This window comes from Escherichia sp. E10V10 (assembly GCF_004211985.1).
Lineage (GTDB): Bacteria > Pseudomonadota > Gammaproteobacteria > Enterobacterales > Enterobacteriaceae > Escherichia.
In genome coordinates this window covers 115,344-173,014 of record NZ_RHJO01000005.1, presented here as the reverse complement: position 1 = coordinate 173,014, position 57,671 = coordinate 115,344, and the positions used below count along the sequence as shown (strand labels likewise).

General features: G+C 49.5%; 52 protein-coding genes, 1 tRNA gene and 1 pseudogene (1 of these 54 only partly in view). 27 read left to right on the top strand and 27 right to left on the bottom strand.

Going from position 1 to position 57,671, the window contains the following annotated elements; all coding sequences use genetic code 11:
- Positions 1 to 75: 75 nt before the first annotated feature.
- From D9736_RS11760 to xanP, 3 genes are all read right to left on the bottom strand, one after another.
- Positions 76 to 170: transfer RNA gene (locus D9736_RS11760), tRNA-Sec, on the bottom strand.
- A gap of 331 nt (positions 171 to 501) precedes the next feature.
- The gene (locus tag D9736_RS11755; protein WP_130215142.1) at positions 502 to 2,211 is read right to left on the bottom strand and encodes an AsmA family protein; all 1,710 of its coding nucleotides are present in this window, start codon (positions 2,209 to 2,211) and stop codon (positions 502 to 504) included.
- A 121-nt stretch (positions 2,212 to 2,332) separates the two neighbouring features.
- Positions 2,333 to 3,724 carry a xanthine/proton symporter XanP gene (gene xanP / locus D9736_RS11750; protein ID WP_130222452.1) on the bottom strand — a complete coding sequence of 464 codons (1,392 nt, stop codon included), beginning with the start codon at positions 3,722 to 3,724 and terminating at the stop codon, positions 2,333 to 2,335.
- 280 nt (positions 3,725 to 4,004) lie between these two features.
- On the opposite strand from xanP, the gene gltS reads away from it, so the two are divergent.
- The gene (gltS, locus tag D9736_RS11745; RefSeq protein WP_064526038.1) at positions 4,005 to 5,210 is read left to right on the top strand and encodes a sodium/glutamate symporter; all 1,206 of its coding nucleotides are present in this window, start codon (positions 4,005 to 4,007) and stop codon (positions 5,208 to 5,210) included.
- A gap of 188 nt (positions 5,211 to 5,398) precedes the next feature.
- Here gltS and recG read toward each other — a convergent pair whose 3' ends face one another.
- Genes recG through gmk form a run of 5 tightly spaced genes read right to left on the bottom strand, consistent with a single transcriptional unit; the run spans position 5,399 to position 11,262 of the window.
- Positions 5,399 to 7,480 (bottom strand): ATP-dependent DNA helicase RecG, encoded by a 2,082-nt coding sequence (gene recG / locus D9736_RS11740; protein WP_130258380.1) that lies wholly within the window; start codon positions 7,478 to 7,480, stop codon positions 5,399 to 5,401.
- Between the two features lie 5 nt (positions 7,481 to 7,485).
- Positions 7,486 to 8,175 (bottom strand): tRNA (guanosine(18)-2'-O)-methyltransferase TrmH, encoded by a 690-nt coding sequence (gene trmH / locus D9736_RS11735; protein WP_130215148.1) that lies wholly within the window; start codon positions 8,173 to 8,175, stop codon positions 7,486 to 7,488.
- Positions 8,176 to 8,181: 6 nt separating this feature from the next.
- Complete coding sequence (gene spoT, locus D9736_RS11730) at positions 8,182 to 10,290, bottom strand: bifunctional GTP diphosphokinase/guanosine-3',5'-bis pyrophosphate 3'-pyrophosphohydrolase (protein WP_130215150.1); 2,109 nt, start codon at positions 10,288 to 10,290, stop codon at positions 8,182 to 8,184.
- Between the two features lie 18 nt (positions 10,291 to 10,308).
- A complete protein-coding gene (gene rpoZ / locus D9736_RS11725) occupies positions 10,309 to 10,584 on the bottom strand; it encodes a DNA-directed RNA polymerase subunit omega (RefSeq protein WP_000135058.1) in 276 nt (91 codons plus the stop codon).
- A 54-nt stretch (positions 10,585 to 10,638) separates the two neighbouring features.
- Positions 10,639 to 11,262 carry a guanylate kinase gene (gene gmk, locus D9736_RS11720; RefSeq protein WP_010344504.1) on the bottom strand — a complete coding sequence of 208 codons (624 nt, stop codon included), beginning with the start codon at positions 11,260 to 11,262 and terminating at the stop codon, positions 10,639 to 10,641.
- A 258-nt stretch (positions 11,263 to 11,520) separates the two neighbouring features.
- Between gmk and ligB the strand changes: the two genes are divergently transcribed.
- Complete coding sequence (gene ligB / locus D9736_RS11715; RefSeq protein ID WP_130258379.1) at positions 11,521 to 13,206, top strand: NAD-dependent DNA ligase LigB; 1,686 nt, start codon at positions 11,521 to 11,523, stop codon at positions 13,204 to 13,206.
- Here ligB and D9736_RS11710 read toward each other — a convergent pair.
- Together D9736_RS11710 and D9736_RS11705 are read right to left on the bottom strand one after the other, a co-directional pair.
- Positions 13,203 to 13,820, bottom strand: coding sequence for a trimeric intracellular cation channel family protein (locus tag D9736_RS11710; RefSeq protein WP_064526048.1), 618 nt, complete (start codon positions 13,818 to 13,820; stop codon positions 13,203 to 13,205). The two genes, ligB and D9736_RS11710, sit on opposite strands and share 4 nt — an antisense overlap.
- A 251-nt stretch (positions 13,821 to 14,071) precedes the next feature.
- Positions 14,072 to 14,935 carry a YicC/YloC family endoribonuclease gene (locus D9736_RS11705; RefSeq protein ID WP_000621326.1) on the bottom strand — a complete coding sequence of 288 codons (864 nt, stop codon included), beginning with the start codon at positions 14,933 to 14,935 and terminating at the stop codon, positions 14,072 to 14,074.
- A 126-nt stretch (positions 14,936 to 15,061) separates the two neighbouring features.
- Here D9736_RS11705 and rph point away from each other — a divergent pair, with 126 nt between their 5' ends.
- From rph to D9736_RS11690, 3 genes are all read left to right on the top strand, one after another.
- Positions 15,062 to 15,778, top strand: a complete 717-nt coding sequence (rph, locus tag D9736_RS11700) for a ribonuclease PH (RefSeq protein ID WP_001247086.1) — start codon at positions 15,062 to 15,064, stop codon at positions 15,776 to 15,778.
- A gap of 65 nt (positions 15,779 to 15,843) precedes the next feature.
- Positions 15,844 to 16,485 (top strand): orotate phosphoribosyltransferase, encoded by a 642-nt coding sequence (gene pyrE, locus D9736_RS11695; RefSeq protein WP_000806177.1) that lies wholly within the window; start codon positions 15,844 to 15,846, stop codon positions 16,483 to 16,485.
- 297 nt (positions 16,486 to 16,782) lie between these two features.
- Entirely contained in the window at positions 16,783 to 17,742 is a 960-nt protein-coding gene (locus D9736_RS11690) for a reverse transcriptase family protein (RefSeq protein ID WP_130258378.1), read from the top strand.
- Between the two features lie 45 nt (positions 17,743 to 17,787).
- On the opposite strand, the gene slmA is transcribed toward D9736_RS11690, so the two are convergent.
- From slmA to coaBC, 3 genes are all read right to left on the bottom strand, one after another.
- Positions 17,788 to 18,384 (bottom strand): nucleoid occlusion factor SlmA, encoded by a 597-nt coding sequence (gene slmA, locus D9736_RS11685; RefSeq protein ID WP_130206731.1) that lies wholly within the window; start codon positions 18,382 to 18,384, stop codon positions 17,788 to 17,790.
- 106 nt (positions 18,385 to 18,490) lie between these two features.
- Positions 18,491 to 18,949 (bottom strand): dUTP diphosphatase, encoded by a 459-nt coding sequence (gene dut, locus D9736_RS11680; protein ID WP_000976070.1) that lies wholly within the window; start codon positions 18,947 to 18,949, stop codon positions 18,491 to 18,493.
- On the bottom strand, positions 18,927 to 20,147 hold the full coding sequence (coaBC, locus tag D9736_RS11675; RefSeq protein WP_130215156.1) for a bifunctional phosphopantothenoylcysteine decarboxylase/phosphopantothenate--cysteine ligase CoaBC: 1,221 nt from the start codon (positions 20,145 to 20,147) through the stop codon (positions 18,927 to 18,929). Before coaBC ends, dut begins: the two co-directional genes overlap by 23 nt.
- 171 nt (positions 20,148 to 20,318) lie before the next feature.
- Here coaBC and radC point away from each other — a divergent pair, with 171 nt between their 5' ends.
- The 4 genes from radC to mutM all read left to right on the top strand — a co-directional run bounded on the left by radC (position 20,319) and on the right by mutM (position 22,535).
- Positions 20,319 to 20,987, top strand: coding sequence for a DNA repair protein RadC (radC, locus tag D9736_RS11670; protein ID WP_130215158.1), 669 nt, complete (start codon positions 20,319 to 20,321; stop codon positions 20,985 to 20,987).
- A gap of 216 nt (positions 20,988 to 21,203) precedes the next feature.
- On the top strand, positions 21,204 to 21,440 hold the full coding sequence (gene rpmB, locus D9736_RS11665; protein WP_000091955.1) for a 50S ribosomal protein L28: 237 nt from the start codon (positions 21,204 to 21,206) through the stop codon (positions 21,438 to 21,440).
- A gap of 20 nt (positions 21,441 to 21,460) precedes the next feature.
- Positions 21,461 to 21,628 carry a 50S ribosomal protein L33 gene (rpmG, locus tag D9736_RS11660; protein WP_001051798.1) on the top strand — a complete coding sequence of 56 codons (168 nt, stop codon included), beginning with the start codon at positions 21,461 to 21,463 and terminating at the stop codon, positions 21,626 to 21,628.
- Between the two features lie 97 nt (positions 21,629 to 21,725).
- Entirely contained in the window at positions 21,726 to 22,535 is an 810-nt protein-coding gene (gene mutM / locus D9736_RS11655; RefSeq protein WP_130258377.1) for a bifunctional DNA-formamidopyrimidine glycosylase/DNA-(apurinic or apyrimidinic site) lyase, read from the top strand.
- Between the two features lie 38 nt (positions 22,536 to 22,573).
- On the opposite strand, the gene coaD is transcribed toward mutM, so the two are convergent.
- Both coaD and waaA read right to left on the bottom strand, forming a co-directional pair.
- Positions 22,574 to 23,053 (bottom strand): pantetheine-phosphate adenylyltransferase, encoded by a 480-nt coding sequence (gene coaD / locus D9736_RS11650; RefSeq protein WP_001171866.1) that lies wholly within the window; start codon positions 23,051 to 23,053, stop codon positions 22,574 to 22,576.
- Between the two features lie 7 nt (positions 23,054 to 23,060).
- The gene (gene waaA / locus D9736_RS11645; protein ID WP_130215160.1) at positions 23,061 to 24,338 is read right to left on the bottom strand and encodes a lipid IV(A) 3-deoxy-D-manno-octulosonic acid transferase; all 1,278 of its coding nucleotides are present in this window, start codon (positions 24,336 to 24,338) and stop codon (positions 23,061 to 23,063) included.
- Between the two features lie 405 nt (positions 24,339 to 24,743).
- On the opposite strand from waaA, the gene rfaQ reads away from it, so the two are divergent.
- The 10 genes from rfaQ to D9736_RS11595 all read left to right on the top strand — a co-directional run bounded on the left by rfaQ (position 24,744) and on the right by D9736_RS11595 (position 34,642).
- Positions 24,744 to 25,814: a lipopolysaccharide core heptosyltransferase RfaQ gene (gene rfaQ, locus D9736_RS11640; protein WP_130258376.1), complete on the top strand. Its 1,071-nt coding sequence runs from the start codon at positions 24,744 to 24,746 to the stop codon at positions 25,812 to 25,814.
- Positions 25,811 to 26,935 (top strand): lipopolysaccharide glucosyltransferase I, encoded by a 1,125-nt coding sequence (gene rfaG / locus D9736_RS11635; protein WP_130258375.1) that lies wholly within the window; start codon positions 25,811 to 25,813, stop codon positions 26,933 to 26,935. Before rfaQ ends, rfaG begins: the two co-directional genes overlap by 4 nt.
- Entirely contained in the window at positions 26,928 to 27,725 is a 798-nt protein-coding gene (rfaP, locus tag D9736_RS11630) for a lipopolysaccharide core heptose(I) kinase RfaP (protein WP_130258374.1), read from the top strand. The genes rfaG and rfaP overlap by 8 nt, the downstream gene beginning before the upstream one ends.
- Positions 27,726 to 27,761: 36 nt before the next feature.
- Positions 27,762 to 28,697: an LPS core biosynthesis protein RfaS gene (gene rfaS, locus D9736_RS11625; protein WP_130258373.1), complete on the top strand. Its 936-nt coding sequence runs from the start codon at positions 27,762 to 27,764 to the stop codon at positions 28,695 to 28,697.
- Positions 28,698 to 28,740: 43 nt separating this feature from the next.
- Complete coding sequence (gene waaB, locus D9736_RS11620; RefSeq protein ID WP_130258372.1) at positions 28,741 to 29,820, top strand: lipopolysaccharide 1,6-galactosyltransferase; 1,080 nt, start codon at positions 28,741 to 28,743, stop codon at positions 29,818 to 29,820.
- Positions 29,820 to 30,839: a lipopolysaccharide 3-alpha-galactosyltransferase gene (gene waaO, locus D9736_RS11615; protein WP_130258371.1), complete on the top strand. Its 1,020-nt coding sequence runs from the start codon at positions 29,820 to 29,822 to the stop codon at positions 30,837 to 30,839. The genes waaB and waaO overlap by 1 nt, the downstream gene beginning before the upstream one ends.
- A gap of 39 nt (positions 30,840 to 30,878) precedes the next feature.
- Positions 30,879 to 31,895: a lipopolysaccharide 1,2-glucosyltransferase RfaJ gene (rfaJ, locus tag D9736_RS11610; RefSeq protein WP_130258370.1), complete on the top strand. Its 1,017-nt coding sequence runs from the start codon at positions 30,879 to 30,881 to the stop codon at positions 31,893 to 31,895.
- A gap of 17 nt (positions 31,896 to 31,912) precedes the next feature.
- On the top strand, positions 31,913 to 32,611 hold the full coding sequence (gene rfaY / locus D9736_RS11605; protein ID WP_130258369.1) for a lipopolysaccharide core heptose(II) kinase RfaY: 699 nt from the start codon (positions 31,913 to 31,915) through the stop codon (positions 32,609 to 32,611).
- A gap of 73 nt (positions 32,612 to 32,684) precedes the next feature.
- A complete protein-coding gene (gene waaZ / locus D9736_RS11600) occupies positions 32,685 to 33,536 on the top strand; it encodes a 3-deoxy-D-manno-oct-2-ulosonate III transferase WaaZ (protein ID WP_130258368.1) in 852 nt (283 codons plus the stop codon).
- Between the two features lie 32 nt (positions 33,537 to 33,568).
- Positions 33,569 to 34,642 carry a glycosyltransferase family 9 protein gene (locus D9736_RS11595; protein WP_130258367.1) on the top strand — a complete coding sequence of 358 codons (1,074 nt, stop codon included), beginning with the start codon at positions 33,569 to 33,571 and terminating at the stop codon, positions 34,640 to 34,642.
- A 25-nt stretch (positions 34,643 to 34,667) separates the two neighbouring features.
- Here the strand turns inward: D9736_RS11595 and D9736_RS11590 are convergent, their stop codons facing one another.
- Genes D9736_RS11590 through rfaD form a run of 4 tightly spaced genes read right to left on the bottom strand, consistent with a single transcriptional unit; the run spans position 34,668 to position 38,894 of the window.
- Positions 34,668 to 35,933: an O-antigen ligase gene (locus tag D9736_RS11590; protein WP_130258366.1), complete on the bottom strand. Its 1,266-nt coding sequence runs from the start codon at positions 35,931 to 35,933 to the stop codon at positions 34,668 to 34,670.
- 9 nt (positions 35,934 to 35,942) lie between these two features.
- Positions 35,943 to 36,902 carry a lipopolysaccharide heptosyltransferase RfaC gene (rfaC, locus tag D9736_RS11585; RefSeq protein ID WP_130258365.1) on the bottom strand — a complete coding sequence of 320 codons (960 nt, stop codon included), beginning with the start codon at positions 36,900 to 36,902 and terminating at the stop codon, positions 35,943 to 35,945.
- 3 nt (positions 36,903 to 36,905) lie between these two features.
- Positions 36,906 to 37,952 carry an ADP-heptose--LPS heptosyltransferase RfaF gene (gene rfaF, locus D9736_RS11580; RefSeq protein ID WP_130215184.1) on the bottom strand — a complete coding sequence of 349 codons (1,047 nt, stop codon included), beginning with the start codon at positions 37,950 to 37,952 and terminating at the stop codon, positions 36,906 to 36,908.
- A gap of 9 nt (positions 37,953 to 37,961) precedes the next feature.
- Positions 37,962 to 38,894, bottom strand: a complete 933-nt coding sequence (gene rfaD / locus D9736_RS11575) for an ADP-glyceromanno-heptose 6-epimerase (RefSeq protein WP_000587764.1) — start codon at positions 38,892 to 38,894, stop codon at positions 37,962 to 37,964.
- 213 nt (positions 38,895 to 39,107) lie between these two features.
- On the opposite strand from rfaD, the gene kbl reads away from it, so the two are divergent.
- The 3 genes from kbl (at position 39,108) to waaH (ending at position 42,616) form a co-directional block, all read left to right on the top strand.
- A complete protein-coding gene (gene kbl / locus D9736_RS11570; RefSeq protein WP_130258364.1) occupies positions 39,108 to 40,304 on the top strand; it encodes a glycine C-acetyltransferase in 1,197 nt (398 codons plus the stop codon).
- A 13-nt stretch (positions 40,305 to 40,317) separates the two neighbouring features.
- On the top strand, positions 40,318 to 41,343 hold the full coding sequence (gene tdh, locus D9736_RS11565) for an L-threonine 3-dehydrogenase (RefSeq protein ID WP_130206693.1): 1,026 nt from the start codon (positions 40,318 to 40,320) through the stop codon (positions 41,341 to 41,343).
- 238 nt (positions 41,344 to 41,581) lie between these two features.
- Positions 41,582 to 42,616 (top strand): UDP-glucuronate:LPS(HepIII) glycosyltransferase, encoded by a 1,035-nt coding sequence (gene waaH, locus D9736_RS11560; protein ID WP_130258363.1) that lies wholly within the window; start codon positions 41,582 to 41,584, stop codon positions 42,614 to 42,616.
- Here the strand turns inward: waaH and D9736_RS11555 are convergent.
- The 3 genes from D9736_RS11555 to gpmM are packed head-to-tail and all read right to left on the bottom strand — an operon-like array spanning position 42,603 to position 46,403.
- On the bottom strand, positions 42,603 to 43,562 hold the full coding sequence (locus D9736_RS11555) for a divergent polysaccharide deacetylase family protein (RefSeq protein ID WP_130215190.1): 960 nt from the start codon (positions 43,560 to 43,562) through the stop codon (positions 42,603 to 42,605). The two genes, waaH and D9736_RS11555, sit on opposite strands and share 14 nt — an antisense overlap.
- Positions 43,563 to 43,565: 3 nt before the next feature.
- Positions 43,566 to 44,825, bottom strand: a complete 1,260-nt coding sequence (envC, locus tag D9736_RS11550) for a murein hydrolase activator EnvC (protein WP_001626259.1) — start codon at positions 44,823 to 44,825, stop codon at positions 43,566 to 43,568.
- Between the two features lie 33 nt (positions 44,826 to 44,858).
- Positions 44,859 to 46,403, bottom strand: coding sequence for a 2,3-bisphosphoglycerate-independent phosphoglycerate mutase (gpmM, locus tag D9736_RS11545; RefSeq protein WP_130215192.1), 1,545 nt, complete (start codon positions 46,401 to 46,403; stop codon positions 44,859 to 44,861).
- Positions 46,404 to 46,647: 244 nt separating this feature from the next.
- Here gpmM and D9736_RS11535 point away from each other — a divergent pair, with 244 nt between their 5' ends.
- From D9736_RS11535 to cysE, 5 genes are all read left to right on the top strand, one after another.
- Positions 46,648 to 47,079, top strand: coding sequence for a rhodanese-like domain-containing protein (locus tag D9736_RS11535; protein ID WP_130258362.1), 432 nt, complete (start codon positions 46,648 to 46,650; stop codon positions 47,077 to 47,079).
- A 140-nt stretch (positions 47,080 to 47,219) separates the two neighbouring features.
- A complete protein-coding gene (gene grxC / locus D9736_RS11530) occupies positions 47,220 to 47,471 on the top strand; it encodes a glutaredoxin 3 (RefSeq protein WP_000024392.1) in 252 nt (83 codons plus the stop codon).
- A gap of 62 nt (positions 47,472 to 47,533) precedes the next feature.
- Entirely contained in the window at positions 47,534 to 48,001 is a 468-nt protein-coding gene (gene secB, locus D9736_RS11525; RefSeq protein ID WP_130206686.1) for a protein-export chaperone SecB, read from the top strand.
- Positions 48,001 to 49,020: an NAD(P)H-dependent glycerol-3-phosphate dehydrogenase gene (gpsA, locus tag D9736_RS11520; protein WP_112914747.1), complete on the top strand. Its 1,020-nt coding sequence runs from the start codon at positions 48,001 to 48,003 to the stop codon at positions 49,018 to 49,020. Before secB ends, gpsA begins: the two co-directional genes overlap by 1 nt.
- Positions 49,021 to 49,099: 79 nt before the next feature.
- Positions 49,100 to 49,921 (top strand): serine O-acetyltransferase, encoded by an 822-nt coding sequence (cysE, locus tag D9736_RS11515; RefSeq protein WP_001277565.1) that lies wholly within the window; start codon positions 49,100 to 49,102, stop codon positions 49,919 to 49,921.
- A gap of 55 nt (positions 49,922 to 49,976) precedes the next feature.
- Here the strand turns inward: cysE and trmL are convergent, their stop codons facing one another.
- The 5 genes and pseudogenes from trmL to D9736_RS11490 all read right to left on the bottom strand — a co-directional run.
- Complete coding sequence (gene trmL / locus D9736_RS11510) at positions 49,977 to 50,450, bottom strand: tRNA (uridine(34)/cytosine(34)/5-carboxymethylaminomethyluridine(34)-2'-O)-methyltransferase TrmL (RefSeq protein ID WP_000932351.1); 474 nt, start codon at positions 50,448 to 50,450, stop codon at positions 49,977 to 49,979.
- Between the two features lie 105 nt (positions 50,451 to 50,555).
- The gene (gene lldD, locus D9736_RS11505) at positions 50,556 to 51,746 is read right to left on the bottom strand and encodes a quinone-dependent L-lactate dehydrogenase (protein ID WP_130206682.1); all 1,191 of its coding nucleotides are present in this window, start codon (positions 51,744 to 51,746) and stop codon (positions 50,556 to 50,558) included.
- Positions 51,743 to 52,518 (bottom strand): annotated as a pseudogene (lldR, locus tag D9736_RS11500) (transcriptional regulator LldR). Before lldR ends, lldD begins: the two are co-directional and overlap by 4 nt.
- On the bottom strand, positions 52,518 to 54,173 hold the full coding sequence (lldP, locus tag D9736_RS11495; protein ID WP_130215198.1) for an L-lactate permease: 1,656 nt from the start codon (positions 54,171 to 54,173) through the stop codon (positions 52,518 to 52,520). Before lldP ends, lldR begins: the two are co-directional and overlap by 1 nt.
- A 488-nt stretch (positions 54,174 to 54,661) precedes the next feature.
- Positions 54,662 to 57,671, bottom strand: the 3' portion of a protein-coding gene (locus D9736_RS11490; protein WP_130258361.1) for a YadA-like family protein. 1,607 nt of this gene lie beyond the right edge of the window; the window shows 3,010 of its 4,617 coding nt (coding positions 1,608-4,617); its start codon lies off the right edge, out of view; it ends in the stop codon at positions 54,662 to 54,664.

Below are 57,671 nucleotides of genomic sequence, written 5' to 3'. Positions count from 1 at the left end.
TTGAATCATGAACAGAAGAAATTATCTGCTTTAAACGGTATTACAAGGGATTGGTGAACGTCAGAAGAGGCATTTTGGCGGAAGATCACAGGAGTCGAACCTGCCCGGGACCGCTGGCGGCCCCAACTGGATTTGAAGTCCAGCCGCCTCACCGGAGACGACGATCTTCCGCGCCTCGATTGCTACATGGAGGCGGGGCGCATTATAGCTACTTCCTCGCCTTATCACATCCCCCATCACACTTTTTTCCGCTTCGTTTCGCCTTGCCATGATCCTCTTCACAGAAACTCTCGGCAAATCCATAAGTTACACTTTGGCACAACCGCGCTCCCAGAAAAAAGAAACGTAAGTTGATAACAAAAAATAGCAATATCCGTATTCTTAAGGATGGTTTACGCCGTGCAATGAGCGGGAACGAACATGGTAATTGGATACTCTACTGTTTGTTATTTATTGAAAAAATGCCGGGTACGGCTGTGTCGTACCCGGTGAGATTGATTTTTACTGCACTGGCTCCGTTGACGTAACTTCGCCACTGGAAACTACGCCAGCATTCATGGTTTGGGTTACCTGCTGCTTTTCAGCGTTCACAGCATGGAGTTGCCCGCTAACCGTGGGTTTTAGCGGTGCATCGGCCTGAATATCGCCGCTGGCGGTAAGCTGAATATTGCCGTCGCCAGTCAACGGTAATTCAGGCCATCCCCACTGTTGCAAAATATTCACCGGCACACCGCGTCCATTCAGGCTGATATGAGTCTGGCGCTGCGGCGTTTGTGAAACACTGGCAGTGGCTTCCAGAATGCCTTTCTCGGTAAACGCGCTAAGTTCGCTGATATTCACCGTGCTGCTGTTGGCGGCCAGTGCCAGCGACGGACGGCGAACATCAACACGATTGAACGTCGCGGCGGCGGCATTCAGATTCGCTGTGCCACTCCAGACGCCCCATTGGTGATTGGCAACCAGTGTCAGATTCGCGCCATAGCCATCGAGCGCGGTGAGTTGCCATGGAAAGTCAGGGTCGATATCAATGATCAGGTTGCGGCTGGCGCTAAATCTCTTCAGTTGCAGACTGTTTAACCAGCCGGGTGTTGTTTCCATCCATAACTGTTGCCAGTTTTTTGGCAGGGTATATTCCAGCCCGACAATTGCCGCATCATCGAGGATCAGCGTTTTCCCGTCGCGTTGCCAGTTTCCTGACGTTCTCACCATGCCACCTTCCCAACGGCTGGTAAACTGGCGCAGCGCCACGCCCTGCGGGGAAAATTCTGCGTTCATAATCGGGTCAAACAAATGTAGCGAACCATAAATAAACTCGCTGGCATTCATCGACAGCTTTCCTTCCTGTGTCTGCCAGTCATCTTTACTGAAGGTCATGTTGCGTAAGCTGAGATCGAGATCGGTCACCGCCCAGTCCGGGCCTTGCAGGCGAGCATCTATCACTTCCAGGCGACCAATCTGTAACGAAGGCACAGAGCGCAATGGCGCAAAGAAATCAGTCAGCGATTTTTCGCTTTGCAGACGGATATCCGCCATGCGCAGGTTTTCCACCTGCCAGCTACCGTCGGCGTTACGCTGCGCGTTTCCGGTTAATGTACCGCGCGCGATATCGGCACCCAGATTGGTCAGCGTAACGCGATCGTTATCAATACTGCCTTCAACCAACACATTGGTGGCAGGAACATCATTGAGCGACAGGGAGCCAGCACTGAACTGAATCTGCGCTTTCGTTCCCAACACTTTACCGGCTTCTGGCGACCACGGAATGACGCCGCCATTTACCCGCTGAGCACTTAATTTCCACTCGCTATTTGGGCTATTAAATGCCATATCGCGCAGTTGCAGGCGATCGGCTTTGAACGGTAGCGGGGCGGTCTGGTCGGTGAGATTCAGCGTCCCGTTTTCCAGCAGAATGGAATCGACATGGCGCGGTTCGGTCAGTTGCCGACTACTCAAGGCGATATCAACACTTTTTGCCACCAGGGTAGCGGGCTGTCCATCACGACCAAACGTGACGTTCTCCAGTATGATATGAGACGGCGCGGAAAAGCGGTGATCCATTGCCCCGAAGACCAAATGGTAGTCGCTATTTTCGGAAATCCATGCGCTGATATGCTCCGCACCCCAACGGGTTTGCAGAAGAAAATAGAGGCCAGTTATCACTACGAGTAGCGCGACGAAAATGTAGAGAAGCAGCTTCCCAATAAATTTCATAGTCTTCCATCCCGCGAAATACACATAAGGGAGTTATGCACGATTTACGCGCATTCCTCAAGGCGGGAATGGTGAAAGAGGGGCGCTGCGGCGGTAAAGAAACTTACCGCCGCTAAGTGAATTACGGTTTTTCCGGCGGGAAAATCAGGTTCAGCACAATGGCAGTAATACCGCCAGCGGCAATACCTGAAGAGAGCAGGTTTTTCAGCCAGTCAGGGGCAAATTGCAAAATCAGCGGCTGCTGAGAAACGCCCAGGCCGACGGCCAGCGACAGTGCAATAATCAGAATTGCCCGACGGTTCAACGGCTCGCGGGAAACGATGCGTACACCGGATGCGGCGATGGTGCCAAACATCACAAGCGTAGCGCCGCCCAGAACTGGCTCTGGGATGTGTTGCACGAAACCACTCACTGCCGGGAACAGGCCCAGCACGATCAACATCAGCGCCACCACAAAACCGACATAACGGCTGGCAACACCCGTTAACTGAATTACACCGTTGTTCTGTCCGAAGCAGGAGTTCGGGAAGGTGTTAAATACTGCCGAGACAAACGAGTTCAGGCCGTTTGCCAGCACGCCGCCTTTCAGACGTTTCATGTACAGCGGGCCGGAAACCGGCTGTTCGGAAACGTCAGAGGTCGCGGTGATATCGCCAATGGTTTCCAGTGAAGTGATCATAAAGACCAGCATCAGCGGCAGCAGTAGGCTCCATTCAATACCAAGACCGTAATAGAGCGGCGTTGGTACCATAATCAGTTCTTGCGTCATCGGTTCGTTGCTTTCTGGCAACATACCCATAAACCACGCCAGCGCATATCCGGCCGCCATCGCAATCACCAGCGAGGCCACGCGTAAGTAAGGGTTACGTTGGCGGTTAAGCAGGATAATTAAGGCTAAGACCACACCCGCCAGCAGCAGGTTTTTCGGTGCGCCAAAGGTGTTGTCGCTCATGGCCGCATAGCCGCCACCAATGGACGTTAACCCAACCTGAATTAGTGACAGGCCGATAATCATCACCACGACGCCAGAAACCAGCGGCGTAATAATGCGGCGCGCCAGATGCAAAACGCGGGAGATCACCATCTCCGTGCAGCTTGCTAACATCAGCGTACCGAACAGTGCCGCCATCATGGTGGGAACATCAGCACCACCGGTCTTCAGCGCCGTGCCGCCCATAATCAGCGGGGCAACGAAGTTGAAACTGGTCCCCTGAATCGACAACAACCCGGAACCTACCGGCCCCCAGGCTTTAATCTGAATAATCGATGCCACACCGGAGGCAAACAGCGACATACTAATAATGTGTTGTGTGTCCTGTGCCGGTAAACCTAGCGCCTGGCAGATGAGAAGCGCAGGGGTGATAACCGCGACAAACATCGCCAGCAGGTGCTGACAGGCGGCAAACAGAGTTTGAGCAAGCGGTGGACGATCTTCAAGACGATAAATCAGTTCGCTGTTTTGAGTCTGCGCAACCGGTTGCGCATTTTCTGACTCGAGGGTGGAAACAGACATCGAAAACAATCCCGTGGTAGCAAAGCGGGCATTTTAGCTGACCGAAGGGCAAAAGCAAACGTTTGCCATGCATTCTTCTAAATATTTAAATGCGATAAATGCACTTTTTTATATAACTTTTGGTTGTTTTCTGCTTAAAATCCATGCCATTTTTTTATTTTCAGCTAAGAATTCGAACCGGGAAAGCATGACTCGAAACTCGTCATAGTGCACCTTACAGTACATGTGCGATGCAGTATGACGAGTATGAAAGAGTGGTGCGGATACAAAGGAGCTATCTATGTTTCATCTCGACACTTTAGCAACGCTTGTTGCAGCAACGCTGACGTTGCTGCTCGGGCGCAAATTAGTTCACTCTGTCTCCTTTTTGAAGAAATACACCATACCGGAACCTGTTGCGGGTGGTTTGCTGGTGGCGCTGGCGCTGCTGGTGCTGAAAAAAACCATGGGCTGGGAAGTCAACTTTGATATGTCGCTGCGCGATCCGTTGATGCTGGCTTTCTTTGCCACCATCGGCCTGAACGCCAACATTGCCAGCTTACGTGCCGGTGGCCGTGTGGTGGGTATTTTCCTGATTGTGGTTGTTGGTCTGTTGGTGATGCAAAACGCCATCGGTATTGGTATGGCCAGTCTGTTAGGTCTTGATCCGCTGATGGGGCTGTTAGCAGGGTCTATTACGCTTTCTGGCGGTCATGGGACTGGCGCGGCGTGGAGTAAATTGTTCATTGAACGTTACGGCTTTACTAATGCGACGGAAGTCGCAATGGCCTGTGCAACGTTCGGTCTGGTGCTGGGCGGGCTGATTGGTGGCCCGGTGGCGCGTTATCTGGTGAAACACTCCACTACACCGAACGGTATTCCGGATGACCAGGAAGTCCCGACGGCGTTCGAAAAGCCAGATGTAGGGCGCATGATCACCTCGCTGGTGCTGATTGAAACTATCGCGCTAATTGCTATCTGCCTGACGGTGGGGAAAATTGTTGCGCAACTTTTGGCTGGCACTGCTTTTGAATTACCAACCTTCGTTTGTGTGCTGTTTGTAGGCGTGATTCTGAGCAACGGTCTGTCAATGATGGGCTTTTATCGCGTCTTTGAACGTGCGGTATCGGTGCTGGGTAACGTAAGTCTGTCGTTGTTCCTGGCGATGGCGCTGATGGGCCTGAAGCTGTGGGAGCTGGCTTCGCTGGCGCTGCCGATGCTGGCGATTCTGGTGGTACAGACCATTTTCATGGCGTTGTATGCCATCTTCGTCACCTGGCGCATGATGGGCAAAAACTACGATGCGGCGGTGCTGGCTGCGGGTCACTGTGGCTTTGGTCTTGGCGCGACACCAACGGCAATCGCCAACATGCAGGCGATTACTGAACGCTTTGGCCCTTCACATATGGCGTTCCTGGTAGTGCCGATGGTCGGTGCGTTCTTTATCGATATCGTTAACGCCCTGGTGATTAAGCTGTATTTGATGTTGCCGATTTTTGCGGGGTAACCGATGAAGCGGCGGTGTAAGCGCCGCTTCAACAAAGACAAATGCCTGATGAGCTTCGCTTATCAGGCCTACATATTGATTCACAATTTATTGAGTTCGTAAGTTTCTGTAGGCCGGATAAGGCGCTCACGCCGCATCCGGCAGGAAGGTAGATCAACCTGAAACGGCGGTCTTCTCACCGCCGCCTTTTACGCATTCGAGTAACGTTCAGTCTCCGGCATCCAGCGCTCTATCAGGGCTTTTGCCTGCTGTGGGTAACGTTCGTGAATATGTCGCGCCAGGCGCTGAACTTCCGGGATCATCGCCTGATCGCGCAGTAAATCCGCCACTTTAAATTCGGCATTACCCGTCTGACGTGTGCCTAACAGTTCACCCGGTCCACGTATCTCCAAATCTTTCTGCGCAATCACAAAACCGTCGTTGCTGTCGCGCAGTACTTGCAAGCGGATTTGCGCCGTTTTGGAGAGCGGTGTTTTGTAGAGCAGGACACAGTGAGAAGCCACCGCGCCACGACCTACACGCCCGCGAAGCTGGTGTAACTGCGCCAGACCGAGACGCTCCGGGTTTTCGATAATCATCAGACTGGCGTTAGGCACATCAACGCCGACTTCAATAACAGTAGTGGCAACCAGCAGGTGTAGCTCACCTTGTTTAAACGATGCCATCACCGCCTGTTTCTCGGCTGGTTTCATCCGCCCGTGCACCAGACCGACATTCAACTCTGGTAGCGCCAGTTTCAACTCTTCCCACGTGGCTTCCGCCGCCTGCGCTTCCAGTAATTCCGATTCTTCAATCAACGTACAAACCCAGTACGCCTGACGGCCTTCCGTTATGCAGGCGTGGCGCACGCGGTCGATAATATCGTTACGGCGCGTATCAGGAATTGCCACTGTCGTCACTGGGGTACGTCCTGGCGGCAGTTCATCAATGACCGAGGTGTCGAGATCGGCATACGCGGTCATTGCCAGTGTGCGGGGGATCGGCGTGGCGGTCATGATCAACTGATGTGGATGGAAGCCCTGTTGCTGGCCTTTCTCCCACAATGCCAGACGCTGATGCACGCCAAAGCGATGCTGTTCGTCGATAATCACCAGCGCCAGGCCGTTAAACTGCACCTGTTCCTGGAAAATGGCATGAGTGCCAACAATCATCTGCACCTGACCGCTGGCGATGGCTTCTTGCTGAGCCAGTCGCGCTTTACCTTTCTGCTTACCGGCGAGCCAGCCCACTTCGATACCGAGCGGTTCAAACCAGTTGCGGAAGTTATTGGCGTGCTGCTCGGCAAGTAATTCGGTTGGTGCCATCAGCGCCACCTGTTTGCCGTGCGCAATCGCACGCAGCGCGGCGAGGGCGGCGACCAGCGTTTTACCGGAACCTACATCGCCCTGTACCAGACGCATCATCGGCACATCCAGCGCCATATCGCGCTCGATCTCCGCCACTACTCGTGCCTGTGCGCCCGTTGGCTTGAACGGTAAGGCGGCGAGGAGTTTATTTTTCAGCGCGTCATTGGCGTTAAGCGGCTGGGCATGGAAACGTTGCGCTCCGGCGCGTAACGCCAGCATGCTAAGGTTGTGCGCCAGCAGTTCTTCCAGAATCAGACGACGTTGCGCCGGATGCTGCCCGGTTTCCAGATCGCTAAGTTGCAGCGTTGGCGGTGGGCGATGCAGAGTGCGCAACGCTTCCGGTAACGTCATCATTCCTTGTGACAGCTCCGGCGGCAGGAGTTCTTCAATGGCGCAGGTGTCGAGCAGATCCAGCGCCTGATCGGTTAATTTACGCAGCGTCGCCTGCTTTACGCCTTCGGTGGTTGGGTAAACCGGCGTGAGCGTTTCCTGCAACTCTGGCGTACTGAGATCGCCCTGCACGCGGTATTCCGGGTGGATCATCTCCGCGCCATATTTGCCGCGCTTTGCTTCGCCATAGGCCAGCACGCGGCGGCCCGTCGCCAGGCTATTTTTCATCGCCGCGCTGAAATTGAAAAAGCGCATGGTGAGAATGCCGGAACCGTCGCTAATCTGGCAGGTCATCATTCGCCGACCGCCGAAGGAGATATTGCAGTTCAGCACTTCGCCTTCCACCGTGGCATAAACGCCCGGCAGTAGCTCACCGATGGGGTAGAGATGGGTGCGATCTTCGTAGCGCAGGGGAAGGTGTAAGAGTAAATCCTGCACGGTATGCAGATTGATTTTCGCCAGTTTGTTACTTTGCGCTGCGCCCACGCCCGTTAGGGAACTGAGCGGGACAGCATCTAACAGGCGACCTTTCATGGCACTTACCCTGCAGCCTGCATAGTGGCCCACCAGTCGGCATCGGCTTCAATTTCGCCTTGCTGATTGACGTGGGGGTAAGGCAGGCCTTTGCGTTTTGCGACTTTCGCCAGCACCGGATAGCCGCCTTCAAATAACAAACGTTGTTGCTCTGCTTCCGGCAACATACTGTTTTCACGCAGGTACATGCCTGCGTTTTGCCGCTGGCGCTGGGCTTCGTAAAGAATGAGGGCTGAGGCAACGGAAACATTCAGCGACTGCACCATGCCGATCATCGGAATGATGATGTCCTGATCCGCCAGGGCTAATGCTTCCTGAGTGATGCCCGTTTTCTCCTGACCCATCAAAATACAGGTCGGGCGGGTGTAATCAATTTCGCGGAAATCGACAGCGCTATCAGAAAGATGGGTTGCCAGAATCTGCATGCCCTGGCCTTTCAGATGGGCGACGGCATCGCCAATGGTACGGTGCGTTTTCACCTGTACCCAACTGTTGCTGCCAGCCGCAGCTGAAGCCATAGTGCGCATCCGGCTGCCAGGCCAGACGGCGTGGACTTCGTGTACGCCAACGGCATCTGCGGTACGAATGATCGCAGAAACGTTATGGGGTTTGTGGACCTGCTCCATGCAGACGGTCAGATCAGGCTGCCGCCTGGCGAGCATTTCGCAGATACGTGCATAACGTGTTGGGTTCATAAAACATTAATTTCGGTTTCGGGTGACTTTAATCACGTCTGGCATCACGCGGATTTTGCGCATGATATTCGCCAGATGCACACGGTCACGGGCGGTCAGACGAATAAAGGCGCTGTAGACGCGACCATCCTTTTCTTCTGTATTCAAACTTTGAATATTGGAGTTGGTCGTATTGATCGCTGCCGTCAGGTTTGCCAGCGCGCCCTGATGATTGAACATCTCCACCTTGATTTCGGTGATGAACTCTTGCGCCGTCTCTTTATCCCATTCCACAGCCATAAATTTCTCTGGCTCTTTCTGGTAGCCACGGATGTTACGACAGGATTCATGGTGGATCACCAGACCTTTACCGGGGCTGACGTGAGCGATAATTGGATCGCCAGGAATAGGACGGCAGCATTTCGCAAAGGTGATCAGAACGCCATCGGCACCTTTAATTGGCAGATGTCCGTGACTTTGGGTCGCCGGAGGAATGGAAGCGTCTCCATGTTGCAGATTTTTCGCGACCACCACGCTCATCGCGTTGCCAAGGCCGATTTCAGCCAGCAGATCGTCAAGCGTTGCCAGCTTCATGCGGTCCAGTTCGCGCTGAATATTTTCCTGCGGGATTTCATTGAGCTTACGGCTACCACCCAACGCATGGTTGAGCAGACGGCGGCCCAGGCTTACAGAATCATCACGCTTGAGGTTTTTCAGCAACTGACGAATTTTGGCGCGCGCTTTCGAGCTGACGACAAAGTTCAGCCACGCGGCATTCGGGCGAGCGCCAGGTGCGGTAATGATTTCAACGGTTTGACCACTGGTAAGCGGCTGCGACAGCGGGTAAGGCTGACGGTCGACGCGCGCGCCCACGCAGGCATGACCGATATCGGTATGCACCGCATAAGCGAAGTCGACGGGCGTTGCACCGGCAGGCAGTTCGACAATGCGCCCTTCCGGTGTGAAAACGTAAATCTCATCCGGGAAGAGATCGGATTTAACGCTCTCGATAAATTCGAACGAGCTACCGGCGCTCTGTTGCAGCTCCAGCAGGCTTTGCATCCAGCGCTGGGCGCGGATCTGCGCGGTAGTGCTGGTTTCGCCGTGCTCTTTATAAGCCCAGTGTGCGGCAACACCCATCTCTGCCATCTGATCCATATCTTCGGTGCGGATCTGGACCTCAACCGGCACGCCGTGCGGGCCAATCATCGAGGTGTGCAAAGATTGATAGCCGTTCGCTTTGGGAATGGCGATGTAGTCTTTCACGCGACCCGGACGCGGCTTATACAGGCTGTGCATCTGGCCGAGCACGCGATAACAGGTGTCGGAATCATTGACGATCACGCGGAAGGCGTAGATGTCCATGATCGAGTGAAAACGCTGCTCTTTGAGCACCATTTTGCAGTAGATCGAATAAAGATGCTTTTCGCGACCACTGACGCGGCACGGTATTCCCGCTTCCTGCAAACGCCCTTCGATTTCCGAGAGGATTTTTTGGATCATCTCTTTACGGTTGCCGCGCGCGGCCTTCACCACTTCTTTGATTACGCGATAACGGTTGGGATACAGCGCTTCAAAACCCAGCTCTTCGAGTTCGGTTTTAATGTGGTGGATACCTAAACGGTGCGCCAGCGGGCTGTAGATTTCGAGAGTTTCACGGGCGATGCGGCGACGTTTGTCCGGGCGAAGTGAGCCCAGCGTGCGCATGTTGTGGGTACGGTCTGCGAGTTTGATGAGAATGACGCGGATATCCTGCACCATCGCCATAATCATCTTGCGAAAGTTTTCGGCCTGCGCCTCTTTCTTATCGCGGAACTTGAGCTTATCAAGCTTTGATACTCCCTCTACTAGTTCGGCGACGCTTTTACCAAAAAGCTGTTCCATGTCCTGGTAGGTGGCGGGAGTATCTTCAATCACGTCATGCAGCAGCGCTGCCATTAGCGTTTCATAGTCGAGTTTCATCTCGGCCAGAATGCAGGCAACCGCGACCGGGTGCGTGATATAGGGTTCACCGCTTGAACGTGTTTGCCCCTCGTGAGCATCACGTGCAACGAGATACGCCTGCCGCAGACGTTTGATTTGGTCTTCCGGCAGGTAGTTTTGAATCAGTTGATTCAGGCTTTCAAACAGATACAAGGGCGACCCGCTTTGTGATTAACGACGACCTTCAGCAATAGCGGTAACGGCTTGTAATTCAGCGGCTTCCTGCTCTTGCTGTTCCTGGCGTTCGCGCACGTCGAGGATCTGGTTGTTGATCAGACCTTCTTCGATTTCGCGCAACGCGATTACTGTGGTTTTATCGTTTTCTTCCGGTACCAGCGGATCCTTTCCGCCTACCTGCATCTGACGAGCGCGACGCGCGGCGACCAGTACCAGGTCAAAACGGTTACCAATTTTCTCTACAGCGTCCTGAACAGTTACGCGTGCCATACTTAAAAAGCTCCACAGGTGAAGAAATGACTGGGCATGATACTGAAAGAAGGTTCAGTCTGCCAACAATTTGCTGATTAAAGCGTCATGACGCTGCTTTTGGCGGCTCATGCGCAAGCGTTCGGCGCGAATGATAGTCTTTAGATCACCCAGAGCGGTGTCGAAATCATCATTCACTATTAAATAATCATATTCGGCGTAATGGCTCATTTCTGCAACTGCTTGCGCCATACGCTTTGCAATGACCTCTTCGCTGTCCTGACCTCGACCCCGTAAACGGCGGTCTAACTCAATTTTTGACGGCGGTAGAATAAAGATACTCCGCGCATGCGGCATTTTCTGGCGAATTTGCTGTGCGCCCTGCCAGTCAATATCCAGAAAAACATCCACGCCGCTCGCCAATACTTGCTCAATGGCCTCGCGTGAAGTGCCATAGTAATTACCGAACACTTCCGCGTGCTCAAGGAATGCATCTCTGCTAATCATCTCTTTAAATTCATCATGATTAACAAAGAAGTAGTGTTCGCCATGTACTTCACCCGGACGCGGTGCGCGCGTGGTGTGTGAAACAGAAACCTGAGTGTCGTACAACGGTTGGGTTTTTAATAAAGCCTGAATCAGGCTGGATTTACCCGCGCCACTGGGGGCAGAAACAATATAAAGCGTGCCTTGAGCCATGAGTATCTTTCGTATGTGATTAAGCGAAATAAAGCCTACATACGGGCTTATTATACACGGCGCGGCCATGTGACGTAGCCCTTGCTCACACTTTTTGCGCAAAGTTGTTGCGTTTTGCGTACCTGTTTCCGCAATTCCCGGTCATTTACTGCAACAAAGACGATTCTCTGGAAGCGTCATCTCACACTTTATTTTTGCCTCTCGGTTTTGCATTCATCTCGTTGTATATCTGCCCGCCTGACTACAGCGGAGGTGACGATGAAAGTATGGATTGCAGTGTTAATGAGTATTTTGTGCTGGCAATCATCAGCGAAGGCGGTCTGCCCGGCCTGGTCTCCAGCCAGAGCGCATGAAGAAATCTCCCGCCTACAACAGCAAGTAAAACAGTGGGACGATGATTACTGGAAAAAAGGGAAAAGTGACGTGGAGGATGGGGTTTACGATCAGTTAAGCGCCCGCCTTGCACAGTGGCAACGCTGTTTTGGCGAAGAGACAACGGGTGACGCTATGCCGCCGCCGTTGAGTGGCACGGTTATCCATCCGGTTGCGCATACGGGGGTACGTAAGTTAGCGGATAAAAATGCGTTACGTCTGTGGATGCATGAGCACAGCGATCTTTGGGTGCAGCCAAAAGTTGATGGCGTTGCGGTAACACTGGTCTACCGTGATGGAAAACTGATTAAAGCGATCAGTCGTGGCAATGGGCTTAAAGGTGAGGACTGGACGCAGAAAATACGCTTGATTCCTTCTGTTCCGCAATCTGTTAGCGGATCTTTGGCCAACAGCACCCTGCAGGGTGAGATATTTCTCCAGCGTGATGGGCATATCCAACAACAAATGGGAGGAATGAATGCCCGTTCAAAGGTCGCCGGCATTTTGATGCGCCAGGACAATAGCGACACGCTGCATTCACTGGGCGTGTTTATCTGGGCATGGCCGGATGGACCACAGTTGATGGCCGAGCGATTACAGCAGCTTGCTACTGCGGGCTTTACTTTGACGCAGAAGTATACCCTTGCGGTGAAAAGCGCAGACGAGGTTGAGCGAGCACGTAATGAGTGGTGGAAAGCGAAATTGCCCTTCGTCACCGATGGCGTGGTGGTGCGAGCGGCTAAGGAACCCGAATCCCGTCATTGGCTACCGGGTCAGGCGGACTGGCTGATAGCGTGGAAATATCAGCCTGTGGCCCAGGTTACTGAAGTAAACGCGATACAGTTTGCTGTCGGTAAGAGCGGAAAAATCTCGGTGGTGGCATCACTCGCGCCTGTCATGCTGGATGATAAAAAAGTTCAGCGGGTGAACATTGGTTCCGTCAGACGTTGGCAGGAGTGGGACATTGCACCTGGCGATCAAATCCTTGTGAGTCTTGCCGGTCAGGGTATTCCACGCATTGATGAAGTGGTCTGGCGCGGTGCAGAACGCACAAAACCGACGCCGCCAGAAAACCGTTTTAACGCGTTGACATGCTACTTCGCTTCTGATGTTTGTCAGGAACAATTCATATCGCGATTAGTTTGGCTGGGATCAAAACAGGTTTTGGGGCTGGAGGGTATCGGTGAATCTGGCTGGCGCTCGCTACATCAGACGCATCGCTTTGAGCATATTTTTTCCTGGCTTTCATTAACGCCAGAGCAATTGCAGCACACGCCGGGGATCGCGAAGAGTAAAGGTGAGCAGTTGTGGCATCAGTTTAACCTGGCACGTCAGCAGCCTTTTACTCGCTGGGTGATGGCTATGGGAATACCGTTAACCCAAACGGCGCTTAATGCCAACGACTTCAGCTCCTGGGCGCAACTTTTGCAGAGAAGCGAACAGTATTGGCAGCAACTACCGGGGACAGGGCTGCGTCGCGCAAGTCAGGTTATGGAATGGAAGAATAATGCGCAAATCAAGATGCTGGGCAACTGGCTGGCTGCCCAGCAGATCACAGGTTTTGTGCCTTAGTGGCCTTCGTGGCTGTAATAAAAAACCGGTAATCCCAGTTTAAGACGCAGCGCCAGCAAGCGAGCGAAAAAGCCGAATACCAGGGTGGAGATAATCACCACATCATGGTTAGAAACATAGTGTTGCAGCGCGATGTACAGCACGGCGGAGGCAAATGAGACACCGGCATATAACTCTTTTTGAAAGACCAGCGGAATGCGTTTACAGAACATATCGCGCAAAACGCCGCCAAACACGCCAGTCGTCACAGCCGCGACAACGGCAATGATCGGGCCGTGTCCCATATCCAGCGCGACCTGTGCGCCAATGATAGAAAAAACCACCAGTCCGAGTGCATCGAGCACCAGAAAGACTTTACGCAGGTAAGGCATCACGGGAGCAACGATTGTGGTGAACACGGCGGCGGTGGCGACGATAATCACATACTCCGGGTGTTTGACCCAGCCAAGCGGATAGTGGCCCAGCAGAATATCACGTACTGATCCTCCGCCAATTGCGGTGGCGGTAGCAATGATAATTACGCCAAATGTATCCATGCGCCGCCGTCCGGCCGCCAGCGCCCCTGTCATGGCTTCGGCAGTAATGCCAACCAAATACAAAATGTGTAACAGCATGGTTCTCTCCCTAAAAATCTGCCTGGCAGGGTAGCGATTTGTGTGCATTGTCACGATTGAGATTTTTTAAGGAGAGAATGGATTGATAACTTGTAGTTATGTGAAATTGCTATTTTCTGTAGTAAGAATGCATTTTTCTGATTTTGTGATAAGTAAAATGCATTAGAAAAAGTATGGAGTAAATAAATATGAGGACGAAACTATATGCGTAGCGCCGCTGTAATCAACAACGGCCTACGGAGATATGTCGCTTACTCGATGTTCTGAATCTGCTCGCGCATTTGCTCGATCAACACTTTCAGCTCGATGGCGGAGTTTGTTACTTCGGCATTGATAGATTTCGACGCAAGAGTGTTCGACTCGCGGTTAAATTCCTGCATCATAAAGTCCAGACGACGGCCAACCGCTTCTTTTTTCTTCAGAATGTTGTACGTTTCTTTAACATGCGCTTCGAGGCGGTCCAGCTCTTCGGCAACGTCAATTCGTTGTGCCAGCAGAACCAACTCCTGCTCCAGACGGTTGTTTTCCAGTTGCACCTGGGCATCTTCCAGCTTCGCTACCAGACGCTCACGCTGCCATTGCAGGATTTCCGGCATATGGGCGCGGACTTTGACCACTTCGGCGGTGACGCCTTCCAGACGCTGCTCGATCAATGCTTTCAGCGCCTGACCTTCGGTTTCACGCGCGATGATAAAGTCGTCCAGGGTGCCATCCAACGCCGCAAGAATTTCAGCAGCAATGGCGTCGAGATCCTGCTCCTGGGCTGCCATCACGCCTGGCCAGCGCAGAATATCAACCGGGTTGATTTCCCCTTCGTCGCTCTGCATTTTTACCCAGTTCGCGGCAGTTACCAGCTGTTTAGCCAGTTTTTCGTTGAGGATCAGCTCACCTTGCGCGCTGACATCTGGCTCATAGCGCAGGGTACATTCCACTTTACCGCGCGTCAGGCGAGAACGAATACGCTCGCGAACGACAGGTTCAAGGCTACGGAACTGCTCCGGCAGACGAAAGTAAGTTTCCAGATAACGCTGGTTTACCGAGCGCATTTCCCAGGTTGCGCTCCCCCATTCACCCTTGATTTCACGCCGGGCGTAGGCGGTCATACTGCGGATCATAGACGTTCCTGTTTATAAAAGGAGAGGTGGAAGGATTATAGCCATCGATGCCTTGTCAGGATAGGAATAACCGCCGGAAGTCCGTATAATGCGCAGCCACATTTGTTTCAAGCCGGAGATTTCAATATGCGTCCAGCAGGCCGTAGCAATAATCAGGTGCGTCCCGTTACCCTGACTCGTAACTATACAAAACATGCAGAAGGCTCGGTGCTGGTCGAATTTGGCGATACCAAAGTGTTGTGTACCGCCTCTATTGAAGAAGGCGTGCCGCGCTTCCTGAAAGGCCAGGGGCAGGGCTGGATCACCGCAGAGTACGGTATGTTGCCACGTTCTACCCATACCCGTAACGCTCGTGAAGCAGCGAAAGGTAAGCAGGGTGGACGCACAATGGAAATCCAGCGTCTTATCGCCCGTGCTCTTCGCGCGGCGGTAGATTTGAAAGCCCTCGGTGAGTTTACTATTACGCTGGATTGCGACGTACTTCAGGCCGATGGCGGCACCCGCACTGCTTCTATCACCGGTGCTTGTGTTGCACTAGCTGATGCCCTGAATAAACTGGTTGAAAATGGCAAGCTGAAAACCAATCCAATGAAAGGTATGGTGGCCGCGGTTTCTGTCGGTATTGTTAACGGCGAAGCGATTTGCGATCTGGAATACGTTGAAGACTCAGCGGCTGAAACGGACATGAACGTAGTGATGACCGAAGACGGGCGCATCATTGAAGTACAGGGGACGGCAGAAGGCGAGCCGTTCACCCATGAAGAGCTGCTCACCTTGTTGGCGCTTGCCCGAGGGGGAATCGAATCCATTGTAGCGACGCAGAAGGCGGCGCTGGCAAACTGATTTTTAAGGCGACTGATGAGTCGCCTTTTTTTTGTCTGTAGAAAAGTAAGATGAGGAGCGAAGGCATGAAACCATATCAGCGCCAGTTTATTGAATTTGCGCTTAGCAAGCAGGTGTTAAAGTTTGGCGAGTTTACGCTGAAATCCGGGCGCAAAAGCCCCTATTTCTTCAACGCCGGGCTGTTTAATACCGGGCGCGACCTGGCACTGTTAGGCCGTTTTTACGCTGAAGCATTGGTGGATTCCGGCATTGAGTTCGATCTGCTGTTTGGCCCTGCTTACAAAGGGATTCCGATTGCCACCACAACCGCCGTGGCGCTGGCGGAGCATCATGACCTGGACCTGCCGTACTGCTTTAACCGCAAAGAAGCAAAAGATCACGGTGAAGGCGGCAATCTGGTTGGTAGCGCGTTACAAGGGCGTGTGATGCTGGTGGATGATGTGATCACCGCCGGGACGGCGATTCGCGAGTCGATGGAAATTATTCAGGCCAATGGCGCGACGCTTGCTGGCGTGTTGATTTCGCTCGATCGTCAGGAACGGGGTCGCGGCGAGATTTCGGCGATTCAGGAAGTTGAGCGTGATTACAACTGCAAGGTGATCTCTATCATCACCCTGAAAGACCTGATTGCCTACCTGGAAGAGAAGCCAGAAATGGCGGAACATCTGGCGGCGGTTAAGGCCTATCGCGAAGAGTTTGGCGTTTAAAAATATGCGCTGCGCAGGTTTTTTACTGTGCGCAGCGTGATGCGTTTTAAGATATCGTGTTAATCTGCTTTCGCCAGCAGTGGCAATAGCGTTTCCGGCCTTTTGTGCCGGGAGGGTCGGCGAGTCGCCGACTTAACGCCAGTAGTATGTCCATATACCCAAAGCCGCTTCATTGTACTTAAGTACGCTTCGCGTACGTCGCGCTGACGCGCTCAGTACAGTTACGCGCCTTCGGGATGGTTTGATGGTATTGCCGCTGTTGGTGCCTCTTTTGGCCGCCGTGATGTGGAGAGTGGAATGGATGCTACCCGGATAACCCTTCTGGCGCTCGATTTGTTCGGCTCGCCGGGCTGGAGTGCCGATAAAGAAATACAGCGGCTGTATGCGCTCAGTAATCATGTCGGACGCCATTACCGACACATTATTCTTTCTAAGCGCCACGGTGGTCAGCGGATGCTGCTAGCCCCTGATTACTTGCTCAAAACCGTACAGCGCAACATTCTTAAGAACGTACTTTCACAATTTCCACTTTCCTCTTTTGCTACCGCCTACCGGCCAGGTTGCCCAATCGTCAGCAACGCGCAGCCACACTGCCAACAGCCGCAGATCCTGAAACTCGATATCGAAAACTTTTTCGATAGCATTAGCTGGTTACAGGTCTGGCGTGTGTTTAGCCAGGCTCAGTTGCCACACAATGTGGTAACCATACTGACCTGGCTTTGTTGCTATAACGACGCGTTACCGCAGGGGGCGCCAACTTCGCCTGCCATTTCCAATCTTGTGATGCGCTGTTTTGATGAGCGCATAGGGGAATGGTGTCAGACTCGGGGAATTACCTACACCCGCTACTGCGATGACATGACCTTTTCCGGTCACTTCAATGCCCGCCAGGTTAAAAATAAAGTGTGCGGATTGTTAGCGGAACTGGGCCTGAGCCTCAATCAACGCAAAAGCTGCCTGATAGGTGCCTGTAAGCGCCAGCAGGTAACCGGGATTGTTGTTAATCACAAACCACAGCTTGCCCGTGAAGCGCGCCGGGCGCTGCGTCAGGAGGTGCATTTGTGCCAAAAATATGGCGTTATTTCGCATCTTAGTCATCGTGGTGAACTTGATCCTTCTGGCGATCTCCACGCACAGGCAACGGCGTATCTGTATGCTTTGCAGGGAAGAATAAACTGGTTATTGCAAATCAACCCTGAGGATGAGGCCTTTAAACAGGCGAGGGAAAGTGTAAAGCGAATGCTGGTGGCATGGTAAGAAAAGCGTCAGGCAGACGTTTCTGCCTGAACGTTTAGGGGAGAATTACTGCAACTGCGCAGCAATTAGTGGCCAGCGGGCGTCAAAATCATCCGTCGGGCGGTATTTAAACTCGCTGCGGACAAATCGTGACAGCATACCTTCACAAAATGCCAGCAACTGGCTTGCCAGCAGCGTTTCATCGGTGGTGTAACCTTCACCCTCACGCATTCTCTTTTCACGCAATACCTGACGCAACTGCGCTTCAATACGCTCGAACAGTTGGTTGATGCGCCCTTGCAGGCGGTCTTGTTCAAACATCAGCGCATGCCCGGTAAGGATGCGGGTCAGGCCAGGATTACGCTCACCAAAACCGAGGAGCAACAACACAATCAGACGTAGGCGCGTTGTGGTGTCCTTCTCATCTTTCAGAATCAGATTGATGCGAGTAATCAGGCTATCTTCGATAAACTCAATCAGGCTATCGAACATGCGGGTTTTACTGGGGAAGTGGCGATACAGAGCCGCTTCGGAAACGCCGACGGAGGCGGCCAGTTTCGCTGTCGTGATACGTTGGCTTCCATCGCTGGATTCCAGCATCAGCGCCAGAGACTGAAGTATTTCTTCGCGACGGTTCCTTTTCGCAGTTTGTTTTTCTGCCATGTTACAAAATACCCCTGAAAATAAGCACTTGCCAGGCGGCACCCACGCTATGACCGCAAACGAAATGTTTGCGGCAATGTTATGACGTTATTCGGATGCGTATGTGTTACTGACGACCAGAGTGACCAAAGCCGCCTTCACCGCGGTCGGTGGCGTCAAAATCTTCCACCAGATTAAATTCGGCCTGTACCACCGGAACAAAAATCATCTGCGCGATACGTTCGCCTGGTTGAATGGTGAAGCTGTCCTGGCCACGGTTCCACACGGAAATCATCAACTGGCCCTGATAGTCAGAATCGATCAATCCCACCAGGTTACCGAGCACGATGCCGTGCTTATGGCCCAGCCCGGAGCGCGGCAGCATCATCGCCGCCAGTGAAGGGTCGGCAATATGAATCGCCAACCCGGTAGGTACCAGGGTGGTGTCGCCCGGCGCCAGTTCTACGGCGTCGTCGAGACAGGCGCGCAGGTCAAGTCCGGCAGAACCAGAAGTGGCATAAGTCGGGAGCGGAAATTCCTTCCCAACGCGCGGGTCCAGAATCTTAACGTCGATTTTTTTCATCATAACGGGTCACGATCTCGTCGAGTAATAATTGGCCAAGGAGCTCTTTGCGCTCAAGCGGTAAGACTTTATCTCCGTCTTGCCAGAAAAGGTGTAATGCATTGCTGTCGCTGTTAAATCCTTGAGTTGGCCGGGAAACATCGTTCGCGCAGATCAGATCAAGGTTTTTACGAATACGTTTTTGCCGGGCGTATTCTTCCACATTATTTGTTTCGGCCGCAAATCCAACAACATAAGGCCTTTGGTCTTTTAGTGCGGCAACTCCAGCGACGATATCAGGGTTTTTGACCATTTTTATTGTTAATTCATCCCCCTGAGTCGCCTGCTTTTTGATTTTTTCACTGGCGACAGCGGCTGCGCGATAATCAGCCACGGCGGCGCAACCGATAAAAATATTTTGCTGCTGTACAGAGGCCTTCACAGCGGCTTCCATCTCCAGTGCGGTCATCACATCAACACGTTTAACAAACGGCGGTGTCGGTAGCGAAACCGGTCCGGAAACCAGTGTAACGTTCGCTCCGCGACGGGCAGCGGCAGCGGCGATAGCAAAGCCCATCTTGCCGGAGCTGTGATTAGAGATATAACGCACGGGATCGAGCGGTTCACGCGTCGGGCCGGCGGTAATCATAATGTTCAGATGTTTCAGATCGTTGACGGGCGAAAAATGCGCTACCGCCATATCTACAATGGTTAATGGATCGAGCATTCGCCCAGGGCCGATATCACCACAGGCCTGACTGCCGCTATCCGGCCCCCAGATCAACAAACCACGTGAGGCAAGTACCTCTAAATTATGTTGGGTAGCCGCAGCACGATACATCTGCTGGTTCATGGCTGGCAGTACGGCAACAGGCGCAGGCGTGGCCAGGCAAATCGTTGACACCAGATCATTCGCCATCCCGGCAGCTACGCGGGCAATCAAATCAGCGGTGGCTGGGGCGAGAATTACTAAATCAGCCCATTTACCCAGCTCAATATGACCCATAGCCGCCTCGGCTGCTGGATCCAGCAGACTATCGGAAACGGGATACCCAGAAACCGCCTGCAAGCTAAGTGGGGTGATAAAGGCTTTTGCCGCTTCGGTCATGGCTACGCGGACGTCTGCTCCGCGATCGCGCAAACGACGCACCAGCTCAGGGGTTTTATAGGCAGCAATACCGCCGCTGACGCCGAGAACGATTTTTTTACCGGCCAGGCTCATGATGATTTTTCCTGTAGGGGGACACCAGAAGTTGGCGATTTTATCACAATACTTTTGTTGTCGTGCTTTCACCTGAGAATCACTTTGCGAGGCGCTTTCCAGGATTGAAAACTGGCCGTCGATTTAACCAAACGACTATGACAGGATGCGCCCTCCACAAAGGAGGTGAAGGTGAAAAGCAATGTAGAATTGTTGATGCCACGCGAAAAAATGCTGAAGTTGGGCATTGGCGCGTTAACGGATGTTGAACTGCTGGCGTTATTTCTGCGAACGGGTACGCGCGGTAAGGATGTGTTAACCCTGGCGAAAGAGATGCTGGAGAATTTTGGGTCGCTTTACGGCTTGTTATCCTCTGAATATGAACAATTTAGTGGCGTTCATGGAATTGGTGTGGCGAAATTCGCCCAGTTAAAGGGAGTTGCGGAACTGGCGCGGCGTTACTACAACGTGCGGATGCGCGAAGAAAGCCCGTTGCTCAGCCCAGAGATGACGAGGGAGTTTTTACAAAGCCAACTTACGGGAGAGGAACGAGAGATCTTTATGGTGATCTTTCTCGATTCCCAACACCGGGTCCTTACTCACAGCCGACTCTTTTCCGGCACGTTAAATCATGTGGAAGTCCATCCACGAGAAATTATTCGTGAAGCGATAAAAATAAACGCCTCGGCGCTGATCCTTGCCCATAATCACCCTTCTGGTTGTGCTGAACCCAGTAAAGCGGATAAACTCATTACCGAACGGATAATAAAAAGTTGTCAGTTCATGGATTTACGCGTGCTCGACCATATCGTGATTGGGCGTGGAGAATATGTTTCTTTTGCCGAACGCGGCTGGATTTAATCCGCTATGCGCGATCCTTCGGGATCTTTGTCTGTTCGGGACTTGAGCACATCGCCGAGTCAGCGTATACTACGCCACCTTTGAGAATCTCGGGTTTGGCATTTGGGCCTGGCAATCGAGAGTTCACATAGAACTGCGATGACCGGGCTGTAAAGCCTGACGAGGCGCCAATACCCCATACGAAGCTCGAGCTAATTTGATTTTTGGAGAATAGACATGTCCCGAGTCTGCCAAGTTACTGGCAAGCGTCCGGTGACCGGTAACAACCGTTCCCACGCACTGAACGCGACTAAACGCCGTTTCCTGCCGAACCTGCACTCTCACCGTTTCTGGGTTGAGAGCGAGAAGCGTTTTGTCACCCTGCGCGTATCTGCTAAAGGTATGCGTGTAATCGATAAAAAAGGCATTGATACAGTTCTGGCTGAACTGCGTGCCCGTGGCGAAAAGTACTAAGTACTTAGAGGAAATAAATCATGGCTAAAGGTATTCGTGAGAAAATCAAGCTGGTTTCTTCTGCTGGTACTGGTCACTTCTATACCACTACGAAGAACAAACGTACTAAGCCGGAAAAACTGGAACTGAAAAAGTTCGATCCAGTTGTTCGCCAGCACGTGATCTACAAAGAAGCGAAAATCAAATAATTTTCGCTTTGATGTAACGAAAAACCTCGCTACGGCGGGGTTTTTTGTTATCTGCCTGCCCCCATATTGACTGCATCTGTTCATTCCTGGAGATGCTATGCCTGAATTACCCGAAGTTGAAACCAGCCGTCGCGGCATAGAACCGCATCTCGTTGGTGCAACCATTCTTCATGCGGTGGTGCGCAACGGACGCTTGCGCTGGCCGGTTTCGGAAGAAATCTACCGTTTAAGCGATCAACCAGTGCTAAGTGTACAGCGCCGTGCTAAATATCTGCTGCTGGAGCTGCCCGAGGGCTGGATTATCATTCATTTGGGGATGTCTGGCAGCCTGCGCATCCTTCCAGAAGAACTTCCCCCCGAAAAGCATGACCATGTTGATTTGGTGATGAGCAACGGCAAAGTGCTGCGCTACACCGATCCGCGCCGCTTTGGCGCCTGGCTGTGGGCCAAAGAGCTGGAAGGCCACAATGTGCTGGCACATCTTGGGCCAGAGCCGCTTAGCGATGATTTCAATGGCGAATACTTGCATCAGAAGTGCGCGAAGAAAAAGACGGCGATTAAGCCCTGGCTGATGGATAACAAGCTGGTGGTAGGCGTAGGGAATATCTACGCCAGCGAATCTCTGTTTGCGGCGGGGATCCATCCGGATCGGCTGGCGTCATCACTGTCGCTGGCAGAATGTGAATTGTTAGCTCGGGTGATTAAAGCGGTGTTACTGCGTTCGATTGAGCAGGGCGGTACAACGCTGAAAGATTTTCTGCAAAGCGACGGTAAACCGGGCTATTTCGCGCAGGAATTGCAGGTTTACGGGCGAAAAGGCGAGCCGTGTCGGGTGTGCGGTACGCCGATTGTGGCGTCTAAACATGCGCAGCGGGCAACGTTTTATTGCAAGCACTGCCAGAAATAATTGATGCTTGCCGGATGGCATACCATCCGGCATAAACGCTACGCTAACTTCGCCATCAGCGCCTGATGGACATTCTCCGGCAGGAAATGGGTGACATCGCCCTGATGGCGCGCCACCTCTTTCACCAACGATGAAGAGATAAACGACCACTCTTTCGACGGCATCAGAAACACACTTTCCAGTTCTGGCATTAAGTGGCGATTCATATGCGCCAGCTGCATTTCATATTCAAAATCTGCCACCGCACGCAGTCCACGAATCAGCACCGTAGCGTGTTGATTACGGGCGAAGTTTGCCATCAAATCGCTAAATCCGACCACTTCAACGTTTCCCAGATGCGCAGTTGCCTGTTGTGCCAGCGCCACACGTTCTTCCAGAGTAAACATCGGTTTTTTACTGGGGCTGGCGGCAATCGCCAGAATAACGTGATCGAACATCTGCGTGGCGCGCGTCACGATATCGATATGACCATTGGTAATGGGATCGAAAGTACCCGGATAAATCGCCCGTTTTTGCATAACAACCTCAATGCGTTTTCGGTGGCAGGTAAGGTTCCAGCAGTTGAAGCAGACGCTGTAGCGCGCCCTGGTTTTGATACAGCACTTCAACGGCATGACGGCCATAGAAACTACGGTAATCGGCGTCGGTGAGTAAAGAGGAAACCTCTTTTGCAAGCGTAGTGGCATCGGTGACGGTAATCAGCCCGCTTGCCTGCTCCAGCCGCGCGCAAATGTCTTTAAAGTTAAAGGTATGCGGCCCCATCAACACCGGGATAGCGTGTGCGGCGGCCTCCAGCGGATTATGCCCACCGCGTTCAACCAGTGAACCGCCAACAAACGCGAGATCGGCAATACCGTACAGCAACATCAGTTCGCCCATCGTATCGCCAACCACCACTTGTGTACTGGCGGAAGGGACCTCTCCGGAAGAGCGTGTGATATAGCTTAGTCCAGCCTGGCGGACAAGGTTAATCGCATCCGGGAAGCGTTCCGGATGACGGGGTACCAGGATGAGCAATAAATTCGGGAACTGTTGTAACAGCGCCTGATGGGCGGCAATCACTACGCTCTCTTCGCCATCATGAGTACTGGTTGCAATCCATACCGGACGATGCGGCGCCCACTGGCGGCGCAGTGTTACTGCTTTAGCGGCCAACTGTGGCGTCACTGAAATATCGAATTTCAGGCTACCGGTGACGGTGACCTGATTATTTTTTGCACCTAGCGTCACAAAGCGCGCAGCATCTTCTTCATTTTGCGCAGCAATCAGTGTTATACGGCGGAGCAAGCGACGAACAAATTTACCCAGTTTGGCGTAACCTGCGGCAGAGCGTGCAGAGAGTCGCGCATTAGCGATAACCAGTGGAATTTTACGTTTATGTAGCGCCGCAATCAGGTTAGGCCATAGTTCGGTTTCCATAATCAACACCAGTTTTGGGTCGACTTTATTCAGGAAACGGTTGAGCGCATCGGGCAGATCGTAAGGCAGATAGACGTGCTGAACATCTTTTCCAAAAGCCGATTGTACGCGCTCCGAACCAGTCGGCGTCATAGTCGTGACTGTGATTGGTAAATCAGGATAGCGATGACGCAGCGCGCGCACCAACGGGATTGCCGCCAGGGTTTCACCGACGGAGACGGAGTGCAGCATAATGCCGCCTGGTGTTAGCGGATGGCGGTAAAAACCGTAACGTTCACCCCAGCGTTTTCGATAGGCCGGAGCCTTACGTCCGCGCACCCAGAGCCGTATCCAGATTAGCGGCTGAATAAGGTAGAGAAGGGCGGTGTAAAGCAATTCGAGCATAATAAATAGCTGACTTATGGATGTGCTGGGGATTCTATGTATTTAACGGTGGCTTTACCATTACTTTTCCCGTTTTTGACTTAAATAGCTTCAGTTTGGTCTGATCTGCCGCTACATCTTCATTTTTTTTGTATTTTTATGCGAATCATTGAAACTCGGCCCCATTTTCAACTCTACATTGGCCGTACCGACATTATCGACATGCTATTTTTTATCTGTTTGATTTCTATGATTAAAACATATTTCGTGTATAAAAATCATTCGGGTCGGATTGCTGCGAAAGAAATGATACACTAGCACGTCAAAGTAAGTGCGTTATCAGTATTCAGGTAGCTGTTGAGCCTGGGGCGGTAGCGTGCTTTTTTCTGCTTAACTTAACCAGACAATCACACAAAAGAGTCGCTAGTGGAAAAGCCATTTCTAAAAATCCTGGTCATAAAGATGCGATATCATGGAGATATGTTATTAACTACTCCTGTCATCAGTACGCTCAAGCAGAATTATCCTGATGCAAAAATCGATATGCTGCTTTATCAGGATACCATCCCTATTTTGTCTGAAAACCCGGAAATTAATGCGCTCTACGGGATAAGCAATAAAGGTGCGGGAACATTCGATAAAATTAAAAATGTGCTTTCGTTGATAAAAACTCTGCGTGCGAATAATTATGACCTGGTCATTAATCTTACGGATCAGTGGATGGTGGCGCTGCTGGTACGTTGTTTACCCGCACGGATGAAAATATCGCAACTTTATGGTCATCGGCAGCATGGCATTTGGAAAAAAAGCTTCACACACTTAGCGCCAATACACGGCACACATATTGTTGAGCGTAATTTATCGGTCCTTGAGCCATTAGGTATTACCGATTTCTACACCGACACAACAATGAGTTACGCCGAAGATTGCTGGAAGAAGATGCGCCAGGAGTTAGATGCCCTGGGCGTAAAAGATCATTATGTTGTCATCCAACCGACAGCGCGTCAGATATTTAAGTGCTGGGATAACGATAAATTTTCTAAGGTTATCGATGCGCTGCAACAGCGAGGGTATCAGGTTGTCCTGACCTGTGGGCCTTCGGCAGATGATCTCGCTTGTGTAGATGAGATTGCACGAGGTTGCGAAACGAAACCCATTACTGGCCTTGCAGGTAAAACACGTTTTCCTGAACTAGGCGCGTTAATTGATCATGCTGTGCTTTTTATTGGCGTGGATTCTGCGCCGGGGCATATTGCGGCGGCGGTGAAGACGCCAGTTATTAGCCTATTTGGGGCCACTGATCATGTATTCTGGCGCCCATGGACCGAGAATATTATTCAGTTCTGGGCGGGGAATTATCAGAAAATGCCGACCCGGCATGAACTTGACCGCAACAAAAAATATCTTTCTGTTATTCCAGCGGAAGATGTGATCGCCGCTACGGAAAAGCTGTTGCCAGAAGATGTCCCTTCAGCTGACAGGAATGCACAATTATGATCGTGGCGTTTTGTTTATATAAATATTTTCCATTTGGTGGGCTTCAACGTGACTTTATGCGCATTGCATCAACAGTTGCCGCACGGGGCCACCATGTTCGGATCTATACGCAGTCGTGGGAAGGTGATTGCCCGAAAGCATTTGAGCTTATTCAGGTGCCAGTTAAGTCCCATACCAACCATGGACGCAATGCAGAATATTATGCCTGGGTACAAAATCATCTCAAAGCGCATCCCGCTGATCGCGTTGTTGGGTTTAATAAGATGCCAGGGTTGGATGTTTATTTTGCCGCTGATGTTTGTTACGCCGAGAAAGTTGCGCAAGAAAAAGGTTTTTTATATCGTTTAACATCACGATATCGCCATTATGCCGCATTTGAGCGAGCGACTTTCGAGCAGGGTAAATCGACGAAACTTATGATGCTGACCGATAAGCAAATCGCCGATTTCCAGAAGCATTATCAAACTGAATCTGAACGTTTTCAAATTCTTCCTCCCGGTATTTATCCGGACAGAAAATACAGCGAGCAAATCCCAAACAGTCGTGAAATTTATCGCCAGAAAAATGGCATAAAAGAGCAACAAAACTTATTACTGCAGGTTGGATCAGATTTTGGCCGTAAAGGTGTGGATCGCTCAATTGAAGCTTTGGCATCGTTACCGGAATCATTACGTCACAATACGCTTTTATTTGTTGTTGGTCAGGATAAACCGCGGAAATTTGAAGCGTTGGCAGAAAAACTCGGCGTGCGGAGCAATGTGCATTTCTTCTCTGGCCGCAATGATGTGTCAGAATTAATGGCAGCCGCTGATTTATTACTGCATCCCGCCTATCAGGAAGCCGCGGGTATCGTTCTTCTTGAAGCGATCACTGCTGGATTACCTGTTTTAACAACTGCGGTATGTGGATATGCGCATTATATTGCGGATGCCAATTGTGGAACGGTCATCGCTGAACCTTTCTCCCAGGAACAATTAAATGAAGTTTTACGTAAAGCGTTAACACAGTCTCCATTACGAATGGCCTGGGCGGAGAATGCTCGCCATTATGCCGATACTCAGGATTTGTATAGCCTGCCAGAGAAAGCCGCAGATATCATTACAGGTGGTTTAGATGGTTGAATTAAAAGAGCCGCTTGCCACACTTTGGCGTGGTAAAGATGCTTTTGCAGAAGTCAAAAAACTGAATGGCGAGGTCTTTCGTGAACTCGAGACGCGTCGCACATTACGCTTTGAACTGGCCGGGAAAAGCTATTTCCTCAAATGGCACAAAGGGACGACTTTAAAAGAAATTATAAAAAACCTGCTCTCATTGCGGATGCCCGTTTTAGGCGCAGACAGAGAGTGGCACGCTATTCATCGCCTGAGTGATGTTTGCGTTGATACAATGAAGGGCATTGGGTTTGGTGAAAAAGGTTTAAACCCATTAACCCGTACATCATTTATTATTACCGAAGATCTCACTCCCACGATTAGCCTTGAAGATTATTGTGCCGATTGGGCCGTTAATCCTCCTGATATACGTGTTAAACGTATGCTGATCGCGCGTGTGGCAACCATGGTGCGTAAAATGCACGCCGCAGGGATAAACCACCGCGACTGTTATATTTGCCACTTTTTGCTTCATTTGCCATTTACTGGCCGGGAAGATGAATTAAAAATTTCGGTTATCGATCTGCATCGGGCACAGATACGAGCAAAAGTACCACGTCGTTGGCGGGATAAAGATTTGATTGGTTTGTATTTCTCATCAATGAATATTGGGCTGACGCAGAGAGATATCTGGCGATTTATGAAGGTTTATTTTGGGATGCCTTTACGTAATATATTATCTCTTGAACGGAATTTATTGAACATGGCAAGTGTTAAGGCCGAGCATATTAAAGAGCGAACACAACGTAAAGGATTATAAAAATTTTTATCAGTATGTACTGGAACTAACTTCATTATGACTATTTATTTTATAAACTGGGTTGCAGATTATGAATTAAAAATGATCCAGTACCTGAAAAAAAAGTACAAGATAAAAAATATAACAACACCAAAAAAATACAACTGGGTTAATAAGAAAATTTCGAAATTAGGGATGGATAATGCATGGCTGGGACGATTATTTATCAAACATCACCTAAATGCTGTAAAAAAGGATGATATAATTATCTTTAATGACAGTGTCATTAATAAAGGTATTAACAAGCAAATATTAATAAATATTAATTGTCATAAGGTATTACTTCTAAGAAATACTGTCAACGAAGATTTTATTTTTGATAACACTAATTATTTTGATATTATCTATGATTTTGAGCATAGATTTATAGGGAATGAAAAGACCAAGGCAATAGAACAATTTTTTCCTATAGGAATGGATGAAATTAGAAATTATAGTTTATCTGACAAAAATAACAGTCAGCCAATATGTTTTTTTCTTGGTCGTGATAAAGGACGTCTTCAAATAATTAATGAATTAGCCGATAGATTAACAACACTAGGATGTAAGCTGGATTTTAATGTTGTCAAAGATAAAACATCATCTCCGTCTTCAAAGTATTTGATTGAAAAACAAATACCGTACGAAGAGAATATTAGAAGAACATTAAATGCTAATATAATTGTTGATATAACTAAAGAAAACCAATCTGGCTGGACTCTTCGTATACTTGAAGCACTATTTTTCAATAAAAAATTAATTACTAATAATATAAATATACTTGGCTCAGAAATCTATAGTGAGTCTCGTTTTTTTATAATAGGTCATGATGATTGGGATAAGTTAGAGTATTTTATTAACTCATCTGTTAAACCAATGGATTATGATAGTTTATATAAATTCAGCCCTGATAAAATGATGTCAACAATTGTTTCTGATTTTATAGAAAAATAAAACCGTTAAAACAGTGAGTTTTACTCAATTAATGAGAGTTTCAATGAAAATAGCATTTATCGGCGAAGCTGTTTCTGGATTTGGCGGTATGGAAACAGTCATTCGTGATGTTATTACTACCTTCAGGCAACAACATATCCATAGTGAAATGTTTTTCTTTTGTCGTAATGATAAAATGGATAAGGGATGGCTGGAAGGTATTAAGTACTCGTGTTCATTTTCCAATATTCGCTTAGGCTTTTTGCGTCGGGCGAAACATATTCATGCTTTAAGCAAATGGCTTCAGAATTATCAGCCAGATGTTGTTATTTGTATTGACGTTATCTCGTGTTTGTATGCGGCTAAAGCACGTAAAAAATCAGGAATTGATGTGCCAGTATTTTCATGGCCGCATTTTTCTTTAGATCACAAAAAACATGCTGAATATATCACCTGTGCCGACTATCATTTAGCAATCAGCTCTGGCATTAAACAGCAAATGATTAATCGAGGTGTACCAGAATCGACGATAAATGTTATTTTTAATCCAGTCGAAGCTAAAGGCACAGTCATTCCTGCGCCTGAGGAAGGCGAAACGGCAACGTTCATTTATGTTGGGCGTATGAAATTCGAGGGCCAGAAGCGGGTTAAAGACCTCCTTGATGGCTTATCACAAGCGCAAGGTAACTGGAAACTCCATGTATTGGGTGATGGTTCCGATTTCGAAAAATGCCAGGCTTATGGTAGAGAATTAAATATTGATGATCGAATAGTCTGGTATGGTTGGCAACAACATCCCTGGGAATTGGTCCAGCAAGATATTAAAAAAGTGAGTGCATTATTGCTCACGTCATCTTTTGAAGGTTTCCCAATGACCCTACTTGAAGCCTTGTCATGGGGAATTCCTTGCATCAGCGCCGATTGTGTCTCCGGGCCTGCTGACATTATTCAACCTGATGTTAATGGTCATCTGTATCAACCGGGAGATATTGCTGGTTTTGTATCTCTTCTCAATAAATATATAGCAGGTGAAATTTATATCGAACATGAAAAAATTCCTGCGTCGATCGATAAATTTTATCAATCGAAGTATTACGATAGATTACATAAGATAATTATTTCTGCTATTTCCCGGAGGAAATAATGCAGCAGGTGTTTTTCCAGGAAACTGAGTTTCTTAATTCAGTTATTGATTATAATCATAAAGTAGAAACAGAAAATCTTTGTCTGGACATCGCTTATGGAACTGACAAAAATTTTCTATTTGGTTGCGGAATTTCGATTGCTTCAATATTAAAGTATAATGAAGGAAGTCGATTGTGTTTCCATATTTTTACTGACTATTTTGGTGATGATGATCGTAAGTATTTTGATGCCCTGGCGCTGCAGTATAAAACCAGAATTAAAATATATCTGATTAATGCTGATCGACTCCGCTCATTGCCTAGCACTAAGAACTGGACTCATGCAATATATTTTCGCTTTGTTATTGCAGATTACTTTATTAATAAGACGTCTAAAGTCCTTTATCTGGATGCAGATATCATTTGTCAGGGGAGTATTGATCCACTAATTAATTTCTCATTTCCTGACAATAAAGTCGCAATGGTTGTTACAGAAGGGCAAACTGACTGGTGGGAAAAACGCGCACATTCGTTAGGTGTTGCGGGAATTGCTAAAGGTTACTTTAACTCCGGTTTTTTATTGATTAATACTGACCAATGGGCTGCTCAGCAGGTTTCTGCACGAGCCATTGCAATGCTAAATGATCCAGAAATAGTCAAAAAAATAACACATCCTGATCAGGATGTATTAAATATGTTGCTGGCAGACAGACTTATTTTTGCTGATATAAAATATAACACCCAGTTTAGCTTAAACTATCAACTCAAAGAAAGTTTTACAAACCCAGTAACCAACGATACTATTTTTATCCACTATATCGGTCCAACCAAGCCCTGGCATGATTGGGCCTGGGATTATCCTGTATCACAAGCCTTTATGGAGGCAAAAAATGCTTCGCCATGGAAGAATACGGCGTTGCTGAAACCGAACAATAGCAATCAATTAAGATATAGCGCAAAACATATGCTTAAAAAGCATAGATATCTAAAAGGATTTAGCAATTATCTTTTTTATTTTATTGAAAAGATAAAGCATTAAAACTGGGAAACTATAAAGTAATGATATAAGGGTAGCATTGTGGACTCATTTCCTGCCATAGAGATAGATAAAGTTAAAGCCTGGGATTATCGGCTAGTTAATATAAATACTTCTGAATGTTTAAATGTTGCCTATGGTGTCGATGCTAATTATCTTGATGGTGTAGGTGTTTCCATCACATCAATTGTCCTAAACAATCGACATATTAATCTTGATTTTTATATTATTGCTGACGTTTATAATGATGGTTTTTTTCAAAAAGTCGCAAAGCTTGCAGAGCAATACCAATTAAGAATCACGTTATATAGAATTAACACTGATAAGCTCCAGTGCTTGCCTTGTACACAGGTCTGGTCAAGAGCAATGTACTTCCGTTTATTTGCATTTCAATTATTGGGTTTAACGCTTGATCGTTTGCTTTATCTTGATGCAGATGTTGTTTGTAAAGGCGATATTAGCCAACTATTGCATCTGGATTTAAACGGAGCGGTAGCTGCTGTTGTTAAAGATGTTGAGCCAATGCAGGAAAAGGCGGTATCCAGGTTGTCTGATCCTGAATTACTTGGGCAATACTTTAATTCCGGCGTCGTTTATTTAGACTTAAAAAAATGGGCTGACGCAAAACTAACAGAAAAAGCGTTGTCTATTCTTATGAGTAAAGATAATGTTTATAAATACCCTGATCAGGATGTTATGAATATCTTACTGAAAGGGATGACAATATTTTTGCCTCGTGAGTACAATACAATTTATACAATTAAAAGTGAATTAAAAGACAAAACACATCAAAACTATAAAAAGCTGATTACAGAAAGTACTCTGCTTATTCATTATACAGGTGCAACTAAACCGTGGCACAAATGGGCAATTTATCCATCGGTAAAATACTATCAAATAGCTTTAGAAAATTCACCATGGAAAGATGACTCTCCACGAGATGCAAAATCAATTATTGAATTTAAAAAAAGATATAAACATCTTTTAGTACAGCATAAATATATCTCAGGAATTATAGCAGGAGTCTGTTATCTTTGCCGAAAATATTACCGTAAATAACATTTAACTGGTTTATTATGATTCAGAAGAGCAAGATCAAAGACTTGGTTGTTTTTACCGATGAAAACAATTCAAAGTATCTCAATGTATTAAATGACTTCTTGTCTTATAATATAAATATCATCAAGATTTTTCGTTCTATTGATGATACAAAAGTTATGCTTATTGATACCGATTACGGTAAATTGATTCTTAAGGTTTTTTCTCCGAAAGTTAAGCGTAACGAACGTTTCTTTAAGTCTCTGTTAAAAGGTGATTATTACGAACGCCTTTTTGAGCAAACCCAAAAAGTAAGAAATGAAGGGTTAAATACACTCAATGATTTTTATTTATTGGCTGAACGGAAAACCTTACGTTTTGTCCATACTTATATCATGATCATCGAGTATATTGATGGCATAGAGTTGTGTGATATGCCTGATATTGATGATGTGCTAAAAAATAAAATTCAGCAATCAATTAATTCCTTACATCAACATGGCATGGTTTCTGGCGACCCCCATCGTGGTAACTTCATTATAAAAAATGGTGAGGTTCGAATTATTGATCTCTCTGGAAAACGTGCTTCAGCGCAGCGTAAAGCGAAAGATCGTATTGACTTAGAGCGTCATTACGGTATTAAAAATGAGATTAAAGATCTAGGCTATTATCTTTTAGTATATCGTAAAAAAATGCGCAATTTTATGCGGCGTTTGAAAGGGAAACCAGCGCGCTAAAATAGAAATACCCACAATTCCATGTCTTCACCAGGACAGTTTTAAGCGGAGTTATTTATTTCACAGGTTTATCATGAAGAATATTAGATACATTGACAAAAAAGATGTTGAAAACCTGATTGAAAATAGAACATCTGATGATGTTATTATTTTTCTTTCTGGCCCTACATCGCAAAAAACACCTTTGTCAGCATTGCGAACAAAGGATATTATTGCTGTCAATGGTTCTGCGCAATATTTGTTAAGTCATAATATCGTTCCTTTCATATATGTACTTACAGATGTCCGCTTTTTACATCAGCGTCGTGATGATTTTTATAAATTTAGCCAGAGAAGTCGTTATACCATAGTAAACGTTGACGTTTATGAACACGCTTCCAAAGAAGATAAACTTTATATCCTCCAGAACTGCCTCGTATTACGATCTTTTTACCGCCGAGAAAAAGGCGGTTTGATAAAGAAGATTAAATTTAATATTTTGAGCCAGATTCACAAAGAACTGCTGATCTCTGTACCGTTGTCTAAAAAAGGTCGTCTGGTTGGATTTTGCAAGGACATTAGTCTTGGTTATTGCTCATGCCATACTATTGCCTTCGCTGCAATTCAAATAGCATATTCACTTAAATATGCGAGAATTATTTGTTCTGGTCTTGATTTAACGGGTAGTTGTTCTCGTTTTTATGATGAAAATAAGAATCCTATGCCCTCGGAATTGAGTAGAGATTTATTTAAAATTTTGCCATTTTTCCGTTTTATGCGTGATAATATAGATGATATTAATATTTATAATTTGTCGGATGATACGGCTATTTCTTACGATGTAATTCCTTTTATTAAACTTCAAGATATCAGTACAGAAGAGTCAAAGGATAAGACAAGAAAAAAAATGCAATATAAAGCTTCAACTGATTCTTATGCTAATTAGTCATCCTGAAACTAAAATAATATGGTATAAAAATGCGTTTAGGAACTTTTCACAAAAAGAAAAGATTTTATATAAACAAAATCAAAATTAATTTCCTTTCTTTTTTATTTCGTAAGAAAATCAATGACCAAGTTACAGAACCAGCACAAATTAAATCATGCCTAATCATTCATGATAATAATAAACTCGGTGATCTAATTGTATTAAGTTCGATTTATCGTGAGCTTTATAGTAAAGGAGTTAAAATAACCATTCTCACAAATAGAAAGGGTGGGGAGTTTCTCTCTAATAATAAAAATATATTTGAGTTCTGTATCAAAGAATCGACGGGCTCCCTTAAAATGCTTACTCTATGTAAGCATCTGCGGGATTTACAGTTCGATATTGTATTAGACCCCTTTGAAACAATGCCCTCATTTAAGCATAGTTTAATATTATCAAGTTTAAAAGATTCTTACATTCTGGGTTTTGATCAATGGTATAAGCGTTACTATTCATTTTACCATCCCCACGATGAATGTTTAAAAGAACATATGAGTACACGAGCAACAGAAATCCTGAAGCATATTTATGGTGAGGGTGAATTTTCCACCGACTACGACTTGCATTTACCTGTAGATGTTGAAAATAAAATAAAAGATTTTATTGGAAATACAAGAATAGTCATCATTAACCCATTAGGTGCAAAAAAAATATGCCGACTTACGTTTGAGCAAATAAAAATTATATATCAAGAAGTGAAAGCACAGTTTGAAAATTATCGAGTGATATTTACCGGGTTACCGCAAGATTTATTGACAATACCAATACCTGAAATTGAAACACTACCATTTGACGAGTTTATTTATACTGTTGCTTTGACCCGGTATAGTGATTTTGTCATTTCTGTTGATACAGCTCTTGTTCATATCGCTGCGGCTTATCATAAACCAACGCTTGCATTTTATCCTAATTCACGTACTCCGGAATATCCCTCACATTTAATTTGGGCACCGAATAATCATCAATCTATACAAATAGTATCCCCAACATTTACGATAAAAGATATCGATACTGAAACTTTAACTGATTCAGTAAAGAGATTAAGTTGTATAGATAAGAAGTGAGTTTTAACTCACTTCTTAAACTTGTCTATTCTTGATTAATAGTATTGTTACGATTATTAATAACGAGTAAGAGGACTATCGCGGATATAACGATAATTGGAATGCTGCGTGCCCATATGATCACATCACTGAGTCCAATCCCCACAATGCCAAGCGTTAATATCAACAAACCCAATGCGCGTTTTTTATATGCTGTATAAAATAGTGAAAAATAGAGGAAAAGGGTGGAAAAAATCCCCATCAGACCTTTCAGTGACCCTGCTTCAATTATCTCATTATGTAGGTGTACGTTAGCAAAATCCAAAGCTCCTCTTAGTCTATTGTTTTCTGCGACTAACAAATTCATACTTTCAGCGCGCGACTCTGCAGATCTAAATGAAAAAGGCGATTCTTTGAATAAATCAAAACCAATTTCGTACATTGCCAGTCTTGCACCTAAAGAAGTCACGCTATTAGCATTGGTATAACTGTTTAAATCATTTAATGCTTCGTTATAGCGATATTGAATTGGTTTATTAAATATAATTACAACACTGGCCAATATGGCAATTAGTAGAACGATAGCGGAAGTGAATTTTTTGGGGGATTTGTTGTAATATGTAATTAGTGCAACAGCACAAATTACAGGGAAAAGGAGTAGAGTTGCTCTGGTTTGTGTCAGTGCCAGAACATAAAGTACCGCACAACTATTTAATAAAAATAAAAAAGGATGGTTTTTTTTAGTATAAAGAATTGCAACACCACTAACTATCCCTATTAGCATTGTTGAATATGCCGCTCCTGTTGCCGCTCCTATACCAAAAGAAATGCGGTCATATTCATGAATGCTATTAATATAAATTGCATATGCAGCAATTATAAATGACAGGGAATATAAAATGTATAACACACTTTCTTTTTTTGTTTTTAGCTGGCTAGTTAGTGCCAAAAAAACAATAAAAGATCCAAATATAAATATTTTGGCAGTGTTTAAATAACTGTGGTAAGTAGCACGAAATGGAGAGTTGTCTACTTTAAACACAGAATACCAAATTAAATCAAGCAATCCTATAAAAAATATAGAAAGTGGAAGAATAAGGTTTTTTATATTATAATTTCCTTGTCTGCCACGTAAAATTAGTGATAATAAGCAAACTATAGCAGTGATGTTATATATCTTTATGCTGAAAGTGTTATCGACGAATGCAATTATCAATGAAAAAAAACATAATATATAAGTCATTATCTCTAAAATCATAGATGATTTCAGAGTGTAAGGTTTCCATGAATGAAGTTTAATGAAGGTTGGCATGTTTTACCTTTATAATGATGATAATTTTTCCAAAACTGCTTGACCGTTGAGATTAATTAAACTTTTCCCCGGTGCCATGCAAACTACCTGATTCTTCCCATAACCGCCAATTAATCCAGGGTCTGTAGGCCCATAAACTGTGATATTGGGTTTATCGAGTGCCGCAGTTAAATGGCTTAATCCTGTATCGACTGACACAACAAATTTAGCTCCAGCTAGCACGCGGGCAACGCCTTCCAGCGTCATCTTCGGCAGTACGTCGACATAATCAAAGCCTTCCGCCAGCCTTTTTGCCCGCTCTTCTTCATGCGGCGCTCCCCACGGTAGTTTAATTCGAATCCCTGAACCTGCCAGTAAACCAATTAATTCTCGCCAGTGCTCTTCCGGCCAGTGTTTATCATCGCGGGTGGTCGCATGAAGGAATACAGCATACTCCCCAGCATCCGGTAGTGGATTTGTCAGGAAATGCTGCGCAATAGCATAATCGCCCTGGGCCTGCGGTTTGCTATACCCAAGGCTTTTTGCGAACAGTTCACGGGTACGTTCTACGGCATGCTGCTGTTTCGCAATATGATGTTTGCGATTGTAAAACAGGCTGGCTAAAGGCTCGCGAGCGGTTTGCCAGTCCATTCCATGCTTAACGCCATGTGCTAAACGTGTCACCAGCGCTGCGCTTTTTACCAGCCCTTGGGCGTCGATAATTGCGTCATAGTTTTCTGCCTGAAGGGCTTCACGAAACGCTTTCCGTTCCGCTTTTATGGGGGCCGAGAACCAGGCTTTGCGCCAGCGACGTATCGCCACCGGAATAACCCGCTCAACGGCGGCGTGCCAGGAAGGAATCTGTGCGAATCCCTCTTCCACCACCCAATCAAACTTAATCCCCGGGATTGCCTGCTGGGCATCGGTGAGTGCGGGCAGCGTATGGAGAACATCGCCCATCGACGATGTTTTAACGATCAAAACCCGCATCCGTCAGGCTTCCTCTTGTAACAATAGCGCGTTGAGTTCTTCCAATACGCGCTGGGGAGTAATGTCGATCAAGCTCTGGTGATAACCCTCTGCAGCGTCACCTTTACGCACTTTGTGATAGCCGGTAATCAGGCGGATCACGCGCGCTTTATGGGAAAGCGGCGGCGTAAAGTCCGGGCTGCTTGGTCCATACAGCGCAACCAGTGGACGATTGAGCGCCGCAGCAACGTGCATCAGGCCAGAATCGTTAGTGACAATGGCTTTACAGGCGGCAATCAAAATGACTGCCTGCTCAAGCTGTGTTTCCCCCGCCAGGTTCCGACACCATGCCTGCTGCTCGGTATTCAAAGCGGCAAGAATCTCATTGCCCGCCTCATGATCTTTCGCCGAGCCAAACAGAACCACCTGATAACCTTCATCAATCAGCTGCTTTGCCAGCTCTGCATAGTGGTAGTGTGGCCAGCGTTTCGCCGGGCCAAACTCCGCGCCCGGACAAAAGCCAATCATCGGACGTTCTGATGAAAGCGAAAATTGATTACAGGTATATGATTTTTCACCTTCGCTCACTTGCAATTGCGGCCATAACAACGGTTTTGGTAGATCTTGTGCGGTACGCATCACGCCTTTGTCATAGGCCAGCGCCACATAGCGTTCCACCATTAGCGGCCAGGCTTCTTTATCGAGCACACGTACATCGTTGAGTAAACCGTAGCGCATCTCGCCGCGCCAGCCGGTGCGATGAGGAATACCCGCGAAGAAAGGCACTAATGCGGATTTGAAGGAGTTGGGTAAGACGTAGGCGCGGTCGTAGCGCTTTTCACGCAGACTATGACCCAGTTTGCGGCGTTCGCCGATTTCCAGCGCCCCGTGACCGAGAGGCATAGGGATAGCTTCGTTAACTTCCGGCATCCGCGATAATAATGGACGGCACCATGCCGGTGCCATCACGTCGATTATCGCCTGGGGATAGCGCGCCTGGAGCGTGCGATAGAGACTTTGCGACATCATCATGTCGCCAACCCAAGACGGGCCGATCACCAGTATTTTCATGCAGAGCTCTTATGCGTCGCGATTCAGCCAGGCCATGTATTCCGTTACACCTTCAGCAACGGTTTTGAACGGTTTGTCGTAACCCGCAGCGCGCAGATTAGTCAGATCCGCCTGAGTAAACGCCTGGTAGCGGCCTTTCAGTTTATCCGGGAACGGAATGTATTCGATCTGACCTTTCTTGTGATAAGCCAGTGTTGCATCTGCTACTGCCTGGAAGGATTCCGCACGACCAGTACCGAGGTTGAAGATGCCGGAAACGCCATTTTCCAGGAACCACAGATTCACATCAGCCACGTCGCCCACGTAGACGAAGTCGCGTTTGAAGTTCTCGCTACCTTCGAACAGTTTCGGTGATTCACCGTTGTTAAGCTGGGTGTTGAGATGGAAAGCGACGCTCGCCATGCTGCCTTTATGGCCTTCACGCGGTCCATAAACGTTGAAATAGCGGAAGCCAACAATCTGCGAGTTCGCTTCTGGCAGGATTTGACGAACATATTCATCAAACAGGAACTTCGAATAACCATAGACGTTCAGTGGTTTTTCGTATTCGCGGGATTCAATAAAGTCGGAGGTGCGACCGCCGTAAGTGGCTGCAGAAGAGGCGTACAGGAACGGGATTTCGCGCTCCAGACAGTAGTGCAGCAGCTCTTTGGAGTATTGATAGTTGTTATCCATCATATACTTGCCGTCCCACTCGGTAGTGGAAGAGCACGCGCCTTCGTGGAAAATCGCTTCGACATCGCCGAACTCTTCGCCCGCCATAATCTGGATCAGGAAGTCTTCCTTATCCATATAGTCCGCGATGTTCAGGTCCACCAGGTTCACAAACTTGGTGCCGTCTTTCAGGTTGTCCACCACCAGAATATCGGTGATGCCTTTATCATTCAGGGCCTTAACGATGTTGCTGCCGATAAAGCCCGCGCCGCCGGTAACGATGATCATAACTGTAACCTTCGAATTATGGAGTCAGAGACAATCTCAGACACGAATACTTCTATCATATCACTACACGGCGTTGGCTTCAGCCATTCGCCGAAAGTGAGGGGGATGGACGTTATTTATTCTAAATTTTACAGAAGTGTTAACGCGTCATCTCGTCGCGAACTATAAGTTTGGGTAATATGTGCTGGAAATTGCCCTGTCTGGAGAATCGCAATGCGTGGAGAATTTTATCAGCAGTTAACTAACGATCTGGAAACCGCAAGGGCGGAAGGGTTGTTTAAAGAAGAACGCATTATTACGTCTGCGCAGCAAGCAGACATCACTGTGGCTGATGGAAGTCACGTCATAAACTTTTGTGCCAATAACTATCTCGGACTGGCGAATCATCCGGATCTGATTGCGGCGGCAAAGGCGGGAATGGATTCTCACGGTTTCGGCATGGCTTCGGTGCGTTTTATTTGCGGCACTCAGGACAGCCATAAAGAGCTTGAACAAAAACTGGCGGCCTTCCTGGGGATGGAAGATGCGATTCTCTACTCTTCCTGCTTTGATGCCAACGGCGGTCTGTTTGAAACGTTGCTGGGCGCGGAAGACGCCATTATCTCCGATGCTCTGAACCATGCCTCGATCATCGACGGCGTGCGACTGTGTAAAGCCAAACGCTATCGCTATGCCAACAACAATATGCAGGAGCTGGAAGCGTGCCTGAAAGAAGCACGTGAATCCGGGGCGCGCCATGTGTTAATCGCCACCGATGGCGTGTTCTCTATGGATGGCGTAATTGCCAACCTGAAAGGGGTTTGCGATCTGGCCGATAAATACGATGCGCTGGTGATGGTGGATGATTCCCATGCGGTCGGTTTTGTCGGTGAGAACGGTCGCGGTTCTCATGAATACTGCGATGTGATGGGCCGTGTCGATATTATCACCGGCACGCTGGGTAAAGCGCTGGGCGGGGCTTCTGGTGGTTATACCGCGGCGCGCAAAGAGGTGGTTGAGTGGCTGCGCCAGCGTTCTCGCCCGTACCTGTTCTCCAACTCGCTGGCACCAGCGATTGTCGCCGCTTCCATCAAAGTGCTGGAGATGGTCGAAGCGGGTAGTGAGCTTCGTGACCGTCTGTGGGCGAACGCGCGTCAGTTCCGTGAGCAAATGTCGGCGGCGGGCTTTACCCTGGCGGGAGCCGATCACGCCATTATTCCGGTCATGCTTGGCGATGCGGTAGTGGCACAAAAATTTGCTCGTGAGCTGCAAAAAGAGGGCATTTACGTCACCGGTTTCTTCTATCCGGTCGTTCCGAAAGGTCAGGCGCGTATTCGTACTCAGATGTCTGCGGCGCATACCCCTGAGCAAATTACGCGTGCGGTAGAAGCGTTCACGCGTATTGGTAAACAACTGGGCGTAATCGCCTGAGTGAGGATGTGAGATGAAAGCGTTATCCAAACTGAAAGCGGAAGAGGGCATCTGGATGACCGACGTTCCTGAACCGGAACTCGGACATAACGATCTGCTGATTAAAATCCGTAAAACAGCCATCTGCGGGACTGACGTTCACATCTATAACTGGGATGAGTGGTCGCAAAAAACCATCCCAGTACCGATGGTTGTAGGCCATGAATATGTTGGTGAGGTGGTTGGCATCGGTCAGGAAGTGAAAGGCTTCAAGATCGGCGATCGCGTTTCTGGCGAAGGCCATATCACCTGTGGTCACTGTCGCAACTGTCGTGGCGGTCGTACCCATCTGTGCCGCAACACGATCGGCGTCGGCGTTAACCGTCCGGGCTGCTTCGCCGAATATCTGGTGATCCCGGCGTTCAACGCCTTCAAAATCCCCGACAATATTTCCGATGACTTAGCCGCAATTTTTGACCCGTTCGGAAATGCGGTGCATACGGCGCTATCGTTTGATCTGGTCGGCGAGGATGTGCTGGTTTCTGGTGCAGGCCCAATTGGTATTATGGCCGCGGCGGTAGCGAAACACGTTGGTGCACGCAACGTGGTGATCACTGATGTTAACGAATACCGTCTGGGGCTGGCGCGCAAAATGGGCATCACTCGTGCAGTTAACGTCGCCAAAGAAAACCTCAATGACGTGATGGCCGAGCTGGGCATGACTGAAGGCTTTGATGTTGGTCTGGAGATGTCTGGTGCGCCGTCAGCGTTTCGCACGATGCTGGACACCATGAATCACGGTGGTCGTATTGCGATGCTGGGTATCCCGCCGTCTGATATGTCTATCGACTGGACAAAAGTGATCTTTAAAGGCCTGTTCATTAAAGGTATTTACGGTCGTGAGATGTTTGAAACCTGGTACAAGATGGCGGCGCTGATTCAGTCTGGTCTGGATCTCTCGCCAATCATTACCCATCGTTTCTCCATCGACGATTTCCAGAAAGGCTTTGATGCTATGCGTTCTGGCCAGTCCGGGAAAGTTATTCTGAGCTGGGATTAACACGAACAAGGGCTGGTATTCCAGCCCTTTCTCCTGAGGATAATCCGTTAAATATGTAAAATCCTGTCAGTGTAATAAAGATATCGTAATTGCGCTGTTATCTTATATTGCTGCTTTCATTATCTCTCTAGCCTGAAGTTACTTTCTCACCCGTAAAAATAATATTTCACAAGCTTAATGGTTTCTTAATACAAAGCCTGTACAACGTTAGGGTAACTTCAGAGGTCGTCGGTAATTTATGATGAACAGCACCAATAAACTAAGTGTTATTATCCCGTTATATAATGCGGGAGATGATTTCAACGCTTGCATGGAATCTTTAATTGCGCAAACCTGGACTGCTCTGGAAATTATTATTATTAACGATGGATCAACGGATAATTCTGTTGAAATAGCAAAGCATTACGCAGAAAAACATCCACATGTTCGCTTGCTGCATCAGGCGAATGCTGGCGCATCGGTGGCGCGTAATCGCGGGATCGAGGCAGCGACGGGCAAATATGTTGCTTTTGTCGATGCTGATGATGAAGTCTATCCCACCATGTATGAAACGCTGATGACTATGGCGTTAGAGGACGATCTCGACGTGGCGCAGTGCAACGCTGACTGGTGTTTTCGTGAAACGGGGGAAACCTGGCAATCCATTCCCACCGATCGCATACGCTCAACCGGCGTATTAACCGGCCCGGACTGGCTGCGGATGGGACTTTCTTCTCGCCGCTGGACTCACGTTGTCTGGATGGGTGTTTATCGCCGCGATGTTATTGTAAAAAATAACATTAAATTTGTTGCCGGATTACATCATCAGGATATTGTCTGGACAACAGAATTTATGTTTAACGCGCTGCGTGCGCGATATACTGAGCAATCGTTATATAAATATTATCTGCATAATACGTCAGTGAGTCGGTTGAATAGACAAGGGAATAAAAACCTTAATTATCAACGGCACTATATTAAGATTACCCGACTGCTGGAGAAATTAAATCGAAATTATGCCGACAAAATTACAATTTATCCGGAATTTCATCAGCAAATAACTTACGAAGCATTGCGTGTTTGCCATGCGGTGCGCAAAGAGCCGGATATTATTACTCGCCAACGGATGATTGCTGAGATATTTACTTCCGGCATGTATAAGCGCCTGATTACTAATGTTCGCAGCGTAAAGGTGGGTTATCAGGCATTACTGTGGTCTTTCCGCTTATGGCAATGGCGCGACAAAACACGATCGCACCATCGCATTACGCGTAGCGCCTTTAATTTGCGCTAGCGTTAAACTTCGCCGCTTCGGGCTGTTTGCCCCAGCCTTGCCACTGATGCTGGAAGTAAACGATCAGCGTGCTCTGGCTGATGCTTTCGCTTAATACTTCAAAGAAGCGATTCGCATAAACTGGCTCCAGCGGTTTTTTCGGTTTACACAGCTTCACGCCACGGAACGGATTACGCGGTGCATCGGGTACAGTATTTTTCGGCGGTGTAGATGTATCGACCTGTGGTTCATTCAGCAAGCTGCTGGCTTTCACCAGCGTAATGTCTGGCGGCAGGTTATAAACCATTTGTTGCAATACGCGTACCGTTGAGGGATGTGGATGACCAATGGCGATGGTCGAACCGTTGCGACGCGCCAGGTCAATTGCACGATTAAACTGTACACGAATATCCGCTTCATTTTGCGAATCGTCGAGGAACACCTTCCGTTTAATAACCTTCACGCCAGTGCCTTGTGCGGCGCGCATCGCCTGGGTATTACCGATGGTTACGCTGTCGAGGAAGTAAAGATTGTAACGCGCCAGCGCCTGCATCACTTTCTGCATACCAAACAGGTTAGAGGTCATTTTGCTGCCCATGTGGTTGTTGATTCCCACGGCATAGGGCACGTTATTGACCGCACTACGAATAATGCGCTCAATTTCGTCGCTGCTCATCTCCGGGCGCAGCGTGTTTTTCTCCAGCGGCTGTTTACTCAACGGTGCCATTGGCAGATGGATCAACACTTCGTGACCGCTGTTATGCGCTTTGGTCGCCATCTCTCTGGCGTGCGGTGAATCGGGTAACACGGCGACGGAGATCGCGGAGGGCATTGCCAGCACCTGGTTTTCGTTGTGCGGGCGATAACCAAAATCATCAATGACGATGGCTAGTTTGCCAGCAATTACGGGGGAGGAGAGCGCCAACAGCGCGGCAAATGCAAGAACGTTACGACGAAATGGAAACAAAACTTATCTTCCCAACCACGGTTGTGGATTGACCGCCTGACCCTGGCGGCGAATTTCGAAATAGAGTGAAGGCCGACCCTGACCACCACTGCTGCCCACCAGTGCAATTGGCTGGCCCGCGCGAACCTGCGAACCAACGCTCACCAGTGCGCTCTGATTATAGCCGTAAAGACTCATGTCGCCTTTACCGTGCTCAACCACCACCACCAGACCGTAGCCTTGCAGCCAGTCAGCCAGAATCACCCGACCGTCGGCAATCGCTTTAACTTCAGTACCTTCAGAAGCACCGATAACCATCCCTTTCCAACGCAGTTCGCCTTGTAGCTGTTCGCCATAGCGATGCAGCGTTGGCCCGCGAACCGGCCAGAATGCCTGACCGCGCGGCGCGCCCAGACCACCAGTTCGGGACATCAGCGATTTTTCGCTTTCGGTCGGTTTGTAGGTGGTGCCTTTACGCGTCGCTTCTTTCTGACGGTCGCGAACCGCCTGAGCTTCGCGCGCTTCACGTTCAGCACGCGCTTTCGCTGCCGCTTCTGCACGGGCAATGCTGTTACGCAGACGGGATTCGTTGGCACGCAGTTCACTTAGCTGCTGCTGACCTTGCTGGATGGAAGATTCCAGCCCCGCCAGCGTCTTTTTACGCTCGTTCAGCGCCTGAGTCAGTTTCGCCTGTTGGGCGCGCTGCTCATATAACAGCGTTTGTTGCTCGCTTTGTTTCTCTTCCAGTTCAGCACGCTGCATGGCGACTTCTTCACGCGTTTGCTTCAACTGGGCGATGGTTTCTTGTCGCGCCTGGTTGAGATAGCCGAAGTAAGCTTGCAATCGTTGACCGCGCTGGCTTTCTTCACCGCTGAGAATCAGCTGAATACCGGTATGTTCACCCTGACGAAACGCGGCATCCAGTTGCGCGGCGAGGCTGCGTTCCTGGGCGGCTTTTTGCTGCTCTAGTTTGGCAATCGACGCGTTCATCTCATCAATCTGTTTATTCAGTTGATTGAGCGTGTTTTGCGTTTCGCGCAGCTTGCGGGTGGCTTCGGAGATCGCCTCTTCCTGCTTTTTCAGCTGAGCAAGCAGGCTTGAGCGTTGTTGCTGCTGTTGGCGTACCGCGCGCTCTTTCGCGGCGATATCGGCCTGAATAGACTTGAGTTGGTCGCGGTCATCCGCGTGGGCGGAAAACGTGCACAACAATACGCCAGCGCTAAGAACGCTGGCGTAAATGATGGGCCTGACTGCAAACCTGCGCGGTTTCGTGGCCCGTGTCATGGTATTAATCGCCTTTCCCCTCATGGGGAGGGATTATTCCACGATGAACAGCGGCTTACCAGTCATCTCTTGCGGGATTTCCATCCCCATCAGCGACAACATGGTCGGTGCGATGTCAGAAAGCTTACCGCCTTCAACCGCTTTCACGTTCTTATCACCAACGTAAATCAGCGGAACTGGCAGGTTGGTGTGTGCTGTGTGTGCCTGACCCGTTGCCGGATCGCGCATCTGTTCAGCGTTACCGTGGTCAGCGGTGATCAGCAGTTGTCCACCCACGGACTCAACGGCTTTTGTCACTTCTGCAACACAGTGATCCAGCGCTTCTACCGCTTTAACCGCCGCTTCCATCACCCCGGTGTGACCTACCATGTCGCCGTTCGGATAGTTACAGATAATGGTGTCGTATTTGCCGCTCTTGATTGCCGCAACCAGTTTTTCGGTCAGCTCTGCGGAGCTCATTTCCGGTTGCAGATCGTAGGTAGCCACTTTCGGTGAGTTGATCAGAATGCGATCTTCGCCTTTGAACGACTCTTCTACGCCACCGTTGAAGAAGAAAGTAACGTGGGCATATTTTTCGGTTTCGGAAATACGCAGCTGAGTTTTGTCGTTTTTCGCCATCCACTCGCCGAAGGTGTTAACCAGAGACGCCGGTGGGTAAGCCACTGCGGTTTTGATGTCAGCGGCGTATTCGGTCAGCATCACGAAATCGACGTTAACCACTTTCTTACGCGCGAAGCCATCGAAATCAGCGTTCACGAATGCACGAGTGATTTCACGCGCACGGTCAGCACGGAAGTTCATGAAAATCAGCGCGTCGCCGTCTTCCATTGCTGCATCTGGCTGGCCTTCCGCACGGATAACGGTCGCTTTCACGAATTCGTCGTTTTCGTCGCGAGCATAAGCAGCCTGCAAACCAGCAACGGCAGTATCGGCCTGGAATTCACCCTGCGCCAGAGTCAGCAGGTCATAGGCTTTTTCAACGCGATCCCAACGGTTGTCGCGGTCCATCGCGTAGTAACGACCAATGATGGACGCTACGCGGCCTTTACCCAGCGCGGCAAATTTCTCTTCGAATTTTTTCAGCGAAGATTCAGCACTGCGCGGCGGAGTGTCGCGACCGTCAAGGAATGCGTGCAGGTAGATTTTTTCTGCGCCGCGTTCAGCTGCCAGTTCTACCATCGCCATGATGTGATCTTCGTGGCTGTGTACGCCGCCTGCGGAGAGCAGACCCATAATGTGTACTGCTTTGCCTGCGTTTTTCGCTTTATCTACCGCACCAGTCAGTACCGGGTTAGCGAAGAAAGCGCGATCTTTGATTTCAACGTCCAGACGAGTCAGGTCCTGATACACGATGCGGCCGGCACCCAGGTTAACGTGGCCTACTTCGGAGTTACCCATCTGACGGTCAGGCAGACCGACTTCCAGACCGGAAGCGTCGATCAGGGTATGCGGACGATTGGCCCACAGTGCATCCATTACCGGGGTTTTAGCACTAAAAATGGCGTTATCCTGCTGTTCTTCGCGATAGCCATAGCCATCCAGAATCACCAGTACCATAGGTTTTTTAGAAACCGACATTGCGACAACCTCATACTCAAGAGTCAAAATTTGCGTAATTTTACTACAGCTGAATCGATAAAATAGCCTCTGAAGATCAAAATATACGACCGCTCGCGGCAAGCCGATGCCAGATTTGCGATTTTTTTTCGTAGCGCCCCGCAAAATTGCATTCCAGTTAACGCGCTGGCTGTATTTGCCGCACTGCGCAGGTATACTCCTTTCCTGGTTTTTTTAATCACTACGTCGGGAGTTGTTACCCCCCATGCAAGAAATTATGCAATTTGTTGGCCGTCATCCCATACTGAGTATCGCCTGGATCGCGTTACTGGTGGCGGTTCTTGTCACTACGTTTAAGAGCCTGACCTCGAAAGTGAAGGTGATTACTCGTGGTGAAGCTACGCGTCTGATCAACAAAGAAGACGCTGTGGTTGTGGATTTACGTCAGCGTGATGACTTCCGTAAAGGCCATATCGCAGGATCTATCAATCTGTTGCCGAGCGAAATCAAAGCCAACAATGTTGGTGAGCTTGAGAAGCACAAAGACAAACCGGTTATCGTGGTAGACGGTTCTGGCATGCAGTGCCAGGAGCCTGCAAACGCGCTGACGAAAGCTGGTTTTACGCAAGTATTCGTGCTGAAAGACGGCGTCGCTGGCTGGGCTGGCGAAAACTTGCCTCTGGTGCGCGGCAAATAATTTACCTGTCGTCTTTCATGATGCAGGCCGTTAGCTGCAATTATGCCCCCAGCGACTTATTGTTATAAGCTTCTGGGGACACTCCATTTTGCTGCCGCCCTGCAACATGAAATTTCAGGGTAAAAAACAGGAGCTAAGTTATGGCCAATGTTGAAATCTATACCAAAGAAACCTGCCCGTATTGCCATCGTGCAAAAGCACTGCTGAGCAGCAAGGGCGTGAGTTTTCAGGAGCTGCCGATCGATGGCAACGCCGCTAAGCGTGAAGAGATGATCAAACGCAGCGGTCGCACCACGGTTCCCCAGATTTTTATTGACGCACAGCACATTGGCGGCTGTGATGACTTGTATGCATTGGATGCACGTGGTGGACTGGATCCCCTGCTGAAATAACGTGTGAACGTTGGCATTACATTGCGCAGTATTTAAGGACAACACTTAAGGGTTTTCTACACATGTCAGAACAAAACAACACCGAAATGACTTTCCAGATCCAACGTATTTATACCAAGGATATTTCTTTCGAAGCGCCGAACGCGCCGCACGTTTTCCAGAAAGATTGGCAGCCAGAAGTTAAACTTGATCTGGATACGGCATCTTCTCAACTGGCAGATGACGTTTACGAAGTGGTACTGCGTGTTACCGTAACGGCATCCCTGGGCGAAGAAACTGCGTTCCTGTGTGAAGTTCAGCAGGGCGGTATTTTCTCCATCGCGGGTATCGAAGGCACCCAGCTGGCACATTGCCTGGGCGCATACTGCCCGAACATTCTGTTCCCGTATGCTCGTGAATGCATCACCAGCATGGTATCCCGCGGTACATTCCCGCAACTGAACCTTGCGCCGGTTAACTTCGATGCGCTGTTCATGAACTATTTGCAGCAGCAGGCTGGCGAAGGTACTGAAGAACATCAGGATGCCTGATGAATCAACGTAATGCTTCAATGACTGTGATCGGTGCCGGCTCGTACGGCACCGCTCTTGCCATCACCCTGGCAAGAAATGGCCACGAGGTTGTCCTCTGGGGCCATGACCCTGAACATATCGCAACGCTTGAACGCGACCGCTGTAACGCCGCGTTTCTCCCCGATGTGCCTTTTCCCGATACGCTCCATCTTGAAAGCGATCTCGCCACCGCGCTGGCAGCCAGCCGTAATATTCTCGTCGTCGTACCCAGCCATGTCTTTGGTGAAGTGCTGCGCCAGATTAAACCGCTGATGCGTTCTGATGCGCGTCTGGTGTGGGCGACTAAAGGTCTGGAAGCGGAAACCGGGCGTCTGTTACAGGACGTGGCGCGTGAGGCGTTAGGCGATCAAATTCCGCTAGCGGTTATCTCTGGCCCAACATTTGCGAAAGAACTGGCGGCAGGTTTACCGACGGCTATTTCGCTGGCCTCTACCGACCAGACCTTCGCCGATGATCTCCAGCAGTTGCTGCACTGTGGCAAAAGTTTCCGCGTTTACAGCAATCCGGATTTCATTGGCGTGCAGCTTGGCGGCGCGGTGAAAAACGTCATTGCCATTGGCGCGGGGATGTCCGACGGTATCGGTTTTGGCGCGAATGCACGAACGGCGCTAATTACCCGTGGTCTGGCTGAGATGTCGCGTCTTGGCGCGGCGCTGGGTGCCGATCCTGCCACCTTTATGGGAATGGCGGGGCTGGGCGATCTGGTGCTTACCTGTACCGACAACCAGTCGCGTAACCGCCGTTTTGGCATGATGCTCGGTCAGGGCATGGATGTACAAAGCGCGCAGGAGAAGATTGGTCAGGTGGTGGAAGGCTATCGCAATACGAAAGAAGTCCGCGAGTTGGCGCATCGCTTCGGCGTTGAAATGCCAATAACCGAGGAAATTTATCAAGTATTATATTGCGGAAAAAACGCGCGCGAGGCAGCATTGACTTTACTAGGTCGTGCACGCAAGGACGAGCGCAGCAGCCACTAAACCCAGGGAACCTTTGTTACCGCTATGACCCGGCCCGCGCAGAACGGGCCGGTCATTATCTCATCGTGTGGAGTAAGCAATGTCGTGTGAAGAACTGGAAATTGTCTGGAACAATATTAAAGCTGAAGCCAGAACGCTGGCGGACTGTGAGCCAATGCTGGCCAGTTTTTACCACGCGACACTACTCAAGCACGAAAACCTTGGCAGTGCGCTGAGCTACATGCTGGCGAACAAGCTGTCATCGCCAATCATGCCTGCCATTGCTATCCGTGAAGTGGTGGAAGAAGCCTATGCCGCCGACCCGGAAATGATCGCTTCTGCGGCCTGCGATATTCAGGCGGTGCGTACCCGCGACCCGGCGGTGGATAAATACTCAACGCCGTTGTTATACCTGAAAGGTTTTCATGCCTTGCAGGCGTATCGCATCGGTCACTGGCTGTGGAATCAGGGCCGTCGCGCACTGGCTATTTTTCTGCAAAACCAGGTTTCTGTGACGTTTCAGGTCGATATTCACCCGGCAGCAAAAATTGGCCGTGGCATTATGCTCGACCACGCGACGGGCATTGTCGTTGGTGAAACGGCGGTGATTGAAAACGACGTGTCGATTCTGCAATCCGTCACCCTTGGCGGTACAGGGAAAACCAGCGGTGACCGTCACCCGAAAATTCGTGAAGGCGTGATGATTGGCGCGGGCGCGAAAATTCTCGGCAATATTGAAGTTGGGCGCGGCGCGAAGATTGGCGCAGGTTCCGTGGTGCTGCAACCGGTGCCGCCGCATACTACCGCCGCTGGCGTTCCGGCACGCATTGTCGGTAAACCAGACAGCGATAAGCCGTCGATGGATATGGACCAGCATTTCAACGGTATTAACCATACGTTTGAGTATGGGGATGGGATCTGACGTTCTGTGATCGTGCCGGATGCGATGCTAACGCATTTTATCCGGCCTGGCGTAACTAATCTCTCAATACCGCTCCCGGATACCCCAACTGGCGCCAGGCTTCATACACCACTACCGAAACCGCATTGGACAGGTTCATGCTGCGGCTGTCCGGCACCATTGGAATACGAATTTTTTGTTCAGCGGGCAGGGCATCAAGAATGCTCGCTGGCAGGCCGCGTGTTTCCGGGCCGAACATCAGATAGTCGCCATCCTGATAGCTTACGGCGCTATGTGCGGGCGTACCTTTTGTAGTGAGGGCAAACAGGCGCTGGGGATTTTCTGCTTCGAGGAACGCGCTGTAGTCATGATGACGCGTAACGGCGGTAAATTCGTGGTAGTCCAGCCCTGCGCGGCGCAGGCGCTTATCGTCCCAGGCAAATCCCATTGGTTCGATGATATGCAGACGAAAGCCGGTATTAGCGCAAAGACGGATGATGTTGCCAGTATTTGGCGGAATTTCTGGTTCGTAAAGTACGATGTTTAGCATACTGCCCCCTTAGTGCGGGGGCAGGATAGCAGAAAATTGGTGAGCCGTGCGGCCTTTTCCCCTCACCCCGGCCCTCTCCCCAGAGGGGCGAGGGGGCTCAAACGACTATGCCGCATTCCCTTTCGCCATCGGAGCCAGCGCCGCAGGCAACTCTTTACCCAGCCCCTGCACCAACGAATCTTGCGTAATTTCGCTGATCGATTTCGCGCCCGTCAGCGTCATTGCCACTTTCATCTCTTTCTCAATCAGATTCAGTAGGTTAGCCACGCCCGCCTGGCCCGCTGTTGCCAGCGCATACAGGAAAGCACGACCCAGCAGTACGGTGTCGGCACCGAGCGCAATCATACGCACGACATCAAGCCCGTTACGAATGCCGCTATCTGCCAGAATGGCGATATCACCTTTCACCGCATCCGCAATAGCAGGCAGTGCGCGGGCAGAAGAGAGCACGCCATCTAACTGACGACCGCCGTGGTTAGAAACCACAATCCCGTCAGCGCCAAAACGTACCGCATCACGCGCATCTTCTGGGTCGAGGATCCCTTTGATCACCATCGGGCCATCCCAGAAATCGCGGATCCACTCAAGGTCTTTCCATGAGATGGACGGATCGAAGTTATTCCCCAGCCAGCCGATGTAATCTTCCAGCCCGGTCGGTTTGCCAAGGTAAGCCGAGATATTACCTAAATCATGCGGACGACCATTCAGGCCCACATCCCACGCCCATTGTGGGTGAGTCACCGCCTGCAGGTAGCGGCGCATTGCGGCGTTCGGGCCGCTCATACCCGAATGCGCATCACGGTAGCGTGCGCCCGGCGTTGGCATATCCACGGTGAAAACCAGCGTCGAACACCCCGCGGCTTTTGCTCGTTCCAGTGCGTTACGCATAAAACCGCGATCGCGCAGTACGTAAAGCTGGAACCACATTGGGCGCTTGATGGCGGGTGCGACTTCCTCAATCGGGCAAACGGAAACCGTCGAGAGGGTAAACGGAATGCCATGCGCATCCGCCGCTTTTGCGGCCTGAACTTCGCCGCGTCGCGCATACATGCCGCACAAGCCCACTGGAGCCAGCGCTACCGGCATCGACAATTTCTCATTAAACAGCGTCGTTTCCAGACTTAAGTCGGACATGTTTTTCAGAATACGCTGGCGCAGCGCCACTTCTGATAAATCTTCCATGTTACGACGCAGGGTATATTCAGAATATGCGCCGCCATCCATATAGTGGAACAGGAACGGCGGCAGAATGCGTTGTGCTGCGGCGCGATAATCGCTGGCTGCAGAAATAATCATGCGTTTTTCTCCCTCGAATGCTCATTATGCTCACCGGGCAGGCGGGTAATACGTGCACGGCGCGCCTGATCTTCATCGAATCTTTTCATGGTGCTGTGGACAAAACTGAGATGCGCCATCATCGCTTTACGCGCACCGTCGGCATCCCCGGTAAAAATGGCGTCAATGACCGCCTGATGCTGCTCGGTCAGTTGTGAAAAAACGGGCGGCACGAGATACATCCGTTGACGGCTTTGCTCACCGAGGATTGCAGAACATCAAAGAAACCACGCATGGTTTGTAGCAGCACGATGTTATGCGAGGCTTCGGCAATCGCCAGATGAAAACGAACGTCCGCTTGCGAAGCGAGGTCCGGGTCTTCGCTGAGCGTTGCCTCAAAGCAAAGCTGAATTTTCTCTTTGTCACCTGGCGTGGCGCGCATCGCTGCATGCCATGCGGTGCTGGCTTCAATGGCGTAGCGGGCTTCCAGAATATCGAAACTGTAATCCGGATCATCGGCCATCAGCGTTTTTAGCGGCTGGACGATGTTTTGCTCCGACCACGCGTCATGACGCCAGCGCACAAATGTGCCACCACCGCGACGACTAAGAAGTACGCCTTCGCTCACCAGTTTTGCCAGCGCTTCGCGCAGTGAATTACGCGACACGCCGAGTTGCATCGCCAGTTGGCGTTCAGCGGGCAACTTCATGCCCGCCTCCAGCTGTTTTTCATCAATCAGCGCCCGCACACGGGAGGCAACTTCGTCTGACAGGCGTCTGGGTGTAGCAATCATTAAGGAATCATCCACGTTAAGACGTAAGCCTGAAGCGTGGTGATCACGCCCACCATACAGGTGAATATCAGGCTGTGTTTGACGGTAAAGCGGAACAGGTCTGACTCTTTGCCAACCAGGCCTACCGCCGCACAGGCGATAGCGATGGATTGCGGGGAGATCATCTTCCCGGTAACACCGCCGGTGGTATTGGCGGCAACCAGCAACAGGTCAGAGACGCCAATTTGTTGTGCGGCCGTGGCTTGCAGAGCGGCAAACAGAGCGTTAGATGACGTATCCGACCCGGTCAGGAATACCCCCAGCCAGCCGAGGAATGGCGAGAAGAAGGTGAATGCATGACCGGTGTGCGCCAGTGCCAGCGCCAGTGTTGACGACAGCCCGGAATAGTTCGAAATAAAGGCGAATGCCAGCACCATACCGATGGAGTAGATGGGCAGCGCCAGTTCTTTCAGCGTGCTGCCGAAGGTGCTGAGAGCGTCAGACGGTTTCATCTTCAGCCAGACAACCGAGAGCAGCGCAGCAAACAGAATGGCGGTACCGGTGGCAGAGAACCAGTCAAACTTAAACACGGCGGCGTAGGCTGTAGCCTCGCTGACCACCGGCGGCATACGGGCAACCAGTTTGTCGAGATACGGCACCGGAATGTTGATCACCCATTCATACAGCGCGCCGCCCGAAGCGAACAGTGCTTTAAATGGCGGGATACTCCAAAGTGTTACGGTGGCGGTCAGGAACAGGAACGGTGTCCAGGCACGCAGCACCTGACCCGCCGTGTAACCTGTGTGAGCCAGCGTCATATCAACCTGCGATGCACCCAGATCGCCGAAGCGGAAAACGCGTACCGGTTGCCAGCGTTTGAGGAAGAGTGTCAGGCAGAGCAGCGATACCAGCGAAGAGATAATGTCCGGCAGTTCCGGCCCAATGAAGTTGGAGCTGAGATACTGTGCGATGGCAAACGAACCACCTGCAACCACGACCGCAGGCCACGTCTCTTTAATACCGCGCCAGCCGTCCATAATCGCCATGATCCAGAACAGGACGATAATGGTCATAAACGGTAGCTGACGACCCACCATCTGGCCGATCTCAAAGCTGTCGATGCCTGTTACCTGTCCGGCAACCAGAATTGGAATACCCATCGCACCAAATGCCACTGGCGCGGTGTTAACAATCAGGCACAGTCCGGCGGCGTACAGAGGTTTAAAGCCCAGGCCGACCAGCAATGCGGCGGTGATCGCCACCGGTGCGCCGAAGCCCGCAGCCCCTTCGAGAAATGCGCCGAAACAGAAACCGACGATCAGCATTTGCAGACGCTGGTCTGGGGTTATCGAAAGAATCGACGAGCGGATAATGTCAAACTGTCCGGTTTTCACCGAGATCTTATAGACGAACACCGCCGCAATAATGATCCACGCGATTGGCCACAAACCGTAGAAGAAGCCATAAACCACCGAGGCCAGCGCGTTGGCGACCGGCATTTTATAGAACAGCAAAGCCACGGCCAGGGCGATGGCAACCGTCCAGGTGGCGGCGACGTATCCTTTCAGTTTGAGCTTAATCAGCGCAAAGAAGAAAAACAGGATGGGAAGCGATGCTATCAGGCTGGAAAGCCAGATATTCCCGGCGGGATCATAGTTTTGTTGCCAGAGATTCATTGCAGGTCTCCTGGAGTCCACGCACATCGTGTAATGAGTCTGTTGCTCATCTCCTTGTCACACGTTGTGTAAAAGTGGCACTGCCAATTTTGTAGTGTAGGGATAATGACAATGAATGGTTAACCAAATGTTATTAATTGGCAACGGTTATGTGAGTTTTAATTGGGGAACTGTGAACCAGAGGTCAGATAAGCGAAGAATTGGTAGGGCCAATTTTTGTGGGGGGAGATGTCTGGTAAAGAAAAGGGCAATCCTCATCAGAGAATTGCCCTTAGATTGTTGACCCGGAGCGCTTATCCGGCCTACGGATGGCGCGAGAATTTGTAGGCCTGATAAGACGCGCAAGCGTCGCATCAGGCAGTCGGCACTGTTGCCGGATGCGGCGTGAACGCCTTATCCGGCCTACAGGAATGTGCAGCATCCTCCTGTAGGCCTGATGCGCGTAACGCATCAGGCAATTTGGCGTTTACCCATTCGTTAATGGATGATTACCACTGGATACCGGCACCGAGTGCGGCGGAGTATTCACCCTGGCTATTGGTACTACCTTGTAATTTGTAGACCCAACGACCATTGGCGCTCACCATCGACACACCTAAAGCAACAGCTGATTCACCGTTGTAAGTACCGCCACCAATAGAGGCCATGCTGGCACCCGGCGTGTAAGCCTGCGGCAGACCGGTCATCGCCATTGCGGAAGCGATACCACCACTCAGCTTGCTTTCGGTTTTGGACAGTTTGTTATCCATCTCAACCATGCGCTGATCGGTGTATTGCTTCGTTTCCTGCACGCTTTGTTTCAACTGCGCGTAGTTCACCGCGTCGTTGTTGTTCACGCCAGCGGAAACGTTGCTGATACGAGTCGTACCGCCACTGCCACCACCGAGGGTAATGCTGCTGTAGTCAACAGAACCGTCAGATTTGGTGTCGTAGCGCACGCCACCCGCTTCAGAAGACTTCAACTGCGCAACGTTAACCGCGTCAGTCGCGTTTTTACCTGCGGCAACGTTAGTAATACGGCGTTGATTAGTGGAAGAACCGACAGAGATCGTATTTTCTTCATTTGCCACGGAACCCGTACCCAGTGCGACGCTGTTATCAGCGGCAGCAATGGAACCGGAACCAATCGCGACACTATCTTGACCCTGCGCGTTGGCATCAACACCTGTCGTGTTGGTCTTGAAGTATTTGGTGCTACCGGTAGTCACGATATCGCCAATACCGTTTTCGATATTGGTGACGCGTGTATCCAGATTCGTGACCTGGGTATTCAGGTTAGTAATGCTCTGGGTGTTTTGCGCCACACGCTCGTCGGTGACTTTCAGCTGCCCAACGTTGACAGCATCGGTATCCGCTGAACCTGCTGCGACGTTGGTAATCTGACGTTGACCGTCTTCACTGCCCACAGAGAATTCGCCCACAGAGTTCTGCGGTGCATCCATGTTGTAACCGGTGTAGCCAGTCTGCGCGCCACGGGTAGTCTGAGAACCATTACCCATTGCAATACTGTTTGCATGGTTTGCGCGTGCGTTACTGCCGATAGCAATACCGTTGATCGCATCTGCCAGAACCAGAGTGTTCAGGCCAATACCAATACCCGCATTACCATTAACGATAGTTTTCGCACCCATTGCCAGCGACTCTTCACCGACTGCCAGTGAATCTTCAGCCGTTGAGTTAGCGTGGAAGTATTTGGTCGGCGTGGTAGCGACTGCACCAATGGCATTCTGCAACTGGCGAACCGTAACGGCGTCATGGGCTTCGGAACCATCGGCTACGTTGATGATTTGACGATATTTACCGTCATCACCAATCGACAGCGCGCCAAGCAGTTCACCGTCAGTGGTGTCATAACCAATAACAACGCCATTTTCCGTTACGCTGGTGTTACGTGAACCTTTAACAATCACACGTTTGGAAACAGAGCTGCTACCCAGGGCGATACCCGTGTCAACTTCGCTGCGGCTGTCCTGACCGATGGCTACGCTGCTGGCATGAGAGGCAACAGCGTTATAACCCACTGCTGTAGCGCCAACACCCTGCGCGCTGGCGTCGTTGAACGCTAAGCCGTCGTCGTTGGTACGCACATAGTTAATACCTGCACCATTCTCTGCGATGTACGTCGTGTCGGTGTTTCCGGCAAGCTGATTGATGATTTGGCTATTCTGCTCGATCAGCAGGTTAGCGGCATTCAGTTGGGAACCGTTGACGGCGTCGGTGCTACCCGCTTCAATCAGACCATCAGCCACATTGGTGATTTTGCTGGCGTTGCCTTTATGGTTGGCGCTGTAGGCACCCGCAGCGTCATCCCACAGCAGGGCATTATCATCGAGCGCATCCAGAGCTTCACCGACGTTGTTGTAACTTCCACCCGCGATTGTATAAGTTGGCGCAGCGATAGAACCGTCAGCGTTAACTTTTGCGTTACCCCCCAGGGCATCAGCAATGTACTTATTGGTGTCGTAGAGTTGCGAACCGTTAATGGCATCGCTGCTGTTATTAGAAACTACACCATCTGCGACGTCAGTAATGACGCTGGCGGTGCCACCGTGTTTGGCGCTGAATTTATTGGCGGTAGTATCCCAGAGCAGAGCATCACCGAGCGAAGCGCTAAATGACGTGTTAATGGCTTCCAGTGCAGCACCGACGTTAGTGTAGGCCTTACCACCAATAGTGTAGGTTGGTCCGGTTAATTCGCCCGTATCGCTGATATCGGCACCACCGCCAAGATAGGTCGTAAAGGAATCAGCTAAACTATAAAGTTGTGAGCCATTAATGGCATCGGTGCTGGTGGAAGATACGGTACCTGCCAGTAAGTTGGTGATTTTGCTGTCAGTACCGTTAGGGCCGTGTTTGGCGCTGAAGGAAGAACTATCCCACTGCAGCGCGTCGTCTTCAAGTGCATCAATGCTCAGGGTGTGGCTATCCACTGTGCCGTCGATACCTTCGACAGTGCTGGTCAGGGCGCTGACGTTGTTATTGGTGGTATTCAGTTGTGAACCGTTAACCGCGTCAGTGCTGGTTGATGATACTGCTCCATTAGCGACGTTGGTAATAATGCTCGGAGAGTTGTCTTTTCCATGTCCTGCACTGAATGCGCCAGCATTGGAATCCCAGAGCAGAGAGTCTTGCTTCAGGTCATACAACTGAGAGCCGTTCACGGCATCAGAACTATTACCATCAATCACACCATCAGCGACGTTGGTAATAATGCTCGGAGAGTTGTCTTTTCCATGTCCTGCACTGAATGCGCCAGCATTGGATTTAGCGGTTGCATCCCAGAACAGAGCATCGTCCTCAAGCGCCTCCAGAGCGCCGCCAACGTTGTGGTAGTCCTGACCACCAATGTTATAGGTTGGTGCAGCAAATACACCCGTATCACTCATTGTTGCGCCGCCGCCCAAATAGGACGTAATGGTTTTCGCAGTGCTTTGGAGTTGTGTACCATTAATGGCGTCGGTGCTGGTTGAGGATATCGTTCCAGCATCGAGGTTGGTA

Coding starts and splice junctions, on each gene's coding strand:
- D9736_RS11755 (WP_130215142.1), bottom strand. CDS start 2,211: ATGAAATTTATTGGGAAGCTGCTTCTCTACATTTTCGTCGCGCTACTC.
- xanP (WP_130222452.1), bottom strand. CDS start 3,724: ATGTCTGTTTCCACCCTCGAGTCAGAAAATGCGCAACCGGTTGCGCAG.
- gltS (WP_064526038.1), top strand. CDS start 4,005: ATGTTTCATCTCGACACTTTAGCAACGCTTGTTGCAGCAACGCTGACG.
- recG (WP_130258380.1), bottom strand. CDS start 7,480: ATGAAAGGTCGCCTGTTAGATGCTGTCCCGCTCAGTTCCCTAACGGGC.
- trmH (WP_130215148.1), bottom strand. CDS start 8,175: ATGAACCCAACACGTTATGCACGTATCTGCGAAATGCTCGCCAGGCGG.
- rpoZ (WP_000135058.1), bottom strand. CDS start 10,584: ATGGCACGCGTAACTGTTCAGGACGCTGTAGAGAAAATTGGTAACCGT.
- gmk (WP_010344504.1), bottom strand. CDS start 11,262: ATGGCTCAAGGCACGCTTTATATTGTTTCTGCCCCCAGTGGCGCGGGT.
- ligB (WP_130258379.1), top strand. CDS start 11,521: ATGAAAGTATGGATTGCAGTGTTAATGAGTATTTTGTGCTGGCAATCA.
- D9736_RS11710 (WP_064526048.1), bottom strand. CDS start 13,820: ATGCTGTTACACATTTTGTATTTGGTTGGCATTACTGCCGAAGCCATG.
- D9736_RS11705 (WP_000621326.1), bottom strand. CDS start 14,935: ATGATCCGCAGTATGACCGCCTACGCCCGGCGTGAAATCAAGGGTGAA.
- rph (WP_001247086.1), top strand. CDS start 15,062: ATGCGTCCAGCAGGCCGTAGCAATAATCAGGTGCGTCCCGTTACCCTG.
- pyrE (WP_000806177.1), top strand. CDS start 15,844: ATGAAACCATATCAGCGCCAGTTTATTGAATTTGCGCTTAGCAAGCAG.
- D9736_RS11690 (WP_130258378.1), top strand. CDS start 16,783: ATGGATGCTACCCGGATAACCCTTCTGGCGCTCGATTTGTTCGGCTCG.
- slmA (WP_130206731.1), bottom strand. CDS start 18,384: ATGGCAGAAAAACAAACTGCGAAAAGGAACCGTCGCGAAGAAATACTT.
- dut (WP_000976070.1), bottom strand. CDS start 18,949: ATGATGAAAAAAATCGACGTTAAGATTCTGGACCCGCGCGTTGGGAAG.
- coaBC (WP_130215156.1), bottom strand. CDS start 20,147: ATGAGCCTGGCCGGTAAAAAAATCGTTCTCGGCGTCAGCGGCGGTATT.
- rpmB (WP_000091955.1), top strand. CDS start 21,204: ATGTCCCGAGTCTGCCAAGTTACTGGCAAGCGTCCGGTGACCGGTAAC.
- rpmG (WP_001051798.1), top strand. CDS start 21,461: ATGGCTAAAGGTATTCGTGAGAAAATCAAGCTGGTTTCTTCTGCTGGT.
- mutM (WP_130258377.1), top strand. CDS start 21,726: ATGCCTGAATTACCCGAAGTTGAAACCAGCCGTCGCGGCATAGAACCG.
- coaD (WP_001171866.1), bottom strand. CDS start 23,053: ATGCAAAAACGGGCGATTTATCCGGGTACTTTCGATCCCATTACCAAT.
- waaA (WP_130215160.1), bottom strand. CDS start 24,338: ATGCTCGAATTGCTTTACACCGCCCTTCTCTACCTTATTCAGCCGCTA.
- rfaG (WP_130258375.1), top strand. CDS start 25,811: ATGATCGTGGCGTTTTGTTTATATAAATATTTTCCATTTGGTGGGCTT.
- rfaP (WP_130258374.1), top strand. CDS start 26,928: ATGGTTGAATTAAAAGAGCCGCTTGCCACACTTTGGCGTGGTAAAGAT.
- rfaS (WP_130258373.1), top strand. CDS start 27,762: ATGACTATTTATTTTATAAACTGGGTTGCAGATTATGAATTAAAAATG.
- waaB (WP_130258372.1), top strand. CDS start 28,741: ATGAAAATAGCATTTATCGGCGAAGCTGTTTCTGGATTTGGCGGTATG.
- waaO (WP_130258371.1), top strand. CDS start 29,820: ATGCAGCAGGTGTTTTTCCAGGAAACTGAGTTTCTTAATTCAGTTATT.
- rfaY (WP_130258369.1), top strand. CDS start 31,913: ATGATTCAGAAGAGCAAGATCAAAGACTTGGTTGTTTTTACCGATGAA.
- waaZ (WP_130258368.1), top strand. CDS start 32,685: ATGAAGAATATTAGATACATTGACAAAAAAGATGTTGAAAACCTGATT.
- D9736_RS11595 (WP_130258367.1), top strand. CDS start 33,569: ATGCGTTTAGGAACTTTTCACAAAAAGAAAAGATTTTATATAAACAAA.
- D9736_RS11590 (WP_130258366.1), bottom strand. CDS start 35,933: ATGCCAACCTTCATTAAACTTCATTCATGGAAACCTTACACTCTGAAA.
- rfaC (WP_130258365.1), bottom strand. CDS start 36,902: ATGCGGGTTTTGATCGTTAAAACATCGTCGATGGGCGATGTTCTCCAT.
- rfaF (WP_130215184.1), bottom strand. CDS start 37,952: ATGAAAATACTGGTGATCGGCCCGTCTTGGGTTGGCGACATGATGATG.
- rfaD (WP_000587764.1), bottom strand. CDS start 38,894: ATGATCATCGTTACCGGCGGCGCGGGCTTTATCGGCAGCAACATCGTT.
- kbl (WP_130258364.1), top strand. CDS start 39,108: ATGCGTGGAGAATTTTATCAGCAGTTAACTAACGATCTGGAAACCGCA.
- tdh (WP_130206693.1), top strand. CDS start 40,318: ATGAAAGCGTTATCCAAACTGAAAGCGGAAGAGGGCATCTGGATGACC.
- waaH (WP_130258363.1), top strand. CDS start 41,582: ATGATGAACAGCACCAATAAACTAAGTGTTATTATCCCGTTATATAAT.
- envC (WP_001626259.1), bottom strand. CDS start 44,825: ATGACACGGGCCACGAAACCGCGCAGGTTTGCAGTCAGGCCCATCATT.
- gpmM (WP_130215192.1), bottom strand. CDS start 46,403: ATGTCGGTTTCTAAAAAACCTATGGTACTGGTGATTCTGGATGGCTAT.
- D9736_RS11535 (WP_130258362.1), top strand. CDS start 46,648: ATGCAAGAAATTATGCAATTTGTTGGCCGTCATCCCATACTGAGTATC.
- grxC (WP_000024392.1), top strand. CDS start 47,220: ATGGCCAATGTTGAAATCTATACCAAAGAAACCTGCCCGTATTGCCAT.
- secB (WP_130206686.1), top strand. CDS start 47,534: ATGTCAGAACAAAACAACACCGAAATGACTTTCCAGATCCAACGTATT.
- gpsA (WP_112914747.1), top strand. CDS start 48,001: ATGAATCAACGTAATGCTTCAATGACTGTGATCGGTGCCGGCTCGTAC.
- cysE (WP_001277565.1), top strand. CDS start 49,100: ATGTCGTGTGAAGAACTGGAAATTGTCTGGAACAATATTAAAGCTGAA.
- trmL (WP_000932351.1), bottom strand. CDS start 50,450: ATGCTAAACATCGTACTTTACGAACCAGAAATTCCGCCAAATACTGGC.
- lldD (WP_130206682.1), bottom strand. CDS start 51,746: ATGATTATTTCTGCAGCCAGCGATTATCGCGCCGCAGCACAACGCATT.
- lldP (WP_130215198.1), bottom strand. CDS start 54,173: ATGAATCTCTGGCAACAAAACTATGATCCCGCCGGGAATATCTGGCTT.